This is a genomic window from Hymenobacter oligotrophus, assembly GCF_003574965.1.
Taxonomy (GTDB): Bacteria; Bacteroidota; Bacteroidia; order Cytophagales; family Hymenobacteraceae; genus Solirubrum; species Solirubrum oligotrophum.
On the sequence record NZ_CP032317.1, the window covers coordinates 2,806,773 to 2,862,631 of the forward strand.

54 protein-coding genes and 2 pseudogenes (2 of these 56 cut by a window edge) are annotated in these 55,859 nt (G+C 61.1%); 29 read left to right on the plus strand and 27 right to left on the minus strand.

The features are described from left to right. The 5 genes and pseudogenes from D3Y59_RS11995 to D3Y59_RS12015 all read left to right on the plus strand — a co-directional run. On the plus strand, positions 1-1,505 hold the 3' portion of the coding sequence (locus tag D3Y59_RS11995; protein ID WP_119445269.1) for a M1 family aminopeptidase. It extends 2,119 nt beyond the left edge of the window; the window shows 1,505 of its 3,624 coding nt (coding positions 2,120-3,624); its start codon lies off the left edge, out of view; its stop codon occupies positions 1,503-1,505. Between the two features lie 227 nt (positions 1,506-1,732). Then, on the plus strand, positions 1,733-2,056 hold the full coding sequence (locus D3Y59_RS12000) for a LytS family sensor histidine kinase (protein ID WP_162910729.1): 324 nt from the start codon (positions 1,733-1,735) through the stop codon (positions 2,054-2,056). A gap of 65 nt (positions 2,057-2,121) precedes the next feature. Further along, a pseudogene (locus tag D3Y59_RS18850) lies at positions 2,122-2,349 on the plus strand (LytR/AlgR family response regulator transcription factor); the annotation flags it as partial. 133 nt (positions 2,350-2,482) lie between these two features. Further along, the gene (locus D3Y59_RS12010; protein ID WP_162910730.1) at positions 2,483-2,800 is read left to right on the plus strand and encodes a LytR/AlgR family response regulator transcription factor; all 318 of its coding nucleotides are present in this window, start codon (positions 2,483-2,485) and stop codon (positions 2,798-2,800) included. 991 nt (positions 2,801-3,791) lie between these two features. Further along, entirely contained in the window at positions 3,792-4,187 is a 396-nt protein-coding gene (locus D3Y59_RS12015) for a hypothetical protein (protein WP_162910731.1), read from the plus strand. A gap of 81 nt (positions 4,188-4,268) precedes the next feature. Here the strand turns inward: D3Y59_RS12015 and D3Y59_RS12020 are convergent, their stop codons facing one another. Beyond that, on the minus strand, positions 4,269-4,442 hold the full coding sequence (locus tag D3Y59_RS12020) for an rSAM-modified peptide (RefSeq protein WP_119445273.1): 174 nt from the start codon (positions 4,440-4,442) through the stop codon (positions 4,269-4,271). Between the two features lie 321 nt (positions 4,443-4,763). On the opposite strand from D3Y59_RS12020, the gene gwsG reads away from it, so the two are divergent. From gwsG to D3Y59_RS12055, 7 genes are read left to right on the plus strand one after another with little or no spacing between them, the layout of a single operon-like run. Beyond that, the gene (gwsG, locus tag D3Y59_RS12025) at positions 4,764-5,783 is read left to right on the plus strand and encodes a grasp-with-spasm system ATP-grasp peptide maturase (protein WP_119445274.1); all 1,020 of its coding nucleotides are present in this window, start codon (positions 4,764-4,766) and stop codon (positions 5,781-5,783) included. Beyond that, entirely contained in the window at positions 5,743-5,985 is a 243-nt protein-coding gene (locus D3Y59_RS12030) for a hypothetical protein (protein WP_119445275.1), read from the plus strand. The genes gwsG and D3Y59_RS12030 overlap by 41 nt, the downstream gene beginning before the upstream one ends. 10 nt (positions 5,986-5,995) lie before the next feature. After that, complete coding sequence (gwsS, locus tag D3Y59_RS12035) at positions 5,996-7,063, plus strand: grasp-with-spasm system SPASM domain peptide maturase (protein ID WP_162910732.1); 1,068 nt, start codon at positions 5,996-5,998, stop codon at positions 7,061-7,063. A gap of 21 nt (positions 7,064-7,084) precedes the next feature. Continuing rightward, complete coding sequence (locus D3Y59_RS12040; protein WP_119445277.1) at positions 7,085-8,725, plus strand: DUF6734 family protein; 1,641 nt, start codon at positions 7,085-7,087, stop codon at positions 8,723-8,725. Continuing rightward, entirely contained in the window at positions 8,722-10,929 is a 2,208-nt protein-coding gene (locus tag D3Y59_RS12045; protein ID WP_119445278.1) for a peptidase domain-containing ABC transporter, read from the plus strand. The genes D3Y59_RS12040 and D3Y59_RS12045 overlap by 4 nt, the downstream gene beginning before the upstream one ends. Positions 10,930-10,952: 23 nt before the next feature. Further along, positions 10,953-12,257 carry an HlyD family secretion protein gene (locus tag D3Y59_RS12050; protein WP_119445279.1) on the plus strand — a complete coding sequence of 435 codons (1,305 nt, stop codon included), beginning with the start codon at positions 10,953-10,955 and terminating at the stop codon, positions 12,255-12,257. 39 nt (positions 12,258-12,296) lie between these two features. Then, positions 12,297-14,000 carry a hypothetical protein gene (locus D3Y59_RS12055; protein WP_119445280.1) on the plus strand — a complete coding sequence of 568 codons (1,704 nt, stop codon included), beginning with the start codon at positions 12,297-12,299 and terminating at the stop codon, positions 13,998-14,000. A gap of 87 nt (positions 14,001-14,087) precedes the next feature. On the opposite strand, the pseudogene D3Y59_RS18600 reads toward D3Y59_RS12055, so the two are convergent. Together D3Y59_RS18600 and D3Y59_RS18330 are read right to left on the minus strand one after the other, a co-directional pair. Further along, positions 14,088-15,370 (minus strand): annotated as a pseudogene (locus tag D3Y59_RS18600) (PQQ-dependent sugar dehydrogenase). Positions 15,371-15,653: 283 nt separating this feature from the next. Then, the gene (locus tag D3Y59_RS18330; protein ID WP_162910733.1) at positions 15,654-16,142 is read right to left on the minus strand and encodes a hypothetical protein; all 489 of its coding nucleotides are present in this window, start codon (positions 16,140-16,142) and stop codon (positions 15,654-15,656) included. Positions 16,143-18,142: 2,000 nt separating this feature from the next. Between D3Y59_RS18330 and D3Y59_RS12065 the strand changes: the two genes are divergently transcribed. After that, entirely contained in the window at positions 18,143-18,313 is a 171-nt protein-coding gene (locus D3Y59_RS12065) for a hypothetical protein (protein WP_162910734.1), read from the plus strand. An 86-nt stretch (positions 18,314-18,399) separates the two neighbouring features. Here D3Y59_RS12065 and D3Y59_RS12070 read toward each other — a convergent pair whose 3' ends face one another. From D3Y59_RS12070 to D3Y59_RS12095, 6 genes are all read right to left on the minus strand, one after another. Next, positions 18,400-20,697 carry a T9SS type A sorting domain-containing protein gene (locus tag D3Y59_RS12070; RefSeq protein ID WP_119445282.1) on the minus strand — a complete coding sequence of 766 codons (2,298 nt, stop codon included), beginning with the start codon at positions 20,695-20,697 and terminating at the stop codon, positions 18,400-18,402. A 240-nt stretch (positions 20,698-20,937) separates the two neighbouring features. Continuing rightward, on the minus strand, positions 20,938-21,585 hold the full coding sequence (locus D3Y59_RS12075) for a sterol desaturase family protein (protein WP_119445283.1): 648 nt from the start codon (positions 21,583-21,585) through the stop codon (positions 20,938-20,940). Positions 21,586-21,656: 71 nt separating this feature from the next. Next, positions 21,657-22,331, minus strand: coding sequence for a shikimate kinase (locus tag D3Y59_RS12080; protein ID WP_119445284.1), 675 nt, complete (start codon positions 22,329-22,331; stop codon positions 21,657-21,659). 22 nt (positions 22,332-22,353) lie between these two features. Further along, entirely contained in the window at positions 22,354-23,415 is a 1,062-nt protein-coding gene (locus tag D3Y59_RS12085; RefSeq protein ID WP_119445285.1) for an ABC transporter permease, read from the minus strand. A 97-nt stretch (positions 23,416-23,512) separates the two neighbouring features. Continuing rightward, positions 23,513-24,616, minus strand: a complete 1,104-nt coding sequence (locus D3Y59_RS12090) for a BT_3928 family protein (protein ID WP_119445286.1) — start codon at positions 24,614-24,616, stop codon at positions 23,513-23,515. 243 nt (positions 24,617-24,859) lie between these two features. After that, positions 24,860-25,414, minus strand: a complete 555-nt coding sequence (locus tag D3Y59_RS12095) for a DUF1599 domain-containing protein (protein ID WP_119445287.1) — start codon at positions 25,412-25,414, stop codon at positions 24,860-24,862. Between the two features lie 152 nt (positions 25,415-25,566). Between D3Y59_RS12095 and folP the strand changes: the two genes are divergently transcribed. Next, positions 25,567-26,448 carry a dihydropteroate synthase gene (gene folP, locus D3Y59_RS12100; protein WP_119445288.1) on the plus strand — a complete coding sequence of 294 codons (882 nt, stop codon included), beginning with the start codon at positions 25,567-25,569 and terminating at the stop codon, positions 26,446-26,448. Between the two features lie 4 nt (positions 26,449-26,452). Further along, positions 26,453-27,298, plus strand: coding sequence for a diadenylate cyclase CdaA (gene cdaA / locus D3Y59_RS12105; RefSeq protein WP_119445289.1), 846 nt, complete (start codon positions 26,453-26,455; stop codon positions 27,296-27,298). Between the two features lie 26 nt (positions 27,299-27,324). Here the strand turns inward: cdaA and D3Y59_RS12110 are convergent, their stop codons facing one another. Continuing rightward, positions 27,325-28,092 (minus strand): DUF4386 domain-containing protein, encoded by a 768-nt coding sequence (locus D3Y59_RS12110; protein WP_119445290.1) that lies wholly within the window; start codon positions 28,090-28,092, stop codon positions 27,325-27,327. 118 nt (positions 28,093-28,210) lie between these two features. Next, positions 28,211-29,458: a glycine C-acetyltransferase gene (gene kbl, locus D3Y59_RS12115; protein ID WP_119445291.1), complete on the minus strand. Its 1,248-nt coding sequence runs from the start codon at positions 29,456-29,458 to the stop codon at positions 28,211-28,213. 276 nt (positions 29,459-29,734) lie between these two features. On the opposite strand from kbl, the gene D3Y59_RS12120 reads away from it, so the two are divergent. The 5 genes from D3Y59_RS12120 (at position 29,735) to D3Y59_RS12140 (ending at position 34,657) form a co-directional block, all read left to right on the plus strand. Beyond that, positions 29,735-30,733, plus strand: coding sequence for an NAD-dependent epimerase/dehydratase family protein (locus D3Y59_RS12120; protein ID WP_119445292.1), 999 nt, complete (start codon positions 29,735-29,737; stop codon positions 30,731-30,733). Positions 30,734-30,912: 179 nt separating this feature from the next. After that, positions 30,913-31,647, plus strand: a complete 735-nt coding sequence (locus D3Y59_RS12125; RefSeq protein ID WP_119445293.1) for a DUF3891 family protein — start codon at positions 30,913-30,915, stop codon at positions 31,645-31,647. A gap of 71 nt (positions 31,648-31,718) precedes the next feature. Then, entirely contained in the window at positions 31,719-32,690 is a 972-nt protein-coding gene (locus D3Y59_RS12130; RefSeq protein ID WP_119445294.1) for a YihY/virulence factor BrkB family protein, read from the plus strand. 67 nt (positions 32,691-32,757) lie between these two features. After that, positions 32,758-33,900, plus strand: a complete 1,143-nt coding sequence (locus D3Y59_RS12135) for a hypothetical protein (protein WP_162910735.1) — start codon at positions 32,758-32,760, stop codon at positions 33,898-33,900. A gap of 34 nt (positions 33,901-33,934) precedes the next feature. Beyond that, positions 33,935-34,657 (plus strand): hypothetical protein, encoded by a 723-nt coding sequence (locus tag D3Y59_RS12140; RefSeq protein ID WP_162910736.1) that lies wholly within the window; start codon positions 33,935-33,937, stop codon positions 34,655-34,657. A gap of 80 nt (positions 34,658-34,737) precedes the next feature. Here the strand turns inward: D3Y59_RS12140 and rlmN are convergent, their stop codons facing one another. Genes rlmN through D3Y59_RS12155 form a run of 3 tightly spaced genes read right to left on the minus strand, consistent with a single transcriptional unit; the run spans position 34,738 to position 36,964 of the window. Then, complete coding sequence (gene rlmN / locus D3Y59_RS12145) at positions 34,738-35,805, minus strand: 23S rRNA (adenine(2503)-C(2))-methyltransferase RlmN (protein ID WP_119445297.1); 1,068 nt, start codon at positions 35,803-35,805, stop codon at positions 34,738-34,740. A gap of 50 nt (positions 35,806-35,855) precedes the next feature. Continuing rightward, the gene (locus D3Y59_RS12150) at positions 35,856-36,500 is read right to left on the minus strand and encodes a hypothetical protein (protein WP_119445298.1); all 645 of its coding nucleotides are present in this window, start codon (positions 36,498-36,500) and stop codon (positions 35,856-35,858) included. A 35-nt stretch (positions 36,501-36,535) separates the two neighbouring features. Continuing rightward, the gene (locus tag D3Y59_RS12155; protein ID WP_119445299.1) at positions 36,536-36,964 is read right to left on the minus strand and encodes a thioesterase family protein; all 429 of its coding nucleotides are present in this window, start codon (positions 36,962-36,964) and stop codon (positions 36,536-36,538) included. 46 nt (positions 36,965-37,010) lie between these two features. On the opposite strand from D3Y59_RS12155, the gene mnmD reads away from it, so the two are divergent. From mnmD to D3Y59_RS12170, 3 genes are all read left to right on the plus strand, one after another. Continuing rightward, the gene (gene mnmD, locus D3Y59_RS12160; protein ID WP_240410347.1) at positions 37,011-37,700 is read left to right on the plus strand and encodes a tRNA (5-methylaminomethyl-2-thiouridine)(34)-methyltransferase MnmD; all 690 of its coding nucleotides are present in this window, start codon (positions 37,011-37,013) and stop codon (positions 37,698-37,700) included. A gap of 188 nt (positions 37,701-37,888) precedes the next feature. Then, a complete protein-coding gene (locus D3Y59_RS12165) occupies positions 37,889-39,106 on the plus strand; it encodes a DUF2157 domain-containing protein (protein WP_119445300.1) in 1,218 nt (405 codons plus the stop codon). A 2-nt stretch (positions 39,107-39,108) separates the two neighbouring features. Next, complete coding sequence (locus D3Y59_RS12170; RefSeq protein ID WP_119445301.1) at positions 39,109-39,684, plus strand: GDYXXLXY domain-containing protein; 576 nt, start codon at positions 39,109-39,111, stop codon at positions 39,682-39,684. A 32-nt stretch (positions 39,685-39,716) separates the two neighbouring features. Here the strand turns inward: D3Y59_RS12170 and D3Y59_RS12175 are convergent, their stop codons facing one another. From D3Y59_RS12175 to bshC, 3 genes are all read right to left on the minus strand, one after another. After that, positions 39,717-40,232 carry an ExbD/TolR family protein gene (locus D3Y59_RS12175; RefSeq protein ID WP_119446451.1) on the minus strand — a complete coding sequence of 172 codons (516 nt, stop codon included), beginning with the start codon at positions 40,230-40,232 and terminating at the stop codon, positions 39,717-39,719. A gap of 81 nt (positions 40,233-40,313) precedes the next feature. Beyond that, on the minus strand, positions 40,314-40,904 hold the full coding sequence (locus tag D3Y59_RS12180) for a 5-formyltetrahydrofolate cyclo-ligase (protein ID WP_119445302.1): 591 nt from the start codon (positions 40,902-40,904) through the stop codon (positions 40,314-40,316). A 64-nt stretch (positions 40,905-40,968) separates the two neighbouring features. Next, on the minus strand, positions 40,969-42,549 hold the full coding sequence (gene bshC / locus D3Y59_RS12185; protein WP_119445303.1) for a bacillithiol biosynthesis cysteine-adding enzyme BshC: 1,581 nt from the start codon (positions 42,547-42,549) through the stop codon (positions 40,969-40,971). 144 nt (positions 42,550-42,693) lie between these two features. Here bshC and D3Y59_RS18335 point away from each other — a divergent pair, with 144 nt between their 5' ends. After that, positions 42,694-42,897: a hypothetical protein gene (locus D3Y59_RS18335; RefSeq protein ID WP_162910737.1), complete on the plus strand. Its 204-nt coding sequence runs from the start codon at positions 42,694-42,696 to the stop codon at positions 42,895-42,897. 93 nt (positions 42,898-42,990) lie between these two features. On the opposite strand, the gene rimO is transcribed toward D3Y59_RS18335, so the two are convergent. The 9 genes from rimO to D3Y59_RS12225 all read right to left on the minus strand — a co-directional run bounded on the left by rimO (position 42,991) and on the right by D3Y59_RS12225 (position 50,407). After that, positions 42,991-44,307: a 30S ribosomal protein S12 methylthiotransferase RimO gene (gene rimO / locus D3Y59_RS12190; protein WP_059068872.1), complete on the minus strand. Its 1,317-nt coding sequence runs from the start codon at positions 44,305-44,307 to the stop codon at positions 42,991-42,993. A gap of 253 nt (positions 44,308-44,560) precedes the next feature. Beyond that, a complete protein-coding gene (locus tag D3Y59_RS12195; RefSeq protein ID WP_119445304.1) occupies positions 44,561-45,715 on the minus strand; it encodes an acyltransferase family protein in 1,155 nt (384 codons plus the stop codon). Between the two features lie 150 nt (positions 45,716-45,865). Then, positions 45,866-46,846: a signal recognition particle-docking protein FtsY gene (gene ftsY / locus D3Y59_RS12200; RefSeq protein ID WP_119445305.1), complete on the minus strand. Its 981-nt coding sequence runs from the start codon at positions 46,844-46,846 to the stop codon at positions 45,866-45,868. 242 nt (positions 46,847-47,088) lie between these two features. Then, the gene (locus D3Y59_RS12205; RefSeq protein ID WP_078062888.1) at positions 47,089-47,250 is read right to left on the minus strand and encodes a DUF4295 domain-containing protein; all 162 of its coding nucleotides are present in this window, start codon (positions 47,248-47,250) and stop codon (positions 47,089-47,091) included. A gap of 8 nt (positions 47,251-47,258) precedes the next feature. Next, positions 47,259-47,441 (minus strand): 50S ribosomal protein L33, encoded by a 183-nt coding sequence (gene rpmG, locus D3Y59_RS12210; protein WP_059068866.1) that lies wholly within the window; start codon positions 47,439-47,441, stop codon positions 47,259-47,261. 212 nt (positions 47,442-47,653) lie between these two features. Next, entirely contained in the window at positions 47,654-49,303 is a 1,650-nt protein-coding gene (locus tag D3Y59_RS12215) for an aminopeptidase P family protein (RefSeq protein WP_119445306.1), read from the minus strand. 182 nt (positions 49,304-49,485) lie between these two features. After that, on the minus strand, positions 49,486-49,725 hold the full coding sequence (rpmB, locus tag D3Y59_RS12220) for a 50S ribosomal protein L28 (protein ID WP_059068864.1): 240 nt from the start codon (positions 49,723-49,725) through the stop codon (positions 49,486-49,488). A gap of 133 nt (positions 49,726-49,858) precedes the next feature. Beyond that, positions 49,859-50,017: a DUF5522 domain-containing protein gene (locus D3Y59_RS18340; protein ID WP_162910738.1), complete on the minus strand. Its 159-nt coding sequence runs from the start codon at positions 50,015-50,017 to the stop codon at positions 49,859-49,861. Between the two features lie 9 nt (positions 50,018-50,026). Continuing rightward, positions 50,027-50,407, minus strand: coding sequence for a RidA family protein (locus tag D3Y59_RS12225; RefSeq protein WP_119445307.1), 381 nt, complete (start codon positions 50,405-50,407; stop codon positions 50,027-50,029). Positions 50,408-50,716: 309 nt separating this feature from the next. On the opposite strand from D3Y59_RS12225, the gene rocD reads away from it, so the two are divergent. The 5 genes from rocD (at position 50,717) to D3Y59_RS12250 (ending at position 54,890) form a co-directional block, all read left to right on the plus strand. Further along, the gene (gene rocD / locus D3Y59_RS12230) at positions 50,717-51,979 is read left to right on the plus strand and encodes an ornithine--oxo-acid transaminase (RefSeq protein WP_119445308.1); all 1,263 of its coding nucleotides are present in this window, start codon (positions 50,717-50,719) and stop codon (positions 51,977-51,979) included. A 259-nt stretch (positions 51,980-52,238) separates the two neighbouring features. After that, on the plus strand, positions 52,239-52,475 hold the full coding sequence (locus D3Y59_RS12235; RefSeq protein ID WP_162910739.1) for a hypothetical protein: 237 nt from the start codon (positions 52,239-52,241) through the stop codon (positions 52,473-52,475). A gap of 222 nt (positions 52,476-52,697) precedes the next feature. Beyond that, entirely contained in the window at positions 52,698-53,225 is a 528-nt protein-coding gene (locus D3Y59_RS12240) for a hypothetical protein (protein WP_162910740.1), read from the plus strand. Between the two features lie 70 nt (positions 53,226-53,295). Continuing rightward, positions 53,296-54,288: a porphobilinogen synthase gene (gene hemB, locus D3Y59_RS12245; RefSeq protein WP_119445311.1), complete on the plus strand. Its 993-nt coding sequence runs from the start codon at positions 53,296-53,298 to the stop codon at positions 54,286-54,288. Between the two features lie 92 nt (positions 54,289-54,380). Next, positions 54,381-54,890: a hypothetical protein gene (locus tag D3Y59_RS12250; protein ID WP_162910741.1), complete on the plus strand. Its 510-nt coding sequence runs from the start codon at positions 54,381-54,383 to the stop codon at positions 54,888-54,890. Between the two features lie 51 nt (positions 54,891-54,941). On the opposite strand, the gene D3Y59_RS12255 is transcribed toward D3Y59_RS12250, so the two are convergent. Then, positions 54,942-55,859 carry the 3' portion of an APC family permease gene (locus D3Y59_RS12255; RefSeq protein ID WP_119446452.1) on the minus strand. It continues 486 nt past the right edge of the window, so 918 of the gene's 1,404 nt are visible here — the last part of the coding sequence; its start codon lies beyond the right edge, outside the window — the gene reads right to left on this strand; it ends in the stop codon at positions 54,942-54,944.

The window sequence follows — 55,859 nt, forward strand, 5'->3', positions numbered from 1 at the left end:
TGCTTCCAGGCGATTCGCTGCGCCTGCGCTTCCAGGTTGCCCACCGCCCCAAAGGCTTTACCAACAACGGGACCAGCGCGCAGGTGCTGGCAAACGGCACCAACTTCCGAAATCTGGAGTGGCTGCCCGTCATCGGATACCTGCCCTACCGCGAGCTAGACGAGGCCGGCGCCCGCAAAGCGCATGGCTTGCCCGCCAGGCCCGCCACGGCCTCGCTCCACGACGCGGCCGCCCGCCACTACGCTCCGTTTCCCGAGCAAATCCGCTTCGAAGCCATCGTGGGTACCAATGAGGGCCAGCAAGTGGTGGCGCCGGGCACCCTGCGCCGAACCTGGACCCAAGCCGGCCGCCGCTACTTCCACTACGCTGCGGAAGCGCCCATTCGCAACGAATACGCCTTTTTCTCGGCCAACTTCTTGGTCGAGCAAGGCACGTGGCGCAACCCATCGGCCGGCCCAAACCGAGAAGTGGCCATTCAGATTTACTACCCGCCGGGGACGCCGGCGGGCAACCCGGCGCGTATGATCCGGAGCGCCCAGGCCTCGCTCGATTACTATACCCAGGAGTTTGGCCCCTACCCGCACCGCCAGCTCCGCTTTGTGGCCCAGCCCGGCTACAGCTTCGGCAACCACGCGTCTCCCATCAACATCACGGCCGGCGAAGGTTTCTTCTTGCTGAACCCGGAGGCCGATGAGCGGGGCTTCGACCTAGTAACGGCCGTGGTGGCGCACGAGGTAGCGCACCAGTGGTGGGGCAACCAGCTCAAGCAAGCCTACGTGGAAGGCGCCGGCCTGATTACCGAAAGCCTGGCGTGGTACTCGGCCATGGGCATGCTGGAGGACAAGTACGGCCCCGAGCACTTAGGGCGGCTGTTGAGCTTTCTGCGCGAGGAAAACGAAACTCCGCGCACCCGCGCCGCCTTGCCGTTGCTGCAGGCCACTGATTTTTACCACAACTACCGCAAAGGCCCCTTCGCGCTTTACGCGCTGAGCCAATACATGGGCCGCGACCGGGTAAACGGAGCGCTTCGGCAGTTGCTGGCACACCACCCCCCGGGCAAGCGGCCCCACCCCACCTCGCTCGACCTTTACCGGGAGCTAGCAGCGGCCACGCCCGACTCGCTGCAACCGCTGCTGCACGACCTGTTCCGGGTGAACACGTTTTGGGAGTTGGCAACGGAAAAAGCCACCGCCAAACAGCTCAGCGGCGGCCAGTGGCAACTAACCCTCGCGCTGCAGGCCCACAAGCTAGCCGTGGATAGCGCCGGCACCGAAACCAAACTCCCAATGCGGGAATGGGTAGAAATTGGCGTCTTCGCCTCCGCCGAAGCAGGCAAAGAGGCAGGCAAGCCGCTCTACCGGCAAAAGCACCTGCTCAAAACCGGCAAGCAAACCATCGTGCTGACGGTACCCGCCCGGCCCGCCAAAGCAAGCATCGACCCGCGTCAATTGCTGGTTGACTGGAACCCAATCGATAACTCCCAGACGGTGAAGACCGCAGACTAATCCGTTACCCGCGTTCTGTTGTTGGCCGGCGGCTTGCAGAGGCTGCCGGGCCAAGCATTATTGTCCTAGGTGCTGCGCGCTGTAACGCGTTGCCGGAGCGCAGCACCGGGCGTTCCGGGAAGTTTGGGCAGCAAGCCACGTGTGTGCGGCAGCTATTTAACCCGCGGCTGCGTAACCAGCACCTATGCGCCCCGCCGATACGCGCCACCGTGGCCCCCACCCCGCCGATGCCAAGCTGTTTGCGCCCGAGCAGTTGCCCCGAGCAGCCGCTGGCCCCGTTGCGGCTGCTGCCGCTCGTCGAGAACTGCTTTAAACACGCCATCGGCGCCAGCGGCCTGAACACCATTCGCATCCGCCTGCAGCAAACCGACGCGGGCCTGACCTTGCGCACCGACAACAACATCCCGCCGGATTTCCGCCCCGCGCCCTCGGGGCTGGGTTTGCCTAACTTACGGGCCCGGCTGGCGCAGCTGTACCCCGACGAGCGCCACCGCCTCGCCGTTGACGCCACGGCCGCCCATTACGCCGCCACTCTCCAGCTCGTGCTTTGAATCCTGAGTTTGCTCCTGTGCCCTTACGCTGTCTGCTGGTCGATGACAAACCACTGGCTCACACCGTGTTGCGCGCTTATCTGAACCGCCTGCCGAGTCTGGCCGTGTGGGCCGGCAGCTGGTACGGCGCCGTGGAGGCCCTCACGTTTTTGCGCGCCGCGCCGGTGGACGTGCTGTTTCTGGACGTGAACATGCCCGGCCTCACTGGCCTGGAGCTGCTGCGCGCGCTGGCCCAGCCGCCGGCAGTCGTCTTGTGCACGGCCCACGCCGACCACGCCCTCGGCGCCTTCGATTTTGGGGTGGCCGACTACCTGCTCAAGCCAATTCGCTTCGAGCGTTTTGTCAAAACCATCAGCCGGCTCCACAGCCCCGCGGTCCATCCCGCGCCAGCGGTGGCCGCCGCCGCGGCGCTTACTCATCCCCCGGTTGCAATCGATTTTGTATTCCTTAAAACGACGTCGGCACCGAGCGGGGCGCTATGCGGACCTGCTGTTGGTGGAGGGCTACGGCAACTTCGTCAAGTGCCACCTGGCCTTGGGCCGGGTGCTGCTGACAGCCGAAACAATGCGGCACATGGAAAGCCAACTTCCTGCCGGCCAGTTTGTGCGTACCCACAAATCGTACTTGGTCAACCTGGCCCGCGTCGAGCGGCTCCACGGCAATGTGTTGCTGGTGGGCGCTCGGGAAGTGCCGGTGGGCGGCACCTACCGGCAGGAAGTACTGCGCCAACTGCATTTAAGGTAAGGCGTAGTGATGCCGGTCATCGCCCGCTGCGGATGGCCAATGGCTAGCACATAAGCGGTAAGGTTACCGCATGAATGTACCCGTTTTAGATTCCTGATTGCTTGTCTACGCGAGGGTGAAGCTACTTTGGAGCCAAACTTTCAACCAAGGACAGGTCTGCTGGCTGGGCTGGTTGGGTAAGCGGTTTGCTGCCGCCAAGGTGCTGAGGCCCGCCGAGCAGGGACGCCTGCTGGTGCAGAACTCACTGTCCCAGTTTTGCCGGCGTACCCGCCAACAGACGGCTCATCTCCTTGCCGCAGTTGGCCCACGCCGGCCGGCCTGACGGATTGATGATCGGCTGACGGGGCGAGATTACGCCCAAGCTACCGATGGGCAGGCCAAATGGAGTTGTTCAGGGGGTGCTGGATCGCTGCTAGTGAGGGGGCTTTGGCCAGCATGCGTAAGCCAGGTGCTGTACACAGGTCCCGGCGAATTACCTCGTGACCAGAAGGTGCGCCCAGGCCGTTAAAAAGCACCCTTGTTCACAGCCTTCTTCCACCAGAAGCGGGCTGTGAAAGTCTTGATGGCCTTAGCGGGACGGGCAACGCTTTCTTGCGGCAATTGGGAATTATTACTTATTTACGGCCGGCAAGCCCATCGGGCTTTCGCCACGCCGCTCCCGTTTCAACTACTCCTATTGCTTGCCTTGTTAACCGAACGGGGCCGATAAGCGCAACCCCGGCTGCTCGCCGGGCTACCAGACCGCCCGTTGGGCCCTGGCGCACCGACCGCAAGCAATATGATTCGGAAGTCACCAAACCTCCCCCTTTTCCCGCAACTCCCGCTTGTCTTGCTTCGGCCCTCGGTTGGCCGCTGGGCTTCCCGTGGCTTATCCGCTGGCTTTCCCTGCTGCGCAGGGAGCTGACTTTGCGTTCTGCCCATGACCGGGTTGGCGTTTTCTGCGCACCGAACCCTGCTTTCCGATTACGTTCCCACTTACCAATTCTACCTAATGTTTTCATCGTTAACCGCCCGTCAACTCAGCAATGCCTACATGCAGCGCATCGTAGGGGGTACCGGACACTATTATAAACAAGCTCTAGCCCAGCTCGTTACGCGCCAGGCCCGCGCCTTGGTGCAAAAGCAGCCGCGCCATTACCACGAGCATGCCCACCTGACGCAGGCCCTGGCCGAGTGGCAGCACCGGCACTTCGTCAGCCTTGCCCAGCTGCTGGACATCAGCGAGTCCACGGCCAAACGCTTGTTCGGGCTCTACAACTGTCACCACAAGCACCAGCACATCAGCAAAGTAACCATGCACAAAGTGGCAGCCTTCCTGGGCACTAAAAACCTCGACGAAAAGGTGCTCGGTCACATTATCACCCACGGCCTGGCGGGGGAGCAGTAAAAGCCGCCCGGCCCTTAACACACAAAGGGCCCCGGGGAGCAGCTGCTCCCCGGGGCCCTTTGTGTGTTAAGGGTAGGCTACTTAGTCGTTGCACACCCCGTCCTGGCAGCCGGTGCCGTCGTTGGAATTGGAAGTGCCGTTGCTATAAACGGTGAACGTGTTCATGGTGTAACCCCCTTTAACGCGCTTCATTTTAGCCACGTCAAGGCTTTCGAACATGGAGTTGTCCATCTTTTCGAAATCGAACTTTTTCATAGAAGTCTAGCAACGCAACCCGCTTCACTTCCTGTGAAGTCTTCGTCGTTGTTGATGTCAAAAGTAGAGGACGGGCGTACGGGCTTTTATTCACAGGCGAGAATAAAATAGACCCGTAAGAGGCGGGTTATCAGTTGGTTGCTAGGCAATAGTTGTTCACGACGTGAACAAGTGATTTTCCCGCCCTGGGGATTGGTCTATGTTAGCGGCACGGAAAGGCACTGGCTGCTGATTCGGTCAGGCAACCAAAGCTATGTCTTTGGTTTGCTGCTGCTTGCCTTGCGCCATCCATCCTTACTCCGGGTTTAGTTCCGGTCGCAGATGATTCTAATTCTCACCACTGACGGAGACCTGTCCGCCGACGTCGTTATCGACTGGCTGCATTATTACCAGCAGCCGTTTTTGCGGCTCAACTCCATTGACTTGATCCGGCAGAACCTGCGGCTGCAGATCCGCAACGGGCAGGCACCCGCGCTAACCCTGGGCAAGCACGAAATTGCCCTGGAAGACATCCGCGCGGTGTGGTTTCGCAAGTTTGGTTTCTTCACCCACTCGGAAGAGTACCTGCAAGCCACCGGCGTGGTGGCCCCGGGGGCTTTGGCCCACCTGGTGCGGGAGTTTAACGTGGTGCTGGACGGCTTGCTGGGCATTCTCAAGCCAAAGCGCTGGCTGACCAACCCGCAGCACGTGAACGTCAACAAGCCCTACTGCCTGCACGTGGCGGTCGAATGCGGCCTGCGCATTCCGGACTCCTACGTGGTAAACGAAACCGGCACGTTGGGCGCCGTGGCGGCCGAGCAGCCGCTTATTTCCAAATCCATCAAGGACGGCTACCTGTTCAACCGCCCCGCGGGCGGGGCATTTACCATGTTCACCACCGGGGTGCCCGAAGCCGAGCTTCCGCTGCTGGCCCCGCGCTTCCTGCCTTCGCTGGTTCAGGAGCGGGTCACGAAAGACTATGAGCTGCGGGTTTTCTACCTGCTGGGGAAATGCTACGCCATGGCAATTTTCTCGCAGCGGGACCAGCAGACCAGCCTGGACTTTCGGCAGTACAACCTGGAGCGGCCCAACCGCAATGTGCCCTACCAGCTGCCCCGCCCGCTGGAAAAAAAGATCCACCACCTGATGAAGCGCATGCAGCTGAACTGCGGTTCGCTGGATTTCATCCGCGGCACGGACGGCCACTACTACTTCCTGGAAATTAACGCCACCGGCCAGTTCGGCATGGTGGACTTCCCCTGCAACTACGGCCTGCACCGCAAGGTGGCCGAGGCCCTGATCAAGCTTGACCGCCCCGCCCATGAAAAAGCTTTACCAATACCTGCCGCCCGCCGAGCATAGGTTTTACTCCCTGAACTTTCTGCTGGCCGAGAACGCCGCGGGCGGCCCGCGCAACACGTTGGTGGACCTGTCCAAGAAAGCGGACAGCGCGCACTACGGCAGCCGGGATTTTCAAACCTTTCTGTTTAACAAGCACATCTCCCGCGTGCTGGCTTCTCCCGAGGCGCTGAGCACCACGGATTTGCTTTCCGAAGAACTTTAGTTGTCCGCCCGTGAAAGCCTACTTCAAGCTCTTCGCCTGCTGCATTCCCGTGAAGGGGGCCCGCCGCAGCGTGATCTGCGACTTGCAGCGCGACCGCTACCAGCCGATCCCCACCATTCTGTATTACATCCTCACGCGGTTTCACCACCTGCCGGTGGAGCAGATCAAAGCCAACTTCGACCACCGCCACAACGCGGACATTGACGCCTACCTGGCTTTTCTTGACGAGCAGGAGCTAGGGTTTTGGACCGATGAGCCGCAGCAGTTTCCGGCCCTGCAGCTCAAGAATTGGCACGAGGCCAAGGCCATCACCAACGCCGTAGTAGACTTCGCGCCCCAGTCCACTCATTCGCTGACGGAACTGGTGCCGCAGCTTTCCGAGCTGGGGTGTGACGCGCTGGAGCTGCGGTTTTTTTATTCGCTGGCGCTGCCCGAGCTAACCCAGCGCCTGGAAGCGGTCAAGGGCAGCACGCTGCGCTCGGTGGAAGTGGTGGTGGGTTACGACCCGAGCCTGAGTTCGGCCGCGCTGCGCGAGCTGCACCAGCACAACCCGCGCGTGCGCAAGCTCACCATTCATTCGGCCGGGCAGGCTACGTTTGCCGAGCTGGACGACTTTGTCATCATTTACACCCCCGAGCAGATCACCTCCGAGAAGTGCTGCGGCAGCGTGTCGCCCTGGTACTTTACGGCCAATACGCACCTGTTCAGCGAAGCCCAGAAATTCAACAGCTGCCTGAACCGCAAAATCGGGGTGGACCAGCACGGGCTGCTGCGCAACTGCCCGAGCATGCCCACCTCGTTTGGGCACGTGGACGACACCCCGCTGCGCGCCGTGCTGCAGCAGCCGGACTTTACCGCGGTCTGGGCGGTGAACAAGGACCAGGTGGAAGTCTGCCGGGACTGCGAATTCCGCTACATCTGCCAGGACTGCCGGGCTTACACCCTGGACGCGACTTCGCTTTCGGGCAAGCCGGCCAAGTGCAGCTACGATCCCTACGCCGCCGTCTGGGGCGAAGCCACCGCGGACGCCTCCCGCCCGGCGGCCCGGGCCGGGGCGCCCGTATCCGTTGCCGAATAAATCCGAACGCGTTTCGCCTCTATGAAGATTGTACAGACGTATTGGTCCGTTCCCTCCCGCGGAACGGAAGAAGAAAACGGCCGCTTTAAAGGCGGCTGGCTGGCGGAGAAATACCACCTGATGAGCATCGCCCTGAGCTGCCTGCGCATACGCAAGTACTACCCGCGCGTGCAGCTCGTAACCGATAACCACGGCAAGGCCCTGCTCATCGACGCCCTACAGCTGCCTTACACGGAAGTGGATTTAAGCTTAAACCAGTTTGAGCAATACCCCCAGGCGCTGTGGGCCATCCCCAAGATTCACGCCTACGGGCTCCAGCAGGAGCCTTTCCTGCACGTGGACAACGACGTGTTTATCTGGGAGGCCTTTCCCGCGCACGTAAGCCAGGCGCCGCTGACGGCCCAAAACCTGGAAACCAATACGATTGTGTACCGGGAGGCGCTGGAATACATTTTTGCGGAACTGCCCCACGTCCCGGACTATTTTGACCGCGCCGACGCCGCGGGGGAAGCCGGTAATCACCTGGGCACGCACGTGGTGGCCATTAACGCGGGGGTGTTCGGCGGCACGGACACGGCATTTATTCGTTACTACTGCGAGCAGGCGCTGCGCTGCGTAGCCCTGAACCTGCCGGAAATTGCCGCCGGGGGCAAAGCCGGTTCCCTGAACCTGATCTTTGAACAGTACCTATTCTACAAGCTCACCCAGCAGCAGCAACGGCGCGTCGATACCTTGTTCGACCAGGTCGGGCCGGGCTTCTACGTGGAGCTGTTTGAGATTGACAAGGTGCCGTTTCTGCGCAAGTACGTGCACATGCTCGGGTCCAGCAAGCAGGCGCCCACGGCCTGCGAGCAGGTAGAGTTCCGGCTCAAGCACGAGTTTCCCGCCTACTACGAGCGGGTCATGGCTTACCTGCAGAACATACCTGGCTATGTGGACGAGCCCCTGGACGCGCTCGTTCCGCCCTTTGCCTTGCCCGCCTCGGGGCGGGACGTGCGCCCGCGCGCGGCCGTGGCCGGCGGACCGTTTGCGCGCACGCTGCGTTTTCTGGCACCCCGCTGGGAGCTGCCTGCGGACAGCACCCGGGCCCAGGTGGAAGCGGCGGTGGCGGAGGCCAGCCCGCTGCTGGACCTGGCGCAGGCCGACCAGCTGCGCACGCTGTTCCGCTTTGAGTGTTTAGGGTCCGACTTGCTGGGGGGCGAGCCGTACTCGACGGAGGCGAAGTTTCGCAAGATCCGGCGCTCCTACCAGGCCCTAGACCACCTGGACACGGAAGGGGTGCTAGCGCACCCGCTGCTGGCCAGCCCGCACATCCGGGTGCTGCCTTCGCGTTGGAGCCTAACGGAGCTAAACGCGGCCGATGCGCAGCAGCCGGCGGCGGCCCGAGAGGGCAACCGGTACTTTCTGCTTGTCGAGCTCACGGGCGAGTCTCTGGTGGAGCAGGAGCTGGACGCCTGGCCGCGGATGTTGTACTACTTCCAGGACGAGCCCATCACCGGCAACGAACTGCTCGAGCAGCTCTGCGCCAACACCAACGTGCTGCAGCACAACTCAAGGGAAGTGCTCAAAACCAGCGTGCTCGAATTCCTGACCATGAACCTGGTTTACGACGGCTACCTGGAGTTTGCGCCCAGCGGGGAAGTAAGCGCGGCGCAGCTATGAGTTTCCCGTTTTACCAGCAGCTGGACGCGATGGACTGCGGCCCCACCTGCCTGCGCATGATTTCCCGGCATTACGGGCGCACGTACTCGGTGCAGACCCTGCGCACGCGCTGCGGGGTAAACCGCGAAGGCGCTTCGCTGCTGGGCCTAAGCGAGGCGGCGGAGTCCATCGGCTTTCGCTCTATGGGCGTGCACATCACCTTTGAGCAGCTGGCCACCCAGGCCCCGCTGCCCTGCGTGGTGCACTGGCGCAACAACCACTTCGTGGTGGTGCACCGCATCAGCGGCCGGCGCAACCCCTTTACGGGCCAGCAACGCCGCACCGTGCACGTGGCCGATCCGGGCAAGGCCCTGATTGCCTACGAAGAAGCGGAATTCCTGCGGGGCTGGTCGGAGGGCCTGCCCGCCGGCGAGGGCATCGCCCTGCTGCTGGAACCCACCCAGGATTTTTACGCGGAGGAGGGGGAAGGCATTCCCGTGGTGGGCTTCGGCCGCATGTTTCAGTACCTGGGCACTTACCGCTGGCTGCTGGTACAGGTGCTGGTGGGCCTGCTGGTCGGCAGCCTGCTGCAAGTGATTTTGCCCTTCCTGACCCAATCGGTGGTGGACGTGGGCATCCGCACCCAGAACCTGAGCTTTATCACCCTGGTGCTGGCCGCGCAGGTTATGCTCTTTATCGGGCAAACCGTCGTGGAGTTTGTGCGCAGCTGGCTGCTGCTCTACATCAGCGCGCGGGTGAACCTGGCCATCCTGTCCGACTTTTTCGTGAAGCTCATGCGCCTGCCGCTGGCTTTCTTCGACGTGAAGATGTACGGGGACATTGTGCAGCGCATCAACGACCACCACCGCATCGAGAGCTTTCTGACCGGCACGAGCCTGAACGTGCTGTTTTCCCTGCTCAACCTGGTCGTGTTCGGGGCCGTGCTGGCGTATTACCACGGGTTGGTGTTCGCGCTGTTTGCCACCGGCACCGGCCTGTACATCGCCTGGGTGTTTCTGTTTATGCACCAGCGGCGCAAGCTGGATTTGCGCCGCTTTGACTTGGGCACCCAAAACCAAAATGCCCTAGTGCAGCTGATTCAGGGCATGCCCGACGTGAAGCTGGCCGGCGCCGAAACCCAAAAGCGCTGGGAATGGGAACGCCTGCAGGCCCGGCAGTTCAAGCTGGAAATGCGGGGGCTGCGCCTAAACCAGTACCAGCAATCCGGGCTGATCTTTATCAACCAGGGCAAAAACATTCTCATCACGTTTATTGCCGCGCAGGCCGTGGTAGCCGGGGAGCTCACGCTGGGCGCCATGCTGGCCATGCAATACATCCTGGGCCAGCTCAACGGGCCGGTGGAACAGCTGATTCATTTCGTGCAGGCCATGCAGGACGCGCGCCTGAGCCTGGAGCGCCTCAACGAGATCCACACGATTCCCGACGAGGAGCCCGCCGACGGCCCGGCGCGCCTGCCGCTGCCCGCCGAAAAAAGCCTGCAGCTGCGGGGCGTCAGCTTCCAGTACCCGGGCACCAGCGAACCGGTGCTGCGCGACCTGAACCTGCGCATCGAGCAGGGCAAAACCACGGCCATCGTGGGCAGCAGCGGCAGCGGCAAAACCAGTCTGGTCAAGCTGCTGCTTAAATTCTACCCGCCCGGCGCGGGCGAGCTGCGCGTGGGGGGAGTTCCGCTTGAACTCGTCAGCAACAAGCACTGGCGGCGGTCCTGCGGGACGGTGCTGCAGGACGGGTTTATTTTTTCCGACACCATTGCCCGCAACATCGCCGTGGGCGAGGAAGTCATCGACGAAGGCCGGCTGCGCCAGGCGGTGGCCATCGCCAACATCCAGGAGTTTATCGACGCCTTGCCCCTGGGTTTTGCCACGGTAATCGGCGCCGAGGGCAACGGCTTAAGCCAGGGGCAGCGCCAGCGCCTGCTGATTGCCCGCGCCGTCTACAAGGACCCGGAGTTTATTTTCTTTGACGAAGCCACCAACGCGCTGGATTCCAACAACGAAAGCACCATCGTCCGCAACCTCGAGCAGCACTTCAAGGGCCGGACCATGGTGGTCGTCGCGCACCGGCTGAGCACCGTGCGCAACGCCGACCACATCGTGGTGCTCGAGCAGGGCCGCATCGTGGAGCAAGGCACGCACTACGAGCTGCTCTACCAGGAAGGCGTTTACCACGACCTAGTGCGCAAGCAAATCTCCGTGGACAAATAACCCCGGTTGACCGCCGGCTTCCTATGCCTACCTACCTTGATTCTCCCGGCGCCGGCACTTCGGACTACCGCTCCGAGGAAGCCCAGGACATCTTCAGCCGCCGTCCCCCGGCCATTCTGCGGTGGAGCAATACCGCCTTTCTGCTTATTCTGCTGCTGCTGCTGGCCCTGAGCTGGTTTGTTCACTACCCCGACCTGGTGCAAGCCCCGTTCCGCCTCACGACGGTGGACGCACCCAAGCCGGTTAACAGCCGGCTGACGGCCCGCGTGACGTCACTGCGGGTGCGGGAAGGGCAAGCAGTCCAAGCCGGCGAGCTGCTGGGCTGCCTGGAAAGCACCGCCCGCCCAAACGACGTGCTCGCCCTCGGCCGGGACCTCCAGCAGCTCCGGGCGGCCGTGCTGCACGGCCAACCGCTGCCCCTGGCTTCTTTTACGGCGCAGCGGGAGCGGCAGCTCGGCGAGCTGCAGCCGGTCTACCAGACCTTTCAGCAGAGCGTGCAGCAGCACGCCGCCTTTCTGACCAACGGGTTTTACCCGCGCAAGCAGCGGTTGATTGCCGGGGAGTTGCAGGACCTGCAGCAGCTCTCGGGGGTGCTGGCCGCGCAGCTGCGCATCGAGCAGCAGGATTTGCAGCTGGCGGAAAGCACGTTTGCCGCCCAGCGCCGCCTGTTTGAGGAGCGGGTCATTCCCGCCGCCGAGCTGCAGCAGGAGCAAAGCCGGCTGCTGGCCAAGCAGATGCCCGTTGAGCAAACCCGAATCGCTTTGCTTAACAACCAGAACGCGCAGTCGGGCAAGCGCCGCGAGCTGCTGGAGCTGGAGAAGGTCTTTGCTGAGCAGCAGGACTTGTTTTTGCAGCAGCTCACGACCCTGGAAAGCGCGGTGCGGGAGTGGCGCAGCCGCTTTCTGCTGCTGGCTCCCACCAGCGGGCGAGTGCACTTTGCGGCCTTTCTGGAGGAAAACCAATCCGTCACGGCCGGGCAGGAGCTGTTTTACGTAGCCCGCGAGGGGATGCAGGCGTTCGGCGTGGTGCAGGTGCCGCAATACAACCTGGGCAAAGTAAAAGTGGGCCAGCGGGTTTGGGTAAGCGTAAGCGGCTACCCAGCCGGGGAGTACGGGCGCCTGCCGGGACGGGTGGCCTTTGTTGCCGCGCTGCCCAACAAAGACGGCACCTACCAAACCAGGATCCAGCTTTCGCAGGGCCTGCGCACCAACTACGGCCGCGCCTTGGCTTACAAAGCCGGCTTGCGCGGCTCGGTGGACATTGTTACGGGCGATACCCGCCTGCTGGAACGACTTCTTTATAGCTTTCGCCGCAACTTGGCCCGCTAAGGCCGGCGGGTTGCGGCCTCAAACGTCAAAGCTGCCCGGATGCGCGCCCGCATTTGCATTTCCTTAATCCTTACCGCCGTGTTCGCCGGCGGCTGCACGGCGCCCGCCGTGCTACCGGGTGGACGCACCAGCGCGGGCTACAACGCCGGCTTTCACCACGACCGGCTGCGGCTGCACTTTCAGGACTGGGGCAGCACGGCCCTGCAAACGGGGCCGTTGGACGAAGCGGCGCGAACCATGTGGCGGCGCCTGCCCGCCGCCACCCGCCGGGCAACCCTGCTGGCGTGGAGCCGCCCGAAGTGGCAGGATTTGCCCGTGCACCGGCTGCTGGTATTGCGCCGGCCAAGCCGACCGCCCGGACCGGGCTACCAATGGCTGCATTGCCCCGCCGGCAGCTACGCGTACCGCCGGGTGGACGCGCGCGAACCCGCCTTGTTTGAAGCCGTGGTGCCCACGGGCCGGCAGGAGCTGGTCGTGGCTCTCCAGATTGCAGCAGATCAGGTGGGCGGCAACCGCTCCGTGGACGCCTACCTGCGCGAAAACCTCCCGGTGATTGCTTCCAGCGTGCGCACTGGCAACGGCTACGTGCCCTTCGTGGCCGCGGATCCTTTCGCCCTGGCGGCGGACGCCTTTGGGGACGCCCAAAGCCAGCACGGCAACTACCTGCTGCCCTTGACGGTACTGCGCCAGGCCGCGGCCCGGGCCGAGGGAGCCGCGGAGCTCGGCGCCTGCTGGCAGGCGCTGGCTACCTACCACAGCTTTGTGGGCGCTTCGGACAGCGCGCGCAGCTACTTTTTTCGCTTTGGCACCGGCTCCCCCGGCCGGGCCGCCGAGCCAACCACGCTAACCGGACTTCCCCGCCGGCCGGCCGCCGGGGAAGTGCTCCGCCGCGCCGCCGCCCACCGCTTCGTGCTTTTCAACGAAGCCCATACCGAAACCCAGCACCGCGCCTTTGTGGCCGCGCTGCTGCCGGACCTGCGCCGGGCCGGGTTTACCCATTTGGCCGTCGAGGCGCTGGCTGAGGACTCGGCCCTGGAGCAGCGGGGCTTTCCCACCCTGGCTTCCGGGTTTTACACCCGCGAACCGACGATGGCTAATTTGCTGCGCACGGCGCTGGCGTTGGGCTTTCGCCTTGTTGCCTACGACGCACAAAGCGGAAACCGGGAGCGCGACCAAGCCCAAAACCTGCTCGTTAAAACCACCGCCCGCGATCCTCAGGCCCGGGTCGTGGTGCTGGCCGGGCACGGGCATATCAGCGAAGCCGACGCGGCGCCCCTGGCCATGGCCCGCTGGCTGCAGCAGCTTAGCGGCGAAGACCTGCTGACCATAAACCAGACCGAGTTAAGCCAGCGGCGCTTGTTCATCCCCCCGGGGGCGTACGTATTCCAGGAAGAAAGCGGCGCGGCCTGGCAGCCAGCCCAGCCGAGCATCAAAAGCGATTTGTACCTGTACCACCAAGCGGAGGAAGGCCCGCAATCGGCCGCCAAGCCGCCTTATCCCGGCGCCCGCCCGGTGCGCTTAAGCGTACCCGCCGACAGCCTGCTACCCAACCTGGCCCACGTGGTGCACGTCTACGCGGCCCGGGAGCTGACCCAAGTCCCAAACCCCGTCCCGGTGTCTATCCAGCCGGTGTCGCCGGGTGCCCTGCAACCCGTTATGTGGTTGCCGCACGGGCGGTACCGGGCGCAGCTGCGGGATCAGATAGGCCACGTGCTCTGGCAAGCCGACCTGCGCGTGGACTAAGGGCGAGGCACCGGCCGGCAGACCTGGCTGTGGTAGCGGGCGAGCGGCAAGGCTTCAACGCAGGGGTACCCCGATCGCGAAACGAGCTTACTTACGGCCCGCCTGGGGAGTAATTTTCCACAGCTCGCCGTTTGCCTCGTCGGTGACGTTGTACAAGGCTCCGTCCGGCCCCTGCCGCACGTCGCGGATGCGCTGCTTGCGGTCGGAAAGCAGGCGCTCTTCGCCCGTCACGCGGCCCTGCTCCAGTTGTAAGCGCACCAGCTCCCGGTCCTTGAGGGCGCCGATAAACAGGTTGCCGCGCCAGGCCGCAAACGCCTCGCCGGTGTAAAACTGGGCCCCCGAGGGCGCGATAACCGGATCCCAGTAATACACGGGGTCCACGAAGCCAGCCTTGGTGGTCACGGCGTTGGGTACGGGCTCGCCCGAGTACTCCTCGCCGAAGGTCAACAAGGGCCAGCCGTAGTTTTTGCCCGCTTCGAGGCGGTTGAGTTCGTCGCCCCCCGCGGGCCCATGTCCACGGACCACAGCTGCCCGCTGGCGTCAAAGGCCAGGGACTGCACGTTGCGCTGACCCACGGTCCAGATTTCGGGCAGGGCGCCGTCCTGGCGGGCGAAAGGGTTGCCGGGGGCCGGTTGGCCGTCTGGGGTAAGGCGCAGGGTTTTGCCCATGTGGCTGTTCAATTGCTGGGCATGGGGTCGGATCTCCAGGTCCGAGCGTTCCCCCAGGCTTACGTAAAGCAAGCCATCGGGCCCGAATGCCAGGCGGGAGCCGTAGTGCTTGTCGCCGTCGTAGGCCGGCAGGGCCCGGAAGATTACCCGCACCCCGTCTAGGCGCCGCCGGTCGGCCGAAAGCACCCCTTTGGCTACGCTGGTTGCGTTGCCCTTGGCTCCCCGGGGCTCGGAAAATGACCAGTAAATCGTCCAGTCAGTGCTAAAGTTAGGGCTCAGCGCCACGTCGAGCAGGCCTCCCTGCCCGTTGGCATAGACCGGGGGTAGCCCTTGAATGGGCGCCCCCAGCTGGCCCGTGGCCGAGACGAGGCGCAGCACGCCCGGCTTTTCCGTAATCAGCAAGTCGCCGTTGGGCAGCGGTTCCACGGCCCAGGGGTTCGAAAGCCCCGTGGCCAGCACCGTTACCTCCATGGGCGGACTTGCCGGCAGCTTGCCGGCCCGGGTTTGCTCGGGGAAAGTCGGACGCTGTTCGGGCACGTTGGCTTCGCGGGTTTCCAGCGCAGGGCGGCCGGTGGCAGTCGTGGTCTGCCCGGGTGCTGGCTCTTGAACTTGAGCGCGCTGTTCCTGCCCGGAGCGGTTGCAGGCAGTGGCGAAGCCAAGCAGCAGAATTACAAAGGCATTAAGTAAGCGGCGTTGCTTCATGGGATGGATGGAGGAAGCCAGAGGCTAAAGGTTGCGGGACCCAGTTAGCTGAAATACGCGCCTGTTGGGGTAGAGTTCGCTGCTGGTTACTCTTACCGCGGTACCCGTCACGGTTTCCCATAGCCCGGGGAAAAGCGCGGTGCAAGTGGACGCGACACTACGCTTTATTGCCTTAAATACGGTAGATGTTGAAGCGCAATTAGCAAGGCGTGCGGTTCGCTTTATCGACGAGGTCGCCAGAGCCCGTTTCGCTCAAAGTTTTTGATTCTCTACCAGGCGCGGATTACTCCACGGCCGTGGCATCGGAAATGGACATGCCAACGCTTGCAACTTCGGCGGGGGCCTGCGTTTTCAATTTGAAATGCACCGTGCCCTGCGCTGGCAACAGCTCGTATACCGAATAAGATTTGTTGGCCAACAACGTGTTGGTTTTGGAATACCATTCCACCGTGACAACAGGGTCTTTAAATTGTGCGAGCGTAGCGCGGTTACTGATGTCTCCTTCCAAAACCAGCTCATTTATCAGATTACGGCGGTAGGTCCCACTTGCTTCCAAGTAATCGCTAGGCGTGGATTGTTCCTGCGCTAGTAGCTCGGCCCGTAATTCGGCCGCCGTTTTAGGTCTTTCTGGCAGTTCCACATTGGCCACGCTCGAATACGAGTCGGCTTGAGTGCAACCGCTTAGGTGCACCAACAAAGGCAGGCAGATTATCACAAGCCGCCGGGCATGTGGAGCAGCATCTAGTAGCGAAAAAGAAGGGGGTGGATTCACGTAAAGAGAAAGACGGTAACTAAAGCCGGGTAATGTAATAGTTCACTCCGCCAGTTCCAATCCCGAAGCTCAGCAGAGAATACACATAGGTTCCGATAACTTTTAATTATCGGTATAAAGAGGTTAGTAACATAACCGAAGCGATACTTCATCAATAGCTGCACTTTCTAAGTAACTCAACTATTAAACTTTAGAGATATCATATTGTAATCTTATTTCCATTTCAGACAGACTTCTCATTAACTTACCTACCAACAAAGTTTACAAACCTTTAGCAAGTTGGCCAATCGCTGTTGCGAACATTTCAGCGTGGGCACTGTGCCTTTAACCAGGTGACTAGTGCATGACCAGAGCTAACGGTAGGCAGGGCTAGAAATCAAAAAATACAAGCGTGCTTAATTCTTGATCTAGTATATGAATTTAATTGCGCAGGATCCAGCGTCGTGGGTGATCCAGAGTAATGCAAGAAATTAATATTTACAACCGATCTGCAGAAATGCATCAAGATCAAACGGAGAACGAAACCATGATTGGTTGATGCTTAAGCTCGTCGTTAAAAATCAGTTGCTAAAACTCGACATTGCTTAAATAGCAATATATTGCTGTTTAAGCAATGTCAGATGACATTATCATCGGCTCTTTTTTGAGCTAATACTTGAACTGGTTGGGCCATGCATCTGCATCAGACCTTATTCGGTTATCTGCAACCTATCTTTCGGTATCGACAGTGTCACCCGTACACCGCTTGGTTAGTGCATTAAGTAAAAGGCACCACTGGCAGGGGTGTCAACTAATTCATGCTCACCAGCAAATTACGCAGCTGCTCGTAGCCAGCTTCATCGGCAATGGGCTTCGCAGAGTCCACACTCATGGTTTGGCGGTGCAGGGCAGATTACCGGGTAACCTCTAGCGACAGATTTCGGGCAACGGCACCAACCGTGAAAAATTAAACTTCTATCGACCACATGCGAGGTTGGGCGGCACTTGTTATAAGCTGAGGGAAACGCGGGCCTCAGGTGGGGGTGTATATCTAGCATAAATTGCGTGCGCGACTTCGCGATTGCAGGCCTCCCCGCTAAGCAGTAATTCGGCGTAGGTTAGAAGCGGCACACACTTGCTGGTTGATCTGTTAAAATTAAACCAAACCTAAGGGCTGATAGTCCCTACCAGGCCGAAAAGGCCTGGAGTGAGCCGCGGTTGGTGGCGCAGCATGAAGATTCTAAGTTTGAGTGACTAAAGGCAACAGTTGGCGGCGCAAGGCATCACCTTACCCTTCGGCGCAGCAGCCCACAAACTCCTATAAGCGCAAAAATTAGCAGAGAACTTGTCGAGCGGGTAGCTTTGTTGAATAAAGAGACGAATGGCGAGGCACTCCGTGGTTTCGCGCCTATCGGTGCGGACTGTGATGTTACAGCAGGGCTGGCAGACCAACTCGGACCTTAATATGTGGTTAAATAGGCCACTCCAACTGAAAGCGTAACCTTGGCGCTGCAGGCCGCCCCGCCGCCCTGGCTGCTCGATTTCGGTTCAGACTGTGCCAAGGTGCCCGCCGCAGCCCTGCTTGGCCGCTAAGCTCGGCGGGCACCCCAACACCGGCATCCTTTTTGCACGTGACCCAGCATTCGTTTTCGGCAGCATTGCCGACATAGCTCCACCTTAAAACCCCGGCTTGCTGAGCCGGGGTTTTATTTTGTCCACCATTGGTAGTGCGGAGCCGCACCCTGCCGCCGGCACGGCTTCGTGCCCAGCGCTGCAATGCAGTTACACGCATCTAGCTATCCGTACTCGGCAGTTAACACAAATCTGTTGGTTGGATGCTACGGCAGCCTGGGCCAAGGCCCCGCCAAGTCCGCTAACGCGATGTCGCAACCGGCCTCTTCCAAAACCATCCGGAACGCCCTAGGTGCCAGCCCAACCTTTTGCCAACGGGGCTAGTATGCGGAACACGGGGCACCCAAGTGCGGCGCCTCGCTTCCCACGACTTCTCCCCTTTGACCATTATGAAACGTACTCTTCCGTGGCTGCCGCTGGTGCTGTGCCTGCTGCTGCTTCCGCTAACCGGCTGCGAGCTGGCAGGCGACATCTTTAAGGCGGGCGCCTACACCGGCATCATCGTGGCGGTGCTGCTGGTTGTTTTGGTGCTGTGGTTGCTGCGGCGTTTTCGGCGGTAGCCGCCGAATGTGCTAAGCCCGTAAGCCAACAAGGCCGGTTCTGCAGTTGCAGAACCGGCCTTGTTGCTGAAACAGAGCCGAGTTGGTTATTGCTTGAGCACGCGCACGGTTTGCACGCCTGTGGGCAGCGCTACCCGCACCAGGTACACGCCGTCGGGCTGCTGCCCTAGGTCGAGGGGGGCTTGCTTGGCACCGGCAGCCCACTGCACCTGCTGCACTTTGGCGCCCACCACCGAGTACACGCTAACCTGCACCGGAGCACTGGGCGCGGCGTTGGCGTGCAGCTCGAACTGGCCGTTGTTGGGGTTGGGCACTGCCGCCACGGTTACGCCTTCGTTGCAGCGTTTGCAGGCCTCCACCGCCACAATGGGCGAATAAGCTGTGGTGCCGTCCGCATCTACCTGCCGGAGGCGGTAGTAGCTCAGCACCGGCAACGCGGCAGCATCGAGGTAGGTGTAGCTGCGCAGCACGGCCGAGTTGCCCGCACCTGCCACCGTACCTAGGGCCACAAACTGGCGGCCATCGGCGGAGCGCTCCACCACAAAGTGGCGGTTGTTTTTCTCGCTGGCCGTTTGCCATGCGCAACGCACGTTGGCACCTAGGCGCTCGGCCCTGAACGCCACCAGCTCAACGGGCAGCACTCCGCCGCTCCGCGACGATACCCCGAAAGGCGAAAAGTTGGTGATGCCGCTGCGCGTTACGGTGTAGGTGGTGCCCGCGGCCACGGCCGGCGTTACCGGCGTGCCGGCGTCCCAGCTGTTGCGCGCGGTGCTGTAGTGCTCGAGGCGCGCCTGGGCGGGGTCGAAGCCGGCGGCGGCGTGCGCGTTGGTCCACTCCAGTTGCACGGTAGCGTCGGAGCCGCCGGCGTTTTCTTCGCTGATAAACCACGTACGGCGCACGTTGCCGGCCTCAATGTTTGCGCCTTGCCCCGTTTTGCCGCTGTAGTTCGGAAACAAGCCCGGCGCCACCTCCACGGCAAACACGTCTTCGGAGCGGGCAGCTGATTGCTTGATGCGCACGGGGTTGTAGCTGTTGTTCAGGCCCACCGGAAACTCCACAAACTGGCCGTTGGCTTCTACGGTTTGGCGCAACGCCCCGCCCTCGTCGGCCCGGATGTACGCCTCGGCATTGCCGCCCGTAATTTTACCGCCGCGAATCAAGGTCAGGTCGTACTCCTTCAGGCGCACCATAGGGCTGCCGATCAGCTCGAGGTTGCCGTTGAGCACCGTGCTGCCTGCCAGGGTTTTGGTGCCGCGGCCGCTGATTACCAAGTTGCCGAACGCCTGCGCGCCCAGGGTTATGTTGTTGTCGAGCGCGTACTTCACGGTGCTGGTGTTGGCCAGGCGCCCCAGCGTGGGCACGCCTTGGTTGGCGCGCTGAATTTCCAGCGTGGCCCCGTCGAGTACATCTACGGTGGCGTTGATGGCGTTGCCGTTGCCATCGGGTACCAGCAGCGCGGCCGGCGTGATGCCGTCGCCTACCACCACGCGCGAGTTGGTGCCGCTCACCGTCCAGTCGGCGCCTAGGCGGTCGGTGGTTACCTGGCTCAGCACGTAATACGTTTGGTTGCTGGCCGTAAAGCTCGCGGGGCTGTTGCCGCTGCCGTCGCGGTTGGGGGCCCAGCTGCTCAACTCGTTTAGGTTGCCGCTGCCTTTGTAGTAAAACACGGAGGTCTCGGGCGTTACCACCACATCATCCAGCGAGAGGCCGTTGCCGTTGGTGGCGTCGTTCAGTTCGTAGCGCCAGCGCAAGGCAATTTCGCTGCCGTTGGCCACGTCCACGTTCTGCAGCGTGTAGGTGCGGGTGCGGCGGTTGGCGTCGGAGTTGCCGTTTTTGTTTTCGATGACGGTAGCCGTAGAGGGCGCGTCTACATTCAGCGTAGGCACGTTTATCCAGTCGCCGGGGTTGGTTCCGGTGGCTCCGCTAGGGGTGGTTATCTCAGTGGCGCTGGTTTTGTAGTCGAAGAAAACCTTGGCGGCATCTTGCCGGCCCGAGTTGTACCACTGCTCCACCGCAAACGAAACAGCCAGGTTGCGAATGGTTTGGCCGGTGTTGTTGCGGAAGCGGATGCCCACGTAACCGCTGCCGCTTACGGTAAACGAGGCCACCCCACCTAGGGCGCGGTCGGTGGAGCCGGTTGTGCCAAAGTGGTAGAAGTTGGCCGTGGTGGTGCTGCCGTCGTTGGCCGGTGTAGGCAACGTTTGCCAACCGTTGTACTCGATGTACACGCCCGGCAACGTGGCGTTGCTGATGAAAAAGCCCCCGGTGAGCCCGTCGAAGTTTTGGTTGTAGGTGGTAACGGAGCTAAATGTGTGTTGCGCGCGCGCGTTACCCACGCCTGCGGCAAGCGCTGCCAGCAGCAGCAAGGAGTAAAGTTTGTTCATGAATCGGTGGTGATAAGGGGCTTTGGTCGATCCAAATTATACTTCACCCCTTTACCTGCACCACTCCTAGCTACATTCATTTTTGGGTACGGCACAACTTGCAACCGCAAGCCAATCAGCACTTAAGCCCAAGCATTGCAAACCTTGCAAAGCAGCCGACGAATGGCTTATCAGGTTTGCGCAAATAAAAATGGAAACCTGTTCAGGTTTCCATTTTTGCATTACCAGATTGGGCCGGGCCTACTTGCCGCGTTTTTCGGGCATGGTACCGATGATGTGGTCCCAGATGGTGGTTGACACGCCAAAGGCTACTTCGTCCTGCCGGTAGTGGTGCTGGGCGTGGTGGTGCCACCAAAACTTCAGGAAGTTTTTCGGCGGGGCGTACACGTGAATGGCGTAGTGCACAAACAGGTACAACGCGTAGCCAAACACAAAACCCGCCAGAATGCCCAAGCCCGCGTAGCCGAACACAAAGCGGAAGATGAAGAACAACAGCGAGGTTACGAACACCGTCAGGATGGGCGGCATAGCCAGGCGTGTTTTGTCCTTCGGAAACTCGTGGTGCACGCCGTGCATGGTGTACTGAAACTTGGCCTTGCCGGGCGTGTCGGCCTTCATGTGATACAGAAAGCGGTGCATGAGGTACTCCACCAGCGTAAAGGCAAACCAGCCGGCCAAAAACAACCCAAACGCCGACAGGCCCGTGAGCAGGCCGCGGCTAAGGCCGTAGTAAAGACTTACGGCCGCTACGGCAAAGAAAATGGTGAGGGGCGCGGCAATGTGCGTGTGCGTCATCCGCTCCAGCACGGGGTTCTCAAACAAACGCGCCGAACCTTTGTGCTTGGGCTTGTGCAATTGGCCCGACGCAGGAGCAGCCTGTTGTTCCATAGGATTGGTAGAGGAAGATGAGGGGGCAAAAGTAACCACGAACGCACAAACGCCGGGCCACTTATAAGGTTTTAGGCTGTATGCCGAAAACGTGTCAGCAAGTGGTGCACCGTTTCGGGCGTGCACGCCGGATGCGTGCACCGCAGGTGTGCCGTGGCATAAAACCGCTCGCGGGCCGCCAATGTTTGTTGCAGGCGCTGCTCCAGGGCCGCCGCGTCGGGCAGAGCGGCCAGCAGCGGGCGGGTAGCGGCGGCGTGCTGCAAGCGAGCCAGCAATTCCGCTACGGGCACATCCAGCCAAAGCGTCAGGCCGGTGCGGTTGAGTTCTTCGGCATTGCCATGGAAGCAAGGCGTACCGCCGCCGGTGGCCAGCACCAAGCGCGGGTGCTCGGCCAGCACGGCGCGCAAGGCATCGGCCTCTGCTTGCCGAAAATAATCCTCGCCATCAGCCGCAAAAATGTCCTGAACGCTGCGGCCCTGACGCTGTACAATTTCTTCGTCCAGGTCGCGAAAAGGCAGGCCGTAGCGCGCGGCCAAGGCCCGGCCTAGGGTGGTTTTGCCCGCGCCCGGCATGCCGATTAGGTGAATTCGGAATGCTGAATGCTGAATGCTGAATTGCCCGGCGGGGGCTGTGGCAGGTCGGGGCGTTGCTGGCGCTGGCTCGGGCGCCGGCTGACTTGCGGCGGCTGGGTCCTTGGCTGCTTGCGGCAGCGGCGCACCTAGGGCCCTTTCCAATTCAGAATTCATAATTCAGCAGTCAGAATTACTCTCAGCTCAGCTTCACGCGCGGGTCGAGCACGGCGTAGAGCACATCCACGGCGATGTTGATGACCACGAACAGGAAGGCCACGAAGATGGTAGCGCCCATTACCACCGGAAAATCAAGGTTCTCGACGGCGCGGAGCGTCACGGTACCTAGGCCCTTCCAGTTGAAGATGTATTCGATAAAAAACGCACCGGCCATCAGCGAAGCCAACCAGCCCGATACGGCCGTTACCACGGGGTTTAGGGCGTTTTGCAGGGCGTGGCGCAGCACGGTGCGGCGCTTGCTGAGGCCTTTGGCCCGGGCCGTGCGCACAAAATCCTGCGACATTACCTCGAGCATGGAGCTGCGCGTAAGCTGCACGATGACGGCCAGCGGCCGGATACCTAGGGCAAAAGCCGGCAGCACCAAATTGCGCAGCACCACGTGCGACTCGGCCGTGAACGGGTCGGTCTCGAACAATTGGCCCGTGAGGTTGAGGCCGGTGTAGCGGCTCCAGTAAAAGCCGAACGTCATGGCAATGAGAATACCGGCCACAAACGACGGCACCGAAATACCCAGCACCGATACGGTTAGCAGCGTGCGGTCGAGCCAGGTGTGGGCCCGCAGCGCGGCCACAATGCCGAAGCCAATGCCCAGTACGGCAGCCAGCAACATTGCCGCCAAAGCAAGCCACAAGGTGCCGCTGAAGTGGTCGAGCAGGATGTCGAGCACGTCTTTGTTCGACTGAAACGAGCGGCGCAAATACGGCTTCTTGAGCACCACGGCCCGCTCGCCACCTAGGGGCAACAGCGTAACGCCGCCGTAGCGCGCCGCGCTGGCCGAATCGCGGGCGTGCACACCCACCGGCGACACATCGTTGAGGTAAGCGGCCAGCTGCACCGGCATCGGCTGATCGAGCCCTAGGTCGGCGGCAATGGCGGCGCGGGTGGCCACGTCGGAGCGCTGGCCGGCCAGCAGGGCCACCGGGTCGCCGGGCAACACCTGAAAAAGCACAAACACCGTAAGCGCCACGCCCACCAAAATCAGCAGTCCGTGCGCCAGCCGGCGAAGAATAAACAGGAGCATCGATCAGTTGTCAGTTGAGAGTTGCCCGTTGTCAGTTGCGAGTGCACCAGCATTGGATTCTGCCCTGATAACTCGCAACTGACAACGGGCAACTCAATCACAGCAATTCTTCCAGCTTTTCGCGGTCGGGGATGTCGTGGTAGTGAAATTTGCCTTTTACCACGCCGTTTTGCAGCAGCATAAAGCCGGGGTTCGAGCGAATCATCGACTTGAGCACCGTCGCATCGGCGAAGTAGTACTTGCCCGAGAGGTTTACCTCGTGCCGGAACACGTCGAACTCGTTGGGGCTGTTGCTGGTGATGATCATGGTTTCGATGCGCTTCTTCGACGAATCGGCCCCGGTCAGCGTGGCGTTGATTTGCTCGAACCGGTCGCGGTCGGCCTTCTCCAAACCTTGCACAATCAGCAGCAGCTTGTTGCCTTTGAGCACCTCCTGGGTTACGTCGGCCTGGTCGGCGCCCCACACCCGGAAGTCGATGATTTTGGGACCGTCTTCGGGGTTCAGCGCCACCATTTGCTTAAACTTCCAGGTGGTGTCGGTGGGGTATTCGGTAAACTCCTGGGTTTCGCTGCCCTTCGCCATAATGTACTTGTAGCGCAGCGGCGCCGAGGGCTGCATCAGCTTGCCGATGTTGTTGCCCACCTTGTAGGGCAGAAAATCGAAGTACGGCAAGTGACCTAGGGCATACACGCCAATGCCCACGGCTACGGCCCCGGCAAACGTGATGTACATGGTACCGAGGGTGCCTTTGGCAAACACACGGCGCAGGTAACGCTGGTTGAAGAACACAATGGCCCAGAGCACCAGCAAAAACACGTCCTTGGAAAACGACTGCCACGGCGTGAGCTTGATGAAGTCGCCGAAGCAGCCGCAGTCGGTTACCTTGTTGAAGAAGGCCGAGTAGAACGTGAGGAAGGTGAAAAACACCAGCAGCCCGAACAACGACCACAGCGTAAAGCGCAGGTTCCAGCGCAGCAGCAGGGCCACGCCCAACACCACCTCCAAAGAACTAAGGGTGATGCTGAGCGTGCGGGCGATGTTTTTGAAAGCGAGGAAAAACGAACCGAAATCGGCGGCAAAAACCTCGAAGTATTCCTCGAGCTTGTAAGCCGTGCCAATAGGGTCGTTCAGCTTGATCAGGCCCGAGAAGATAAACAACACGCCGAGCAGCAGCCAGCAGAGTCGAACGAAGGTGCGCATGTGGTGCGGTGGATGAAGTAGAACCAGTAGTGTGCGGGCTTACGCCGCCACGCAATCGGTTTGAGAACTAGGTACAAAGAACGTCATGTGGAGCATGTCGAGGCATTTCTACGGCGTTCATTGGATACAAACTTTACTATCCGGAAAAGCGGTAGAGATGCTTCGGCAAGCTCAGCATGACGCCCTAAGTTAAGGTTGACCAACGAAGCACGACGCGGTAATTTGCAAAGTCAAACGCGCTTGCTAGGTTGCTTGTTCGGCCGCACCGCGCAGAATAAGTGCAAATACGGCGTAGTTGAGCATGTCGCGGTAGTTGGCCTCCACGCCTTCCGAAGCCAGCGTGCGGCCCTGCAAATCCTCGATTTGCTTGGTGCGGTGCAGCTTCATCAGGATGATGTCGGTGATGCTCGACACGCGCATTTGGCGCCACGCCTCGCCGTAATCGTGGTTTTTCGCGAACAGCAAGCGGCGGTTGTCGGCCACCTCCTGCTCGTATGCATCGGCCACAAAAGCCGGCTCCAGCTCCAGCGGCGCATCGGCGGGCAGGCGCAGTTGCATCAGGGCAATAACGCAGTAATTGATGATGGCCACAAACTCATCATCGATAGGCTCTTGCACCAGCTGCGTACCCTTTTCCTGAATGGAGCGGATGCGTTGCGCTTTGATGAAAATCTGATCGGTGATGCTGGGCAAACGCAAGATGCGCCACGCCGTGCCGTAGTCGTGGGTCTTGGCCAGAAACAGCGCCCGGCACCGCTCGATGATGCGGTCGTATTGGAGCTGGGTTTGGTCGTTCAACGTGAAAAGGCTATTTTTAGAACAGAGCGGAGGTATCGGGGCCAAGGTCTTAGAACTTTCTTTGCAGGGCTAATGGCGTTGCGCGCGGCAACGCTTTGTTGGTTTCTGCCGAAGCCTAACCCCTATTACCTAACGCCTAAGCCCTAACAGCCATGCAGGCCCTGGTTGCGCAAGATACGCTATTTCGGGTGAGGCAGACGCTGCGCTGCCCCGGCGGCCGCGTGCTCGATTTGAGCCGCCCGCAGGTCATGGGCATCCTCAACGTTACGCCCGATTCGTTTTTTGTGGGCAGCCGCCTGCAGGCCGAAACCGAGCTGCTGCAACGCGCCGAGCACATGCTGCAGGCCGGCGCCAACGTGCTCGACCTAGGCGGTTACTCCTCGCGCCCCGGCGCCGAGGATATACCTGTTGATGAGGAGCTTGCCCGCCTGCTGCCGGCCGTGGAAGCCGTGCGGCGCAACTTCCCGGAGGCTTTCGTGTCGGTCGATACGTTTCGGGCCCGCGTGGCCGAGTTGGCCGTGCAAGCCGGCGCCGACATTATCAACGACATCGGCGGCGGGTTGCTCGACGAGGCAATGTTCGAAACGGTGGCGCGTTTGCAGGTGCCCTACATCCTGATGCACATGCGCGGCACGCCGCAAACCATGACGCAGCTTACCCACTACGATACCGACCTGGTGCAGGAGCTGGTGCGCTACTTCCGCGACCGGGTAGCGGCCCTGCGCGCCCTGTGGCCCGATGCCGACGTGGTGCTCGATCCTGGCTTTGGCTTTGCCAAAACGCCGCAACAAGGCTACGAGCTGCTCCGCCGCTTGCCCGAGCTGCGCAACATATTGGACATGCCGCTGTTGATAGGACTATCCCGCAAAAGCCTCGTCTGGAAGCCCCTAGGTCTGACGCCCGAGGCAGCCTTGCCAGGCACGCTGGTGCTCAACACCTTGGCCCTGATGGGCGGCGCCAACCTGCTGCGCGTGCACGACGTAGCGGAAGCTGTGCAGCTGGTGCGTTTGGTTCAAAATACTTTAAGCTCTTAATCCCGTGTTTCCTCCCGTCTCCATCGGCTTCCTGCGCATCGGCTGGATCGACGTCGTGGACGTGCTGCTGGTTACGGTGCTGTTTTACCAGATTTACAAGCTGCTTACCGGCTCGGTAGCGCTACGTATTTTCCTGGGTTTCCTGTCGATTTACCTGCTTTACCTGGTGGTGAAGGCCGCCGGTATGGAGCTGCTAACCACCATCCTAGGTCAGTTTATGAGCGTGGGCGTGCTGGCAGGCATCATTCTGTTTCAGCAAGAAATCCGACGCTTTCTGCTCAATATCGGCAAGGCCACCAGCCTCGAGCGGGTGCGCATGTTTTCGTGGCGCCGCGAGCAGCAGCAACAGCGCATGAGCGTAACGCCCTTTGTGGAAGCCGCCAAAAGCCTGGCCGGCAAAAACACCGGCGCGCTTATCGCCTTCCAGCAGGCTTCGGACCTGAAGTTTTACGCCGAAAGCGGCGACCTGCTCGATGCCGCCGTGAGCAAGCGCTTGCTCCTGAGCATCTTCAACAAAACCTCACCGTTGCACGACGGTGCCGTTATCGTGGCCGACGGCCGCATCAAAGCGGCCCGCTGCATCCTGCCCGTCAGCGAAAACCCCGACGTGCCCGCCTCCATGGGCCTGCGCCACCGCGCCGCCATTGGCCTTTCGGAAGTAACCGACTCGGTGGTGCTGGTAGTGAGCGAAGAAACCGGGCAAATGTCCATTGTGCGCGGCGGCGAGGTGTACCGCAACCTCTCGGGCCAGGATTTACGCGCCAAACTCAACGAATTCTTGTTCGATGCCATGCCTCGCACGGGCGCCGGTACTGCTCCGGCCCGCTCGGCAGCGGAGGTAGCGGCCTAAAACCTTGTTGACCCTTCGTAAAAGAACTAAACGGTGGAGTAAGTGGCGGTTGCTGCTCGTTGCTTCGCCCGCCGCGCGCGTTTGGCTTCCTGCCATTGGTGCACATCAACTCCTCTGATTACCAGCCAAGCGGCGAAAGCTGACTCGCCCAGGAACGGCGGCAACATGATAAACGGAAAAAGGCTGTTGGCAAGCTCCGGCGCCAAAATCAGCAGCAAGCTGTTGGCGATGTAGCACACGCCCGCGGCTTGCATCATGCCCCCGAGCAGCCGCGGCAGGTAGCCCGAGCGCCTGATCAGGTACCCCTCGAGCAGGCAGGTAAAGCCGAAAAAGATCAGCCCGATGCCAAAGCCGTAGCCGTGGGCCTGAATAAACACATACGCCAGAGCCTCGCGTTGCGCCGGCTCCAGGGGCCCTAGGTAGGCGCTCTTGCTCAGCAAAAACAAGGGCACAAGCAGGTTTAGCTTGTTGAGCGCCAGCACTGCCGTTTGCACCACGTTAAACAACAGCGCCATCAGGGCCAGTTTTTTGCTTACGGGCCTGAGCAGCGTGTACAACATCAGCATCACCAACACATCGAGCACGTGCATTAGCAAGTCGCCGGCAATGCCTGCCCGCCACAACTGCGGAGCGGCGGCAATGCGCTGCGCCGTGGCGGCAGCGTCGCCCGGCACCACCAGGGTGTTTCGCACGAACATTTCGCCGAGTAGCCCGGCTAGGATAATGATGAGATAAGCAATGCCGGCCACCCGGGCGTACTTGTTAGGTGATGCGCCGATTGTGGTAGCCAGCATAATTAGGGGGTTAGGTTATACTAAACATATGAATTTTTTAATATAGATAAGATCAAAATCACTGCGCCCCGCTGGTAAGCCAGCGGGGCGCAATGGTTAGGCAATGTGCTTTGGGTGCTTACGGCGTATTCTGCACCACTTGGCCGGCCTCGGGTTGCGCGGCCGAGCGGTCCTTCAGCGTGCCCAGCTCGCGGCCTACCTCGATAAAGGCGTTAATGGCCTTGTCGAGATGCGCGCGGGTGTGGGCGGCGGAGAGCTGCACCCGAATGCGGGCCTGCCCTTTCGGCACCACAGGGTAGTAGAAACCCACTACGTAAATGCCCTTTTCGAGCATTTTGGCAGCGAATTCCTGCGCCAGTTTGGCATCGTAAAGCATTACGGGCACGATGGGGTGCTCACCGGGCTTGATGTCGAAGCCGGCGGCGGTCATTTGCTCGCGGAAGTACTTGGTGTTTTCCTCCAGTTGGTCGCGCAGCTGGGTGCTTTCGGTCAGCAGATCGAGCACCCGGATGCTGGCCCCCACGATGGCCGGCGCCAGCGTGTTCGAGAACAGGTACGGGCGGCTGCGCTGGCGCAGCATATCGATGATTTCTTTGCGGCCCGAGGTGAAACCGCCCATGGCGCCACCTAGGGCTTTGCCCAGCGTGCCGGTGATGATATCGACGCGGCCCATGACGTTGCGGTGCTCGTGGGTGCCGCGGCCGGTTTTGCCGAGGAAACCCATCGAGTGGCACTCGTCGATCATCACCAAAGCCTGGTACTTATCGGCCAGGTCGCAGATTTCATCGAGGCGGGCAATGGTGCCGTCCATTGAGAACGAGCCGTCCGTAACGATGATGCGGTGGCGGGTGCCTTTGGCCACGGCGTCCTGGAGTTGCTTCTCCAGGTCGGCCATGTCGTTGTGGTTGTAGCGGTAGCGCTGGGCTTTGCACAGGCGCACGCCATCGATGATGGAGGCGTGGTTGAGCGCGTCGCTGATGATGGCGTCCTGCTCGTTGAAGAGCGGCTCGAACACCCCGCCGTTGGCGTCGAAAGCGGCGGCGTACAAGATGGTGTCTTCGGTGCCCAGAAACTCGGCAATTTTGCGCTCCAGCTCCTTGTGAATGTCCTGCGTGCCGCAAATAAAGCGCACCGACGACATGCCGTAGCCGTGCGTATCGATGGCTTCTTTGGCGGCCTTGATCACCTCGGGGTGCGACGACAGCCCTAGGTAGTTGTTGGCGCAAAAGTTCAGCACCTCGCCCGCCTCGTTGGTCTCGATTTCGGCGCCTTGCGGCGAGGTAATGATGCGCTCTTTCTTGTAAAGACCGGCTTCTTTAATCTCGGCCAGCTGCTGCTGGAGGTCGGGCTGAAGGGTGGTGTACATGCGGTGAGAACTTGGGAACGATACGAAGGTACGGCCTGCGCCCCCGAAGGTGTCGGCCTAACCCAAAGCTACAACCTGTTGCCAACAACACCTAGGCGGGCACCTGCGAGCGGCCGTATAACCAGCCCCGGGCGCCTAGGCCAGGCCACAGCACCCAGGCCCAGGGTAACTGCGCGGGCTGCAACCGCCGAGGCCCCCGAAGTTGGTATCTTTGCGCAATGGCCTGCGGGCTTTTTTGGCTGATCTGCTTTTCCCCACCCGTTTTCCTTCTTACGCATGAGCACAACCGGCACAGGCGACACAATTCTGGTAATTGGCGCCGGCGGACAACTGGGTTTCGAACTCACCCACGAGCTGCGCCAGCTTTACGGCGCCTCCAACGTAGTAGCCGCCGACGTGCGCCTGCCCAAACACCCCGAGCTGGCCGACGCCGGCCCGTTTGTGCAGCTCGACGTGCTCGATAAGGCGGGCCTGGGCGCGGTAATGCAGCGCTACAAGCCCAAGCAGGTGTACCACTTGGCCGCCCTGCTCTCGGCCACGGCCGAAAAGAACCCCAAATTTGGCTGGGAGCTGAACATGGATGGCCTGTTCAACGTGCTCGACGCCGCCGTGGAGCACGGCACCGGCCGCATCTACTGGCCCTCAAGCATTGCCGTGTTCGGCCCCAACACCCCCCGCGACAACACCCCGCAATACACCGTAATGGACCCCGGCACCATCTACGGCATCAGCAAGCAAGCCGGCGAGCTGTGGCTCGACTGGTACTACCGCAAGCACGGCCTCGATGTGCGCAGCCTGCGCTACCCCGGCCTCATCGGCTACAAGAGCCTGCCCGGTGGCGGCACCACCGACTACGCCGTGGATATTTATCACCACGCCGTGCACGGCCTCCCCTACCAGTGCTTTTTGCAGGAAGACACCTACCTGCCGATGATGTACATGCCCGATGCGCTGAAGGCCACGCTGGATTTGATGCACGCCCCCGCCGAGCAAATCAAAATCCGGACGTCCTACAACCTAGGGGCCATGAGCTTCTCGCCGCGCGAAATCACGCAGAGCATTCAGCAGCACATACCCGACTTCGAGGTAACGTACCAGCCCGACTCGCGCCAGCAAATTGCCGACTCCTGGCCCAAGAGCATCGACGACTCGCGCGCCCGCCAGGATTGGGGCTGGACGCCCCAGTTCGACCTAGGTGCCATGACGGCCGACATGCTCAAGCACCTGCAGGAGGAGCCGCAGTACCTCGCTCCGCTAACTGCCGAAGCTAAGTAAGAGCAGCTGTAGCGCGGCCGTAGCGCGGACTTTGTAGTCCGCGTCCCCGGATAGTATTGTTAATCGTTTAATCGATTGAGTTACTATCTGCGGGCGCGGACTACAAAGTCCGCGCTACGGCCGCGCTACTTTTTTGCCGCTCCTCTCGTACCACAGCGCAGGTAAAAACCTGCGCTGCTATGATCGTAAACTACACCTCCGAGGGCTGGCAAATCATTTACCAACAAGCCCATGCCCTGCTGGCAGCCCAGTTGCTGCACCAATGGCCTGCGTTTTTGCCGCTCGAGCAATGGGTGGGCCTGCTGGCCGCCGTGGCCCAGCACGACGACGGCCAGCGCCGCTGGGACGGGCGCTACGCCATTACGCCCGCCGGCGCCCCCGCCGATTTCACCACCAAGGAGTTTTCGTTGGAGCAGGCCACCGAGGTAATGCACCAGGCGCGGTTTCAGGGGCGGTGGCGCAGCCTGCTCACCAGCCTGCACATGAGCTTTTTGTACGAAGAGCTGCGCGGCCAAAACAAGGAGACGGACGCGTTTCTGGACGAGCAGCGGCAGTGCCAGCAGCGCTGGCGGCGCGAGCTGAAGGTAGCCAAAGCCGACGCCGAACGCGCCTACGCCCTGCTGCAATGGTGCGACCGGTTTTCGCTGATTTTGTGCCGCCACGAACTACCCGAAATGGAGCGCGCCCTCGAAATCAGCCGCGGGCCCGACGGCCAGCGTTACGACGTGCGCCAGCTCGCCGCCGACGAGGCCGTAACCGTGCAGCCCTGGCCCTTTACCGCCGATGCTTTTGAGGTGGGCGTGGAGGCCTCGGTGCTCACCCAGCTGCAGTTCAAAAACGACCAGGAACTTAGCCAGGCGCTGCGCGAAGCGCCCGTGCAAACGCTGCGCTGGCAGCTGCGCCGCCACGCCTGAGCCCAACGAAAGCCCAAAGCCCACCGTAGTACCGCGCAGGGCTTTGCCCGCTTACGACGCGACCCCGACTTATGGCTACCTCCTCGTTTCAGCTATCCTCGCTGCCCGGCTTGTTCAAAGCCACCGCCACCCAGTTCATGGAGAACAACTCCTTGCGCCTGGCCGGTGCGCTGGCCTACAACGCCATTTTCTCCATTCCGCCGCTGTTGCTCATTGTTATTGCCTCGGCCGGGTACTTTTTTGGCGAAGAAGCCGTGCAGGGCAAGCTCATGCAGCAGCTCAGCGGTTTTGTGAGCCCGGAGGCCGCCAAAATCATTCAGGAGTCGATCAGCAACTTCCACGAGCAGCAAAAGGGCGGCATGGCCGCGGCCATTGGCTTGGGCACGCTCATTTTCGCGGCCACCACGTTTTTCGTAACGCTGCAAGAAAGCCTCAACAGCATCTGGAACCTGAAAGTAAAGCCCCGCAACGGCCTCTGGGAGTTTATCCACGCGCGGTTGCTCTCGTTTGGGCTGATCTTGAGCGTGGCGCTGCTGCTGCTGATTTCGTTTGTGGTTAGCGCCGTGCTGAGCTTTTTCACCGACTACCTGCAGCAACTGCTGCCGGGCGTGGCGGTGTTTTTCATTCGCCTCATCGATCTGCTGCTTTCGCTGGGCATTACCACCGCCCTGTTTGCGCTGATTTACCGCTTTCTGCCCGATGCCATCATCCGGTGGCGCGACGTGTGGACGGGCGCTTTCATCACGGCCTTGCTGTTCATCATTGGCAAGTACCTTATTACGTTCTACATCGCCACCTCCGACCCCGGCTCGGCGTTCGGCGCGGCCGGCTCGCTTATCGTGCTGCTCGTCTGGATTTACTACTCCTCGCTCATCATCTTCTTCGGGGCCGAGTTCACGCAGCAGTACGCCGACTGCTACGGCCAGCACGTGCAGCCCAAGGCCCACGCCGTGCGCATTGAGGTGCGCGAGGTGCCCCCCGGCGAAACCAAGGAAGAGCAAAACACCGGCCGCCCGCACGCCGAAGGGCGTTTCCGGAGCTAGTATTTTGTCGAGCTTCGGCTGATTTGTCGTTTAAAAATCAATAGGTTTGACGCATAGTAAATTCTCTATGCGTCATTCGTTTCTATTGTTCGTTGCCTTGCTTTTGCTAGGCGCCGCGGCACCTAGCGCCCGCGCGCAAGCCCCCGCCGACACCGCCCGCCTGCTGATGCTGGGCCCTGTGGTAGGCGAGGTGGTTGATGCGCAGGAAAAAGCCACCTACGGCTTTTTTCCTTACTACTCCACCGACAACTTTGCCGAGGGCCGGCTGTACCAAGCCCTGCGCCCCGACAGCGCCGTAACCTTGCTGGCGCAGCTGCGCGACGGCACGGTGCGCCGCCGCCGCATTGGGGCCGCCGAGTTGCAGAGCATTCGGGCGGCCGTGCCCCGCCCCGCACCGGCACCGGCCGGCACGCGCCCTGCCGCGCCAACTCGCGCCGCCACCCCCGATTCGGTGGGCACCATGTACGCCGTGGAGTTGGTTACGGGCAGCTCGTTTATGGGCACGCTGCTGGCTACCCGCCCTGCCGAGCTGGAGTTTACCACCCGCGACCTAGGGCGCCTTGTGGTGCAGCGCACCAACATCCGCAACATGCAGCCGCTCACGGTAACGCAGGCCGGGCGGGGTTGGGAGCCAGTGGGCAACGGCACGCGCATCTTTTTTGCGCCCACGGCACGCATGCTGCGCAAGGGCGAAGGCTACATCCAGGACATCAACGTCTTCGTGCTCGGCGGCAACTACGGCATCACCGACAATATCTCCATCGGCGCGCTGGTGCCCGTTATTCCGGGAGCTGGGGTAAGCTTTGTGGCCCTCACGCCCAAAGTAGGCGTGCCCGTAAACGATAAGCTGAACCTGGCCGCCGGCGTGCTGTTCGCCACCGGCTTCGGCTCGAGCGGGGGTATTGCCTACGGCGCCGGAACCTACGGCACTGCCGACCAGAACGCCACCCTCGGCTTGGGCTACTTGTTTGCCGAGGGCGACATAGAAAGCAGCCCGGTGGTGCTGGTGGGCGGGGCCACGCGCATTTCGCGCCGCCTTTCGCTGCTCAACGAAACGTACTTTTACTCGGGGGGCCTAGGTGGTTTGGTAGGCCTGCGGGTGGCGGCAGCGCGCCTTAGCGGCAGCCTAGGCTTTTTGTACCTCTCCGAGCTCGGCACCATCTTTCCGGCCTACTTAGAGGCTGCCTACCGCTTCGGCAAGGTTAAGTAAGCGCGCGGCACCTAGGCCGGCGTAACTTGCGCCGATGAAACACTATCTACTTGCTCTATTATTGCTAGTGTCGGGGGCTGCCACGGCGGGCCGGGCGCTTGCGCCCGATACCTTGGCCGGCCACGCCCGCCTGGTGCGGCTGCTGTCGGCCGATGTGTGCCGCAAGCTCGAGGAGAAAAACCGCGAAAAACCGCTGGAAAAGCTCGATGCCGAAGCCAGCAAACAACTGCTTCTAACCACGCTGCTGGCCAGCGTGGGCCAGCACGCCGCGCAGTTTGGCCCCATGATAGAGCAAGCCAAGGCCACCGGCCGCTCGCCCGAAGAAACCGGCCGCCTAGTGGGCCAAGAAGTTGTGCTGAACCTGGCCCGCACCTGCCCGGTATCGTCGGGGCTGATTGCGCGCATGGGCATGGCCGAGGTAAAGGCCAAAAAGGAAATCAACGTGTCGGACCGCGAAAAGCCCACCCTGACGCTCGTAGCCAAAGATATTTGCCTGGGCCTGGAGCAGCGCAACCAAGCCCAACCCTTCGCCAAGCTCGGCAAAGACCAACGCATGCAGATGCTGCAAGAGGTGATGCAGCAGGCGTTTCTGAAAAACGCCGACGCCATGACCAAGCTTTACGGCAGCGGCGTTTTCCTCGATGCGGCCAACATGAAACCCATCGGCGAGCGAGTGGGCCTGCTCATGGCCGACACATGCCCCTCTTACCTGATGCAGCTCGGCCTCGACCACATCGACACCCAAAAGAACCCATAGAACTTAGTGCGCAGCAAAAAGAGCCGGCCCGGGGTGGTTACCCCGGGCCGGCTCTTTTTGCTGGCAGCGCCTTGGCGCACCTAGGCGGGCTGCCCCTCTTTGGTTGCCAACTGGCCGCAGGCCGCATCGATGTCCTTGCCGCGCGAGCGGCGCACGTTTACCTGCACACCGCGGTCGGCGAGGTACTTCATGAAGGGGACCAAGCGGTCTTCCTGGGCATTGAGGAAAGCGGCCGGGGCAATGGGGTTATATTCGATCAGGTTGACCTTGCACGGTATCCATTTCGTGATTTCGAGCAGGGCTTTGGCATCTTCAATCGAGTCGTTGAAGTTGTCGAACACGATGTACTCATAGGTTACCATGCGGCCCGTAACCTGGTGGTAGTGCTGCAAGGCCTCCTTCAGCACCGGCAACGAGTTCGACTCGTTGATGGGCATGATTTCGTTGCGCTTGTCGTCGGTGGGCGCGTGCAGGCTTAGGGCCAGGTTGGCCTTAAAGCCGTCGTCGGCCAGCTTTTTAATCATCTTGGAGATGCCGGCGGTGCTCACCGTCAGGCGACGGGCCGCCATACCTAGCCCCTCCTTGTTGTCGGTGATGCGCTCCACGCTCTTGAGCACGTTGGCGTAGTTGAGCAGCGGCTCACCCATGCCCATGTACACGATGTTGGTGAGCGGCTTGCCGAAATGCTCCTCGGCCTGCTGGGCAATAATGGCCACTTGGTCGAAAATCTCAGCCGTATCGAGGTTGCGCTTGCGCTCCATGTAGCCCGTGGCGCAGAACTTACACGTAAGCGAGCAGCCCACCTGCGATGAAATACAGGCCGTCATGCGGTCGTCTTTCGGGATGAGCACGCCCTCTACCAAGTGCCCATCGTGCAGCCGGAAGGCGTACTTGATGGTGCCGTCGGTGCTTTGCTGCTGCTTCTGGATCTGAACGGAGTTGATGCTGAAATGCGCATCAAGCAACTCGCGGGTGCTCAGCGAGATGTTGTTCATTTCCGAAAACGAATGCGCCACGTTGCGCCACAGCCACTCCATCACCTGCTTGGCGCGGAAAGGCTTTTCGCCGTGCTCAACAAAAAAGGCCTTGAGCTCGTCGAGGGTGAGTTTGCGGATGTCGCGTTTGGTAACGATGGGCAGCGTGATCATAGCACAAAGGTACAACCTAGCAGCCGCTTAGGTTCCCCAAATGCACCGGGTTAGCAGCAAGTGTAGTACACCACTGCTTTGCGCTGGCTGGGCAGGTAGGCTAGTTGGCGGCCATCTTCCTCGTAGAGGCTGTAGGCGAAGCCCGGCAAACCGGTTTGCTGCACTTCTTTCCACGCGGGTTGCTTGGCGTGGCGGTTGGGGGCGGTGCCGGGTTTTACGGCTGGCTCCTGAAACTGCGCCGGTGCAAAAAACCGATCAAGCCGCTCGCGCACGTACGCCTCGCGCTGGGCGGCGGTAGGGTTTTCGCCGTATTTCAGCAGGCCGTAATCAAGTAAAGCCGCTACCGGAAACTGCTCGCGCCACAGGGTATCGCCGGCGGCCGCTACAATGGAAAACTGCACCTGGCCCGTAAGCAGCGAATCGCCAACAATGCGCAGCACGAAAACGTCGTTGGCCTGCTTGGAGGAAAAGCGGTGTTCGGCGGTGGCTTCCATCAGGGCCCGGCGCGCTGGCAGCGGCGTGGTAGCCGCCGGGGGCATGCCGGGCGGCACGTCGGCCGCGGGCGTGCCACCGGTTTTGGGCGGCGTGTTGGCGGCACTGGGCGCGGTGCTTTCGCCTTGGTCGGGGTTGGCTTGGCAGGCGCACAGCAGCGCACCGGCCAGCCACGGAGCGGCAAATCGGAGGAGGTGGAGCATGCAGCCTGTACGCAGGCGCGGCCTAGGTCGTTAGGCTATGGGGCAACCAGGCGGGCCGCGGCAGCCTCAGGCAGCAGGGCCAATTTGCGGGTGTTGTAGTCGAAGCAGAGCATGCCGGTTTTGGCGCGGGCTATGTCGCGGCCTTCGGTGGTTTGGATGTGGTACACCACATCGAAGCCGTACTTGTGCAAGTCGGTAGCGGCCATTTGTACGCGCAGCACGTCGCCGTAAAAACCCTCGCCCTTGTACTCCACGGCCAAATCCGACATGATCATGCCTTCTTTGGTGGCGGGGTTGTATTCGGCCAGCTCCATGTGCCGCAGAAACTGCACGCGGGCCTCGTGCAGCAGGCTTACGAGGGCATCGTTGCCGAGGTGGGCGCCGTAATTTAGGTCGGTGATGCGCACGGGCAGCTCCACGGTTACGGAAAACGTTTCGGGCAAGGCTACTTTTACGCGGGCCATAGGTTGGTATTAGGTATTAGATACAGCGTAGTCAGACTGAACGCAAATGATGAGCGACGTTACAAAGGTAGAAGTACGGCAAACCGGCGACGGCTCGAGCACCTTGTACGTGCCGGCGCTCGACGAGCACTACCACTCCACCCACGGCGCGCTGCAAGAGTCGGTGCACGTGTTTATCCGAGCGGGCCTCGAGCCAGTGCTGCTTACCGCCGACCGCCTCCAGCACATTCTGGAAGTGGGCCTGGGCACCGGCCTGAACGCTTTGCTCACATTGCAGCGCAGCCTCACGGCCCGCGTGCGCATTCACTACGATGCCGTCGAGACCTTCCCATTGCCGCCCGACATTGTGGAGGCCCTAGGTATTGAGCGGTACGTGTTGAACCCGGAGCTGCTCGATTTGCACCGCCAGTTGCACGCTGCCCCCTGGAACACGCCCATCGACCTGACGCCGCACTTCGAGCTGCGCAAGCTGCACGTGGCGCTGCAGCAGGCGCACTTGCCCGCTAACCACTACCAGCTCGTTTACTTCGATGCCTTTGCGCCCGAAAAGCAGCCCGATATGTGGACGCAGGCCGTATTCGAGCAACTATTTGCAGCCACGATGCGCGGCGGCATACTAGTGAGTTACTGCGCCAAAGGCGCCTTCAAGCGCAGCCTTAAGGCCGCTGGCTGGCAAGTAGAGGCATTGCCCGGCCCGCCCGGTAAACGCGAGATGACACGTGCCCGCAAGCCTTAGGTTGATTAAAACAGACGCATTTGTTTGAAAGCCATGCTGCTGAAAAAGCTTTTGTTTTTGCAACAGCAATGTAGCTTAGTGCCTACCGACGACCTAGGAATTGTACGGTTAATAGGGTGAGCCTCTGACCGAAGGTTCGCCTAACTACCTAGCCGCCGTAGCCCGCCATCCGTATTTTGGCGGTAGCTATGAGTCGAAAATTCATCGAAATAGAAGGCCAGCACTGGGTTGAGCAGGGCATCATCAGCCCCGAGCAGCACCAGCGCCTGCTGGCCTTGTACCCCGAGCAGCAACGCGCCATTGGCTTGTTGCCGCTGTTGGGCAGCCTGTTGGTGGGCCTGAGCGCCCTGAGCCTGGTGGCGGCCAACTGGCAGGAGTTGCCCGAGTTGCTGCGTTTGGGCCTGCTCATCGGCTCGATGGTGGCCGCTTACCTAGGCGGCGAACATTTTCTGCAGCGTGGGTTCCGCTCCATGGGCATTGGCCTGGTAGCCCTAGGTCTGATTTTGTTTGGGGCCGGCATTGTGCTCACGAGCCAGATGTACCAACTGGTGGGCTATGATGTAACGGGCCTGCTAGCCTGGGTGGTAGCCGCGGTGGTGCTCACCTTCATCTACCAAAGCCACTTCTTGTTTATTCTGGCCGTGGCCATTGGCGTGCTGGCGCAGGGCTACAGCGTGGGCAGCCTCAGCAGCTACAGCTACGCCAGTGCGGGGCTGATGGCCGGCGGCCTGGGCTACTACTGGTGGCGCCGCCCCGATGCACTCTGCGGAGCCATTCTGGCTACGGGCCTGCTTTGGCAATCGGCGTTGCTGATTAATCATTTGCACATCAAAATCACGTGGTTTTTTGTGCCGGCCATGCTGGTATACGCCGCCGGCGACTGGCAGCCTAACCGCCCTGCCGCCCGCGCCCTGCAAGCCCCGCCGTTGGTGGCGGCGTTCTTGTTCATGCTCGGCCTGGGCATGTTTGGCGAAGCCGGCAGCTACACCGATCAGCTGCGGCCGCACTTTGTGGGCTTTGTGGGGGCGCTGCTGCTGGTGTTTGGCCTCTCGGTAGCGGGCAAGCGCGCCCGCGGGCACCTAAGCAGCGCCGCCGATTGGCTGTTGCTGCTGCCGGGCTACTACTTTCCGGGCGGATTGCCGCTGGCCGTGGCCGCGCTGGTGGTGCTGTACGCCTACACCGGCTCGGTGCTGTACCGCGGCTACCAAGAGCAAGCCTCCGACCGCGTAAACCTGGGCACGGCGCTGTTCATCCTCACTACCATGGTGGCGTACTTTAAGCTGACGTGGGAGTTCATGGATAAGTCGCTGTTCTTTTTGCTGGGCGGCTTGCTGCTGCTGGGCCTGAGCTGGTACCTGCGCCGCCGGGCGCGTGCTATTCCGCCCTCCAACCCGCCTACGCACTAACGATGAAGCTGGTGCCTACTCTCTTCTTGTCGGAAGCTGCCGATAAGCGCCGCCGCTGGGTAGCCTTGGCCGTAGCCGCGCAGGTGCTGTTCATTTTGCTGGTAGCCGGGGCGGGCTCCGCCATCAGCAGCTACGGCCGGGCGGTGGTACTGCGCACGTCGCCCGTCGATCCGCGCGATTTGCTTTACGGCGACTACGTTACGCTGAACTACGACATCAGCCAGTTGCCGCGGCCGCTGTGGCGCGGCTCGGAGGCCCCGCGCCGCCACCGGCCCGTGTACGTAGAGCTGCGCCCCACCCCGGCCGGCTACTACGAGGCCGTGGCGGTGTACCCCGCCGAGCCCGCCTCGCTGCCCGCCGACCACGTAGCCCTGCGCGGCTGGATTGTGAACGTGTGGCGCCAAGGCCTGCAACTTCGCTACGGTCTGGAGCGCTACTACGTACCCGAGGGCGAAGGCCGCAAGCTGGAGCGCCGCGCCGGTCGGCAGCCACTGCTGGTGCACGTAAGCGTGGCGCCTTGGGACCAGTCGCGCATTACCCGCGTCGAAACAACCCCAAAACAAGCAGAGCGCCCGTAACCGAGGCGCTCTCCTTGTTTGTTGGGCTTTGGCTACCGCGTGTTTAGGGCGAGTAGCTGGCGGTCGGCTTTGTCGAGGTCCACTAGCGCGTACTTCTTCTGGCTGGTGATGCTCATTTCGTCGAGCACATCCACCACGTCGCGGTACTTGGCATCGGGGCTGGTTTTGATGAGCACCGTGGCCTGCGGGCTGCGCTGCTTGAGCTGCAGCAGTACTTGCCGCACCCCTGCCGCGCCGAAGTTGGTGGTGCGCAGCTCGGCGGGCGCGTCGGCGGTGTTCAGCCCGAAGAAGTAGTGCACCTGGCTGTTCTTACCCAGGATGAGCGTCAGGGCCTGGCTCGCGCCCACTTCGGTTTTGCTGTCGGCATCGGCTACGGGCATGGTTAGCTGCATCACGTTGGGCTTGGCAAACGTGGTAGTGAGCATGAAGAAGGTGAGCAGCAGAAAGGCCAGGTCCACCATCGGGGCCGTGTCGAGGCGGAAGGCTTGCTTTTTGGCGCGGGGCTTGGTGCTGCGGCTCGGGGCGGAGGTAGGCTGGATGTCGGCCATGGCGGTGGAGGTGTTGGTTGAGGTGTTCACCTGCCAAAACGCCGAGCTTCGCTGGCTTATTGCACCTAGGGTTGCAGGGGGCTACTCGCCGGCGTGCTGCGGTTCATCAAACCACCACACGCGCTCCGGTGCGATGCAGGCGTGCAGCGGTACGTCGCCGGGCCAGGCATCGGTAATGCGCTCCACGGGCGGCTCCAGGCTCAGGCCGATGCGCTGCGCCTTGGGGCACTCCTGCAGAAACCGATCGTAGAAGCCTTTGCCGTAGCCTACGCGGTGGCCCTGCACGTCGAAAGCCAGCAAGGGCAGCAGCACCGCATCGATGTTAGTAGCCGCTACGGCCGGCGCACCCAGGGGCTCGGGTATGCCCCAGGTGTTGGGCTGCAGCTCGGTTTCGGGGCCCAACAGGCGGTGCGTTAGCTGGCCATCGAGCTGCACCACGGGCACCACCACCTGCACCCGCGGAAAATAGGCCCACAGCCGCCGGATAATCAGCCAGGTATCAGGCTCGCGTTGGCGCTCGAGCGGCAGAAACACGTGCACCGTGCGCCAAGCCCCTAGGTCGAACTCGGCAAACAAATGCGCGGCCAGCTCCGCGCTGCGCCGGGCCAACTCGGCGTTGGACAAGGCGCGGCGGCGGGCCAGCATCTCGCGACGGAGGTCGGCTTTGAGCATGGCTGTTGAATGGCTGGTGTGTTTGCTTGCGCCAACCGGGCGGGCGCAGGCATGGCTTCGGGCGCTACTCCTCCTCGATTACGGTAAACTCCAGCGCCAGCGGCTCAAACGCCTCGACGAGCTGATCGATGAAACTAGGGTTGTTTACCACAATGCTCAGCACGTTATCGTGGCGCTCCTGCAGGCTGCCCGCTGGGAAGAGCTTTTCCTTCAGGCCGCTGAGCTGGTTGTAGGCGGTTTCGTGCTTGGCTTCGGCGGCTTTGCTCAGGCGCTTTTCGAGGCCGGCCACAATGCCGGTTACCTTTTGTTGCTCGGCCGCCACGGTTTTCACCAGCGTGGGGTCGAGGCGCTGCGCCAGGGCCGATACGGCGGCAAAGGCGGCGGCCAGCTGTTCCTGCTGCTCGGCCAACGACACCTCCTCCTGACCTAGGGAAGCGGCCACCTGCTTTTTCAGCTCGGGCAGCGGCCTGAACAAATCGTTGGTGCCCAGGCCCAGCTTGCGCAGCTTGCCTAGGTGCGTGCGGCCCACGTACAGCGCCGAGTTGCGCAGCAGCACCATGGGCATGGGCACTTGGTAATGCTCGAATACACCTTTCAGCTGCAGCCAATAGGCTACCTCGGCGCCGCCGCCCACGTAGCACAGGTTGGGCAGCAGCATTTCTTGATAGAGCGGGCGCAGCACCACGTTGGGGCTAAAGCACTCGGGCTGCTCCTGGGCGTGCGCTACGGCCTCGTCGGTGGTCCAGCGGATATCGGTGTTGCGCACCACCACGTGGCCGTCTTCCAACTCCAGCCGTTCGCGCTTGCCTTCGTTGGTGAGGTAAAACAAGTTGAGCGGGCGGGCATACACCTGCGGCTTGTAGCTGGCTGCTTCCAAGGCCGCATCGGTGGTTTGCACAGCTTGGTAAGCGGCCTGGGTGCGCAGCTCCTCGGCTACTACAGGCGCCAGCACTTGCTTCAGTTCGGCGTCGTCGGGCTCGATGCTGAGCAGGCCGTACTGGCCAAACAGCTCGTGCGTAAGGCGGCGGGTGGCTTCGGCCAAGGTTTGGCTTTGCTCGTAGGCTTCGCGGAAGGCGGCAGGCACCTCGGCGGGCAGTTGCGCCAGTACCTGCTCGCTAAGCCCCGCCAGCGGCATGCGGCCCACGGGCCCGCCGGTTTGCTCGGCCTGCCACTCCAGCTTTTTGCCGAACAAGTGCAGGTGGTTGATTTCGGCGAAGTCGTGGTCTTCGGTAGCCATCCAGTACACCGGCACAAAATCATACTGCGGGTGCTGGGCCTTCAATTGGCGGCACAGCTTTACCACGGTCGCAATCTTGTAAATGAAGTACAGCGGGCCGGTGAGCAAATTGAGCTGGTGGCCGGTGGTTACCGTGAAGGTGGTTTCCTGCGCCAGCAGCCCTAGGTTGGCTTGCACGGCGGGGTGCAGCTCGGGCAAGGCACTTAGTTGCCGGCGAAAGGCTTGTTGCAGCCGCTGGCGGGTAGCGGCCGGATACTGCGAACGTTTCTCCTCGAGCTGCTCGGCAAAAGCGTCCAGCGTCGGAAAGCGGTGGTAAAAAGGCTGGAGCCGGGGCTCTTGCTTCAGGTAATCGGCGATAAACGCGCTAAACGCGCCGGTGGCGGCGTAAGGCAAACAGTGCACGGGCATGGGCGGAGTAGACGTTGCGGCTGCAACGTTCGCAAAAAAACCGCGGCCACAAATTAATGTTCAAGCTCAACTTTATTTAGGTCTATTCCGTCATGGAATTCTCACGCTGATTTGGTAGATTGCTCTACACCCTTTTCGCCTGCTATGATGTCGTCTATTCCTCTTTGGTGTTGGCTGGCAGCCGTGGTGCTCCTGCCTTGGCTGTATACGCTGTGGCACATCCGCAGCGGCGAATTTCCGGGCCGTTGGGAACGGCGGCGTTGGATGTCGTCGGTTGCTTACCTGCCCTTTATTGGCATGTGGCAGTACTGGACCAGCGGCGTGCACCGGCGCCGCGTATCGCACTAGCTTCCTCACCTCCTCCCTGCACACAACAACCTCCTAAAAAGCAAAAGGCCGCGGCAATACCTGCCGCGGCCTTTTCATGCTGTTTAGCTGAGCTTACTTGCTTACCACTTCGCCGTACAGGTCGAAGTCCGAGGCCTCCGTAATCTTCACGTCGGCAAAATCACCTAGGCGCACGTACTGGCTGGTGGCCGGCACCAGCACCTCGTTGTCGACCTCGGGCGAGTCGTACTGCGTGCGGCCTACCCAATAGCCGCTCTCCTTGCGGTCGAACAGCACTTTGTAGGTGTTGCCCACTTTTTGCTCGTTCAGGTCCATCGAAATGCTTTGCTGCAGCTCCATGATGGCGTCGGCGCGCTCCTGCTTCACCTCGGCGGGCACGTTGTCCTCCAGGCTGAAGGCATGGGTGTTCTCCTCGTGCGAGTAGGTGAAGATACCTAGGCGCTCAAACTTGGTGGCCTCCACAAACTGGTACAGCTCCTCAAAGTCCTGCTGCGTTTCGCCGGGGTGGCCGGCAATCAGCGTGGTGCGCAGGGCAATGTCGGGCATGCGCTGCCGAATCTGATCAACCAACTCCACGGTGCGGCGCTTGCTGATGCCGCGGCGCATGGTTTTGAGCATGTTGTCGCTGATGTGCTGCAAGGGCATGTCGAGGTACTTGCACACGTTCTCGCGCTCCTGCATCACGTCGAGCACCTCCATCGGGAACTGCGAGGGGTAGGCGTACTGCAAGCGAATCCAGTCGATGCCGTTCACGTCGCTCAGGCGGCGCACCAGCTCGGCCAGCTTCCGCTCGCCGTACTTGTCGAGGCCGTAGTAGGTAAGGTCCTGCGCAATCAGAATCAGCTCCTTCGTGCCCATGTTGGCCAGCTTGGTCGCCTCGGTTACGAGGTCTTCCATGGGCTTGTCCACGTGCTTGCCGCGCATCAGCGGAATGGCGCAGAACGAGCACGGGCGGTTGCAGCCCTCGGCAATCTTGAAGTAGGCGTAGTGCTTGGGCGTGGTCAGCAAACGCTCGCCCACCAGCTCGTGCTTGTAATCGGCGTTCAGGGTTTTCAGCAACTGCGGCAGCTCGAGGGTACCGAAATAGGCATCTACCTGCGGAATCTCTACCTCCAGCTGGTCTTTATAGCGCTGCGAAAGGCAACCCGTCACGTACACCTTGTCCACTTTGCCAGCCTCTTTGGCGTCGGCGTACTGCAAAATGGTGTCGATGCTTTCCTGCTTGGCGTTGTCGATAAAGCCGCAGGTATTGATGATGACGATACCCGACTCATCTTTGGTCGATTCGTGCGTTACGTCGTAGCCGTTGCCGCGCAACTGACCCATCAGCACCTCCGAGTCCACGAGGTTCTTGGAGCAGCCCAGCGTAATGACGTTAACCTTATTGGCCCGATTGCCTTTTACTTTCATTCTGCAGTAGCGCGAATTGTAGTTCGCGTATCGTTGAACGGCACCACCCACTGGAAAGCGCCTAATCCTGAACATTTTGCCGCACTTTCGCCGCCGGCGAAAATTGGAGCGCAAAGGTACGCAGGAGCCAACGCCTTTTCCTACTCCGAACGTTCCTTTAGCTACGGCAGCCACTGGCAGGCCTGCAGCGCGCATGTTAGTCCGCAGCCCACCAACAGTAATTTCCGATGGGCGTGACGATTGCGAGTGTTTCCTAAAGCCCGCGGCCGCCCGTTAGCAGGCTGTACACGCTTGGTACCAACTTGCGCAACACCGCACCTAGCAGCACGGCCATAGCCGCTATCAGCAGCGGCAGCAGCAAAAACACCGGCAAGTTTTGACTGGGCCAGGTGCGCAGTGCCCACTCGGTAGCGTAATTGATCAGGGGCACATGCAGCACATAAATCATAAACGAGAAGCCCGTTAGCCACACAAACCAGCGCTGGCGCATGGCTGCGCGCACAACGGCATCTAGGCCAAACCACATCACGCCAATGCCCAACAGCTCGGCCGTTTTGTGCAGCAAGAGCATCGGGAAGAAGGACGGCTGCTGGAAATAAAAGGCCATGGCGGTTTTCAGTACCAACAGCCCGAGCCACACAGCAGCAAACGGCCCTACCCGAAACCATCGCGGCGGGGCCTGCACGTTGCGCTGCCGCACGGCCAGCCACACACCTAAGCCGAAAAACAGCGGCCCATTTGCCTCAAATAGCGGGGTAATGCTGATGTCGAGCCCCCAAATCAATCCGGCTATTGCAAAGTAGATAGCGGCCTTGCGCTCCACGGCTTTGCGCAGCCACGGATACACCAGATTGAGCACCAGCAAACTCCGCAGAAACCACAACTGAAACGGCACAGGCAGCAGCAACCAGCGCAGCAGCAACTCGCCGGGCGAGTGGCCGCTCACGAAGGCGTTTTCGGACCCGAACACGCTGAGCGCCGCGGCGCGTACCAGCTCGCGGGTAGGCGGGTACATCTCCAACGCCCAAGTACCGGCCAGCCCAATCAGGCTCCAGAGCAGGTAGGGCACCAGCAAAGTGCGCACCCGGCGTTTTACCCGTTCGCGGTGCGGCGTGCCGCCGTCGTGAAAAGCAAACAGGAAGCCCGATATGCCAAACAGAATGGGAATGCGGAAACGGAACAGGCCATTCGCCAGGAAGTACTGCAGAAACGTGCCGACCGATAAGGGCTCATCTACCGGAGTGGCGAGCTGCAGGTAGCGCGGGTGCAGGTTGTAGGCGTGCACATACACCAGCAGCAGCATGGCCACCAACGACCAAAATCGCAGTTTCTGGCTCAAAAATGCGTCGAGCCCCTTGGGTTCAACGACTTCGTCGGCCGGAGTTGGGAGGTCGGCTACTATTTGCATATCAACCAGATGCACCTAGGGGCGCAACGGTTGGTTAGTTAGTTAGAAGCTTACTCAAAATCAGTCGCATAATTGGGTGATGGGACTCCTAAGCAAAAGAGCCGCTGCGCGTTACGCGCAGCGGCTCCGAGTGCCCACCTAGGTGAGAAACTATTTCTTCGAGAACAGTGAATCGACGAACGTGCGGCGGTCGAACAGCTGCAAATCGGTCATCTTCTCGCCCACGCCAATGTAGCGCACCGGTACGTTCAGCTGATCGGAAATGCCGATAACCACGCCGCCTTTGGCCGTGCCGTCGAGCTTGGTAATAGCCAGGGCCGATACCTCGGTGGCTTTGGTGAACTCCTTGGCTTGCAAAAAGGCGTTTTGGCCCGTGCTCCCATCGAGCACCAGCAATACCTCGTGCGGTGCGTCGGGAATTACCTTCTGCATCACGCGCTTAATCTTGCTCAGCTCGTTCATCAGGTTCACCTTGTTGTGCAGGCGCCCGGCGGTGTCGATGATGACCACATCGGCCTCCATTTCCACGCCTCGCTTCACGGCGTCGTAGGCCACGGAGGCCGGGTCGGTGTTCATGCCGTGCGAAATAACCGGCACGCCCACGCGCTGCCCCCAGATGATGAGCTGATCGACGGCCGCGGCCCGGAACGTATCAGCAGCACCTAGGACTACTTTTTTGCCGGCCGAGTGGAAACGGTGCGCGAGCTTGCCAATGGTGGTGGTCTTGCCCACGCCATTCACGCCCACCACCATAATCACGAAGGGCTGGCCGTTGGCCTCGCGGTCGGCGCGCTCGAGCACGGCCGTGGAGCCGGAGTCGTTTTTCTGGAGCAGGTCGGCAATTTCTTCGCGCAAAATGCGGTCGAGCTCCGAAGTGCCCACGTACTTGTCGCGGGCCACGCGCTTCTCGATGCGGTCAATCACCTTCACGGTGGTGTCAATGCCCACATCGGCGTGCACCAGCACCGATTCCAGGTCGTCGAGCACTTCTTCGTCGACGGTGTTCTTGCCTACAACGGCTTTGCTTAGTTGGTCAAAAAAGCTGGTTTTGGTTTTCTCCAGTCCTTTGTCCAGCGATTCGCGCTGCTCTTTGTTTTCCTTGTCCTTCTTAAAAAAATCGAAAAGGCCCATGGGTTAGGTCTGAGGGATTAGGTCTTGGTACTTAGCGCAACACGCTAAGCCAATAAGTTTGGCTTTGGCAGCCAAGGGCACGCAACTAAGACCTAAGCCCTAATCACCAAGCCCTAACAACGCAAAAAAGTCCCACGAAAAGGCGGGACTTCTTCACTATTCGACGAGTGCGTAGCGGCTGCCCCGAGGGGAACCGGATGGGCGTTGGCACAGCCGTTCGACCGTACGCACTCGGTAAATTCTTACTTGCTGCCGGAGGCGAGGAACTCCTGCACCTTGTCAACGGGTACCATTTCCTCCTTGAAGGTGTAGGCACCGGTTTTGGGCGAGCGGACGGCGCGGATAACCTTGGCCCAATCCTTACCGCCCGAAGTCTTCAGCGTAGCAACTACTTTCTTTGCCATGACTCAGCTTACTTGATTTCTTTGTGGACGGTCATTTTCTTCAGCACCGAGTTGTATTTCTTCAACTCAATGCGCTCCGGCGTATTTTTCCGGTTTTTCGTGGTGATGTAGCGCGAGGTGCCCGGCTGGCCCGAGTTCTTGTGCTCGGTGCACTCCAGGATTACCTGCACCCGGTTTCCTTTCTTGGCCATCGTGATACAGTCAGGACGTGGGTTTTCGATTTTAGGACTGCAAAGATACGAGTTGTTTCGACAATGTCAAACAACAGAAGTAGAAACCGTTGCGGGGGCTATTTATACCCACCCGGAAATCGTGCTTTGCGCCTTGGTTGCTGCAAAAATAAGCGCGCCCAGGCACATATGCTTGCCTAGGCGCGCTTTTATCGACGCTGAAAATGGGCGCGTTAGTTCTTCAGATTAGGCAGCTTGAAGTCGTCGAGGGCGCTGGATTTGGCCATCATGGCTTCTATATCGGCTACCGTACGCGGTGCTTCCTTCGAGAGGTTGTCGTAGCCCGATGGGGTAATGAGAATGTCGTCCTCGATGCGCACGCCAATGTTCCACCACTTTTTGTCGCAGGGGCTGCCTTCGGGAATGTAGATGCCCGGCTCCACGGTAATCACGTTGCCGGCCCGCAGCGGGCCGTACGTGCCGCGGTCGTGCACATCGAGCCCTAGGTAGTGCGAGGTGCCGTGCGGGAAATAGCGGCGCACTTCGGCGTCGGTTTTGATGATGCCCAAGCGCTTGAGGCCTTCGGTGATAACGGCCTGCGCGGCTTTGTGCGGGGCCTGAAACTCGGCGCCGGGTTTGCACTCTTTAAAGCTAGCTTCCTGGGCTGCCAGCACCAATTCGTAAATCTCGCGCTGCGCCGGCGAAAACTTGCCCGAGGGCGGAATGGTGCGCGTTACGTCGGCGGTGTAGCCGTGGTACTCCGCCCCGCAATCCATCAGCAGCAGCTCGTTGCCAATGCGCGGCTTGTCGTTGGTTTCGTAGTGCAGCACGCAGGCGTTGTTGCCCGCGCCCACAATGCTGGGGTAGCCCTCGAACTCGGCCCCGTACTTTTTGTACACGTACTCGTGCAGGCCTTGGATTTCCATTTCGCCCATGTCGGGCTTGGTGGCCTTCATCACCTCCTGCTGCCCCACGGCCGAAATGCGCACGGCTTGGCGCAGCAGCTTCAGCTCCTCCGGCGTCTTTACCTCGCGCATTTGGCTTAGCAGCTCGTCGAGGGTGGTGGCATCGAAGCGCGAAACCGGGCGCGAGGTTACCACTTTCTGGCGGTCGGCGTCGGATTCGGCCTTGAGGTAGGCTTGCACATAAGCGTCGGTGGCGAGTTGCGGCTGGGCGCTTGCGAGGTTGGTGAGGTAGGGCCGCAGCTCGGTTGCGTTGGCCGTGCCGTAGCGCTGAATCATTTTGTGCGCTTCGCCTACCGCCGGGTTGAAATCGGCGGGCAAATTGGCTTTTTGCCGGAAGCTGGCTACTAAGTCGTGCAGGTCGGCCGGGTTGCGCGGGTCGTTGGCTGCATCGGCCGGCATCGTCAGCATCAGCACCTGCCCAAAGTTGCTCCACGTTATGGGCGCGGCAGCAAACTCGGTGTTGTCGGCGGTGTACTGCAAGCCCAGTTGCTGCTTGGCGCCATCTTTACCTAGGCGGCGGCCCGTCCACATTTCGCGGCCGGCGTTGCGCGGCTGCACGTACAGCGCCTCTGTTATGCCCGCTTGGCCCCCTAGGTTTTGCGGTTCTTTAAACAGCACCAGCACGGCATCGGGCTCGGTGTAGCCCGTGAGGTAGTACAAGTCGGGGTGCTGGTGGTAGATGTAGCTTACGTCGTTGGCGCGGTTGCGCACCGGCGAGGCAAACAGTACCGCCACCGAACCGGCGGGCATTTGCTGGCGCAACAGCTCGCGCCGCCCCTTGTGAAAATCAGCGCTCAAAAAATCAGTGGGCCGCTCGTTGGTGGCCTGGCGCTGGGCCTGGGCGGGTTCGAGGCCTAGGGCACCTAGGCAGAGCAGGGCAAAAGCTCCTTGGCGGAGCCACAACGGGGTTCGGAGCATAGTAAAAGCCGCGGCCGTGAGGTGCGCAGTTGCGGTGGTGCGAGTTAGTAGGTTAGGCGACTAAAGCAAAAGAAGCGAGATTTTGGCTGAAGGTTGCGCGCCACAGGCGGCAACATCGGCCAAAATCTCGCTTCTGAGATATGCAGTAAGCCATGCGCCCGAAAACGGGCACGCGTCGTAGCTTAGTAAACTACGTAGCCTTCTTGCTTAGCTTTTTTCAACACGGCCATGATGCCGTTCTTGTTGATCGTGCGGATGGTAGAAGCGGCTACGCGCAGGGTTACCCATGCATCCTCCTCGGGGATGTAGAAACGCTTCTTCTGCAGGTTCGGGTAGAACTTGCGCTTCGTCTTGTTGTTGGCGTGCGACACGTTGTTACCAACGCGCGTGCGCTTGCCGGTCAGATCACAAACTCGGGCCATGGCTATGTGTTACTTGAGATGACAATGCGGGAAACAGGGGCGCAAATATCGGCAAAACTCCGGATTAGTCAAACTTCTGCCGAAAATTCATGAGGCAGAGCTTGTTGCCTAGTTGGCTGAAGCGCTACCGCTCTTAGCGCTTAACGGCTTTTTTGGCCTTCCAGGGGCAATGGCGGCAACCGTTGCCGCAGCAATTGCCGCGGCGCAAATGGTATTGCTCGGTAAACACCATGTAGCCCTCGGGGGTGTAGTAAAAGTCGCCGGGCTGCAGCGGCTGGGGTTTGGTTTTCATGCGGCTTCTCTAACCCCGTACGGCCGCAATGCATTCAATCTCAACCAATGCTTCGAGCGGCAAACGCGATACTTCTACCGTGGTGCGGGCCGGGCGGTGCTCTCCAAATACCTCGGCGTACACGGCGTTCATGCGCTGAAAGTCGGCGAAGTTCTTCAGGAATACGGTCGTCTTTACGATGTCCTGCAGGCCCAGGCCGTGCGCCGACAGCACCGTACCTAGGTTAGCCAGCGCCTGCCGGGTTTGAACCTCAATGGTGGTGCCCTCGAGCTGCATGGTTTGGGGGTTCAGGGGCGTTTGGCCCGAGCAGAACACCAGACCGCCCGTTACGATGGCCTGCGAGTAGGGCCCAACAGCTTTGGGCGCATCGGGGTGGTGGATGAATTGCATGTGCTGGAAAGCATGAGGTTGGTTGCCGGGCAAAGGTATTACCCAAAGCCGAGGTACCCGCCGCCTGCCGGGCACCCGGCCCCTTCCCCGCGCTGTTGCGCGGGCTATTCTTCAGCACCGGCAGCGGGCCTTCGCGGCTGAATTTTAGGTACCCGAACCCCGGCCGCAGTTAGAGGTTAGGTATGCGAAGTTCACGGCACCAAGCCTATTTTGTTATTGTTCAGACGCTTGCCTGGCCATACCCACGCAGCCTGAAATCCGTACTTTTGGGCATCGCACCCATGTTTAGCTTCCTAAAAATTTCCCACTATGTCCGTTAGCACGCCTCCCGCCACCGCCGCTCCCATTCAGCTGAGCAGCCACGATTTGATGCAGCTCGAAGACCGTTACGGCGCGCACAACTACCACCCCCTGCCGGTGGTGCTGAGCCGCGGCGAAGGCGTGCACCTGTGGGATGTAGAAGGCAAGCACTACTACGATTTTCTGTCGGCGTACTCGGCCGTAAACCAAGGCCATTGCCACCCGCGCATCATCAATGCCCTTATCGAGCAGGCGCAAAAGCTTACGCTCACTTCGCGCGCGTTTTTCAACGACCAGTTGGGCCGGGCCGAGAAGTACCTGTGCGAGCTGTTCAACTACGACAAAGCCCTGCTGATGAACTCGGGTGCCGAAGCCGTGGAAACCGCCCTGAAGCTGGCCCGCCGCTGGGGTTACGAGAAAAAAGGCATTGCGCCCAACCAGGCGCGCATCATCGTGGCCGAGCACAACTTCCATGGCCGCACCACGGGTATCATTTCCTTCAGCACCGACCCCGACAGCACGGGCGGCTTCGGCCCCTACATGCCCGGCTACCAAGTAGTACCCTACGACGACCTGGCCGCCCTAGAGGCCGCGGTGCAGGAACCGCACGTGTGCGCTTTCATGGTTGAGCCCATTCAGGGCGAAGCCGGCGTGGTAGTGCCTTCGGATGGCTACCTGGCCCACGCGCACGCCATCTGCAAAAAGCACAACGTGCTGATGATTGCCGACGAGATTCAGACGGGCCTAGGTCGCACGGGCGAGCTGCTGGCTTCGTGCTACGAGGGCCTACACGCCGACATCCTGATTCTGGGCAAGGCCCTGAGCGGCGGCGTGCTGCCGGTATCGGCCGTGCTGGCGCGCAACGAAATCATGCTGGGCATTAAGCCCGGGCAGCACGGCTCTACGTTCGGCGGCAACCCTTTGGCTTGCACCGTGTTGGTGGCTGCCTTGGATGTGCTGCTCGAAGAAAAACTGACCGAAAACGCCCGGGCTCTGGGCGAGGTATTCCGCGAGCGGATGCGCCGCGTGCAGGCCAAGCGCCCCGAAGTGGTGGAGCTGGTGCGCGGCAAAGGCTTGCTGAACGCCGTGGTAATTAAGCCGGCTTCCGACGGCCGCACCGCTTGGGATGTGTGCGTAACGCTCATGGAGCGCGGCGTGCTGGCCAAGCCCACCCACGGCGACATCATCCGGTTTGCGCCGCCGCTGGTTATCACCGAGGAGCAATTGCACGAAGCCTGCGACATCATCGAGCAAGTAATCATGGAGTTTTAGCACTCCGGCAGTACCAGCGCGTACCAAGCGGACGACCTTCCCTAGGTCGTCCGCTTGTGTTTTTGGGGCCAGCACCTAGGGCGTTGATCGAGGTCGTCTTAAAGCGCTTTCTAGGTTATAGCCCAAGCATTTACAAAGCGTCCGACCAGCCAATGCGGCAATTCGGAGCGCCGCGGAACGCTTTCGGCCAGTGCCGCGGTTTGGCCACTGCGGCACCGCTTAGGTTTGTGCCGTTGGTAGTGCTTTTTATTCCCCGTTTATGTTAGCTCGTTACGCCCTTTTGCTCGGTATGTCGGCCCTTGGCTTGGCCAGTTGCCAAACCAGCCGTTCGGCTTTTGGTTCGCACGCCTCTCCAGCTGTGGCCATGCTCCCAGCCGATAGCACGCGGGTGGTGCTGATGCACGACTCGCAAAGCCCCGAGCCAACGCGCGTGGTGGTGCCGGCCTCCGAGGTGGAGGCCCCGGCGGCACCCAGGGCAAAAAGCAACCGCCAATAGGAATACATCATTATGGTTTGGTAAATGACAATTGGCCCGGCAATTATGCCGGGCCAATGTTGTTTGCGGGCGGTTGATGCGCCCCGCTTGCCGCCTAACCAACGGGCTGCCTTGGGCCAGGCCACGGTTTGCACCTAGGGCAAGGCCCGACGCCCTCCAGAGCCGCGGCCTGATTTGCCATCAGGCGCTGGCCATCGAGGTTTTGGCGTATGTTGTTGAGCCATGCCCAAATTCCTTGTCCTTGCTTGCCTGTTGCCGGCGCTGCTGGGCAGCTGCCGCCCGGGGCGCGAGGCATGTTACTTTGCCTACCGCTCGGCGTCGGTGCCTGCTGCCGTGGCCGTAAAACCCGGTTTGGTTCACCCAAAGCCCGTGCGCTTGGCTGCGCCCGAAACCAGTGTGGTTACGGCTTTGTCGGCGCCGCCCGCAGCGGCGGAACAGCCCCGGCTGCGTTTGCAGCCAGCCGCGGTGCGGGCCGGTACCCCTGCCCCGGCCCGGCTAACTCGTACTGTTTTGCCGCCTGTTTTGCCGCGCGTGGCGCGCCGCTCGCATAGCGCGGCACAGCAGGCACGGCCGCGGCGCGTCGGCAAGGGCACCTGGCTGGAGTTGCTCGGTTGGGTGGTGGCCCTGGGCGGCATTGGGTTAGGCGTATGGCTAGGAGGCTGGCTTGGGTTGCTGGTGGCGTTGGTGTTGATGGCCGTGGGCATGCTGGTGGGCTTGTTCGGAACCTTCGTCAATGGCAACTTGCCTTAGCCTGGCGTGCGCTCTTGCCCGCAACTTTATCTTTGCGCCGGCTGTTTTGCCCGGCTGATCTACTTTTCCTATGGCTCTTATTCCCACCCACCGCCCCCGGCGGAACCGCAAGTCCGAAGTCATCCGCAACATGGTGCAGGAAACGACGCTGTCGGTGCACGACTTCATCTTTCCGTTGTTTCTCATCGAGGGCGACAACAAAACCGTGGAGGTAACGTCGATGCCGGGCATTCAGCGCTTCACGGCCGACCGCCTGCTCGATGAAATCGGCCAGTGCGTGGACCTAGGCATCAAGGCATTTGCGCCTTTTCCGAGCATCGATGACCGCCTGAAGGACCGCCTCGCTAAGGAAAGCCACAACCCCGACGGCCTGTACGTGCGCACGGTGGAACGCATCAAGAAGGCTTTTCCCGATGTGGTGATCATGACCGATGTGGCCATGGACCCCTACTCTTCCGACGGCCACGACGGCATTGTGGACCCCGACTCGGGCGAAATCATGAACGACGCCACCCTGGAGGTGCTCGGCCAAATGGCCCTGGCGCAAGCCCGCGCCGGCGCCGACATTATCGGGCCATCCGACATGATGGACGGCCGCGTGGCCTGGATTCGCGACGTGCTCGACCGCAACGCCTTCTCGCACGTGAGCATTATGAGCTACACGGCCAAGTACGCGTCGGCTTTCTACGGCCCGTTCCGCGACGCCCTAGGTTCAGCCCCGAAAAAGGGCGACAAGAAGAGCTACCAGATGAACCCGGCCAACCGCCGCGAAGCCATCCGGGAGTTGCGCCTCGACGAGCAGGAAGGCGCCGACATGGTGATGATTAAGCCCGCGCTGAGTTACCTCGACGTAATTCGGGAAGTGCGCGACAACACCACCTTGCCCGTAACGGCCTACAACGTATCGGGCGAGTACGCCATGGTGAAAGCCGCCGCCCAAAACGGCTGGGTTGACGGCGAGCGGACCATGCTGGAGGTGCTGATGAGCATCAAGCGTGCCGGCGCCGACGCCATCCTGACGTACTTCGCCAAGGAAGCGGCGCAGGTGCTACGCCGCGGTTAAATTTAGCTTCTTCTGAGGTTGGGCAAATTTGGCGTAACAGCGCTAGGTTTGCCCAATTTCGTTTTCTCTTACCTTCCGATACCCTCTGATTTATGCCTATCCGCTTATTTATCTTGACAGCAGCCGGATTGTGGCTGCAACCCACTAGCGCGCAAGCCCAAACGCAGCGGGCTATGCCCTCGGATACCGTTACGCTGGAAGAAGCAATCGGCGCCTACAACGAGCGGGCCACCCGCCATAACAGTATGCTAGCCGCTTACAACGAGGCCCAGCAGCACACCCAGCAGGCCATTGCCCAACTGAACGCGTTTTTTGATTTCTACAACCATCGGTTTCAGCCCCGCAAAACCGACGCGCAATTGCAGCAAATGCTGCCGCCCGTAGCGACCAACCTGCAACGCGCCCGGGGCATTTTGGCCACGGTAGCGTTTGAGGACGAAACGCGCCAAGCCACGGTGCGCGAGCTAATGGCCGTGGTACAGCGCGGCGAAGCGCGCCTGCGCAACAGCCAGGCTTTTTTGGCCCGCTACCTGCGTACTACCCCGGTCCAGCGCCCGGTGCTGTTTACTACCCGCGGCGGCCCCTACGAAATGACGCGCTGAGTTGCTACTGCTTGCTGCTTGTTACAAGCCAAACACCTAGGAACCCATCAATTATTTAGCACCCTCCGAGTAGCCTCGCTGCGCTCCGAACGGCCAGCGGCCCTGCCGTGAGTTGCTGATCAGAAAAACTACCACGCCCGCAGCAATTACGGCCAGGCCCGAAAGCACAAACGACAGCCCCGTGCTGCCCAGCACCAGCAGCCACACCACCACGGCCACCACCACGGGCAAGGGGTACAGCGGCATCCGGAAGGGCAAACCTGCTGTGCCGCGCCGGCGCCGCAGCAGCACCAAACCCACGGCTTGCCCCACAAACTGCACCAAAATGCGCATGGCCAGGATGGCGCTGATAACCTCCGAAAGCTTGAACAGCAGGCTGAACACAAATCCCGCCCCGCCCAACACCAGCAACGATACGTGCGGAAAGTGCTTGGTGGGGTGTACGCGCGCAAACACCGGCAAAAACTCGCCATCGGCTGCTGCGGCGTACGGAATGCGCGAGTAGCCCAGCAGCACCGCAAACAACGAAGCAAACGCCACCCACAGCACCAGCGCTGTGGCCGCCAGCGCCGCCGTGTGGCCGAAGAGCCGCTCCACAAACGTGCTCACAATAAACTCCGATTGCGCCGCTTCGGCCCAGGGCAGCACGCGCGCCACGCTGTAGTTGAGCAGCAAGTACAGCACGGCAATGCCCACTATGCTCAGAAAGATGGCCCGCGGAATGATGCGCGCCGGCTGCCTGATTTCGGCGCCTAGGTGGCACACGTTGTAATAGCCCAGGTAGCTGTAAATGGTTTTGACGCTGGCCTGACCTAGGGCCAGCGCCGGCAACACAAACCAGCCCTTGGCGGCATCGGCGGCGGCTACGGGCGTAAGTGGCGGAAAGGGCACTGCCTCGCGGCCCAGCAGCAGGCCGCTGCCAATCAGGCCTAGCATAAGCACCAATACACCCACCCACAAAGCCACGCC

Coding starts and splice junctions, on each gene's coding strand:
- D3Y59_RS12165 (WP_119445300.1), top strand. CDS start 37,889: ATGAGTCGAAAATTCATCGAAATAGAAGGCCAGCACTGGGTTGAGCAG.
- D3Y59_RS12020 (WP_119445273.1), bottom strand. CDS start 4,442: ATGAAAAAGTTCGATTTCGAAAAGATGGACAACTCCATGTTCGAAAGC.
- bshC (WP_119445303.1), bottom strand. CDS start 42,549: ATGCCCGTGCACTGTTTGCCTTACGCCGCCACCGGCGCGTTTAGCGCG.
- D3Y59_RS12180 (WP_119445302.1), bottom strand. CDS start 40,904: ATGCTCAAAGCCGACCTCCGTCGCGAGATGCTGGCCCGCCGCCGCGCC.
- D3Y59_RS12150 (WP_119445298.1), bottom strand. CDS start 36,500: ATGCTCCACCTCCTCCGATTTGCCGCTCCGTGGCTGGCCGGTGCGCTG.
- D3Y59_RS12175 (WP_119446451.1), bottom strand. CDS start 40,232: ATGGCCGACATCCAGCCTACCTCCGCCCCGAGCCGCAGCACCAAGCCC.
- rocD (WP_119445308.1), top strand. CDS start 50,717: ATGTCCGTTAGCACGCCTCCCGCCACCGCCGCTCCCATTCAGCTGAGC.
- D3Y59_RS12130 (WP_119445294.1), top strand. CDS start 31,719: ATGGCTACCTCCTCGTTTCAGCTATCCTCGCTGCCCGGCTTGTTCAAA.
- rlmN (WP_119445297.1), bottom strand. CDS start 35,805: ATGATCACGCTGCCCATCGTTACCAAACGCGACATCCGCAAACTCACC.
- D3Y59_RS12080 (WP_119445284.1), bottom strand. CDS start 22,331: ATGAATTCTGAATTGGAAAGGGCCCTAGGTGCGCCGCTGCCGCAAGCA.
- D3Y59_RS12250 (WP_162910741.1), top strand. CDS start 54,381: ATGCCTATCCGCTTATTTATCTTGACAGCAGCCGGATTGTGGCTGCAA.
- D3Y59_RS12055 (WP_119445280.1), top strand. CDS start 12,297: ATGCGCGCCCGCATTTGCATTTCCTTAATCCTTACCGCCGTGTTCGCC.
- D3Y59_RS12240 (WP_162910740.1), top strand. CDS start 52,698: ATGCCCAAATTCCTTGTCCTTGCTTGCCTGTTGCCGGCGCTGCTGGGC.
- D3Y59_RS12045 (WP_119445278.1), top strand. CDS start 8,722: ATGAGTTTCCCGTTTTACCAGCAGCTGGACGCGATGGACTGCGGCCCC.
- D3Y59_RS12075 (WP_119445283.1), bottom strand. CDS start 21,585: ATGGAACAACAGGCTGCTCCTGCGTCGGGCCAATTGCACAAGCCCAAG.
- rpmB (WP_059068864.1), bottom strand. CDS start 49,725: ATGGCCCGAGTTTGTGATCTGACCGGCAAGCGCACGCGCGTTGGTAAC.
- gwsG (WP_119445274.1), top strand. CDS start 4,764: ATGATTCTAATTCTCACCACTGACGGAGACCTGTCCGCCGACGTCGTT.
- D3Y59_RS12070 (WP_119445282.1), bottom strand. CDS start 20,697: ATGAACAAACTTTACTCCTTGCTGCTGCTGGCAGCGCTTGCCGCAGGC.
- D3Y59_RS12050 (WP_119445279.1), top strand. CDS start 10,953: ATGCCTACCTACCTTGATTCTCCCGGCGCCGGCACTTCGGACTACCGC.
- D3Y59_RS12000 (WP_162910729.1), top strand. CDS start 1,733: ATGCCAAGCTGTTTGCGCCCGAGCAGTTGCCCCGAGCAGCCGCTGGCC.
- rimO (WP_059068872.1), bottom strand. CDS start 44,307: ATGAAAGTAAAAGGCAATCGGGCCAATAAGGTTAACGTCATTACGCTG.
- D3Y59_RS18340 (WP_162910738.1), bottom strand. CDS start 50,017: ATGAAAACCAAACCCCAGCCGCTGCAGCCCGGCGACTTTTACTACACC.
- D3Y59_RS12170 (WP_119445301.1), top strand. CDS start 39,109: ATGAAGCTGGTGCCTACTCTCTTCTTGTCGGAAGCTGCCGATAAGCGC.
- D3Y59_RS12015 (WP_162910731.1), top strand. CDS start 3,792: ATGTTTTCATCGTTAACCGCCCGTCAACTCAGCAATGCCTACATGCAG.
- D3Y59_RS12195 (WP_119445304.1), bottom strand. CDS start 45,715: ATGCAAATAGTAGCCGACCTCCCAACTCCGGCCGACGAAGTCGTTGAA.
- folP (WP_119445288.1), top strand. CDS start 25,567: ATGCAGGCCCTGGTTGCGCAAGATACGCTATTTCGGGTGAGGCAGACG.
- D3Y59_RS12135 (WP_162910735.1), top strand. CDS start 32,758: ATGCGTCATTCGTTTCTATTGTTCGTTGCCTTGCTTTTGCTAGGCGCC.
- D3Y59_RS12140 (WP_162910736.1), top strand. CDS start 33,935: ATGAAACACTATCTACTTGCTCTATTATTGCTAGTGTCGGGGGCTGCC.
- D3Y59_RS12085 (WP_119445285.1), bottom strand. CDS start 23,415: ATGCTCCTGTTTATTCTTCGCCGGCTGGCGCACGGACTGCTGATTTTG.
- D3Y59_RS12110 (WP_119445290.1), bottom strand. CDS start 28,092: ATGCTGGCTACCACAATCGGCGCATCACCTAACAAGTACGCCCGGGTG.
- D3Y59_RS12235 (WP_162910739.1), top strand. CDS start 52,239: ATGTTAGCTCGTTACGCCCTTTTGCTCGGTATGTCGGCCCTTGGCTTG.
- D3Y59_RS12225 (WP_119445307.1), bottom strand. CDS start 50,407: ATGCAATTCATCCACCACCCCGATGCGCCCAAAGCTGTTGGGCCCTAC.
- kbl (WP_119445291.1), bottom strand. CDS start 29,458: ATGTACACCACCCTTCAGCCCGACCTCCAGCAGCAGCTGGCCGAGATT.
- D3Y59_RS12040 (WP_119445277.1), top strand. CDS start 7,085: ATGAAGATTGTACAGACGTATTGGTCCGTTCCCTCCCGCGGAACGGAA.
- D3Y59_RS12065 (WP_162910734.1), top strand. CDS start 18,143: ATGAAACGTACTCTTCCGTGGCTGCCGCTGGTGCTGTGCCTGCTGCTG.
- D3Y59_RS12125 (WP_119445293.1), top strand. CDS start 30,913: ATGATCGTAAACTACACCTCCGAGGGCTGGCAAATCATTTACCAACAA.
- D3Y59_RS12090 (WP_119445286.1), bottom strand. CDS start 24,616: ATGCGCACCTTCGTTCGACTCTGCTGGCTGCTGCTCGGCGTGTTGTTT.
- D3Y59_RS12030 (WP_119445275.1), top strand. CDS start 5,743: ATGAAAAAGCTTTACCAATACCTGCCGCCCGCCGAGCATAGGTTTTAC.
- D3Y59_RS12205 (WP_078062888.1), bottom strand. CDS start 47,250: ATGGCAAAGAAAGTAGTTGCTACGCTGAAGACTTCGGGCGGTAAGGAT.
- ftsY (WP_119445305.1), bottom strand. CDS start 46,846: ATGGGCCTTTTCGATTTTTTTAAGAAGGACAAGGAAAACAAAGAGCAG.
- D3Y59_RS18335 (WP_162910737.1), top strand. CDS start 42,694: ATGATGTCGTCTATTCCTCTTTGGTGTTGGCTGGCAGCCGTGGTGCTC.
- D3Y59_RS12215 (WP_119445306.1), bottom strand. CDS start 49,303: ATGCTCCGAACCCCGTTGTGGCTCCGCCAAGGAGCTTTTGCCCTGCTC.
- D3Y59_RS12155 (WP_119445299.1), bottom strand. CDS start 36,964: ATGGCCCGCGTAAAAGTAGCCTTGCCCGAAACGTTTTCCGTAACCGTG.
- mnmD (WP_240410347.1), top strand. CDS start 37,011: ATGATGAGCGACGTTACAAAGGTAGAAGTACGGCAAACCGGCGACGGC.
- rpmG (WP_059068866.1), bottom strand. CDS start 47,441: ATGGCCAAGAAAGGAAACCGGGTGCAGGTAATCCTGGAGTGCACCGAG.
- D3Y59_RS12120 (WP_119445292.1), top strand. CDS start 29,735: ATGAGCACAACCGGCACAGGCGACACAATTCTGGTAATTGGCGCCGGC.
- hemB (WP_119445311.1), top strand. CDS start 53,296: ATGGCTCTTATTCCCACCCACCGCCCCCGGCGGAACCGCAAGTCCGAA.